Raw genomic sequence first — 56,982 nt, 5'->3', positions numbered from 1 at the left:
CCGCCCCCGACCACGGCAGCCAAAATGTAGCGATCCGTCCCTTCTGGCGTCAAGGAGTGAGCGATCGCCATGATCCCCGGGAAATTTCCTGGCACGCGGCCCGAGTCCCCGGCCGGATATGGCACCAGAAACCTGCGTGCGGACCGCCCCCGCGTGCTATGGCTCAGCAAATCCGTAGGCCGGTGCAGACCTCAAAGGATTGCGTTTTCCACCGGCGATTCCGAAGTGGCACGGCACGCACGAACTGGGTGACGCGACACGGTTATTAGCACCGTCGTTACCGTGGAATTTCGGAGGCCGTCAGGTGGAACCTGCGGCCATTCGCCGGGTCCGTGCTCTGTCAGGTCGCCTCGCCGTTGCGCAGCGCCGTCAGCCACGTACGCGCGCTCACGAAGTCCTCGTCGGCGGTGCCCAGGTGGACGGTCGGCGCGACGGCGTCCGCACGGGGGTAGGAGCCGACGAACAGCACGTAGGGGCACCGGCGACGAAGGCCCATGACGGCCTCCCCGACGCGCTCGTCGGTGATATGCCCCTCGGCGTCGAGCGAGAACGAGTACCGGCCGAGCGAGTCCCCGATGGGCCGGGACTCGATCCGCGACAGGTTCACGCCGCGGACCGCGAACTGCTCCAGCATGGCGAGCAGCGCGCCGGCCTCGTTGTCGGGCAGGTGCACCACGAGCGTCGTCTTGTCCGCCCCGGTGGGCGGCGGCACGGCTCCGGGATGACCGACCACGACGAACCGGGTCTGGGCCGACGGGTTGTCGGCGATGCCCTCGGCGAGCGGTGCCAGGCCGTACGACGTCACCGCTGCGGGCGGCACGAGGGCGGCGTCGAAGCTCAGCGACTGCTCCCCCGAGGCGATCAGGGCGGCCGGCGCCGTGTTCGACGTGGCCGGGACCTGGACCACGCCGGGCAGGTGTGCGGCGAGCCAGTGCCGGCACTGCACCCAGGCGTGCGGGTGCGCGGCGACCCGTCGCACCTTCTCCAGCGCGACGCCAGGCGCAGCCGCCAACGTGAACTGCACCGGCACGAGCATCTCGCGCAGGATCACGAGCGGCTTGCCGGCGGCCAGGCTGTCGAGCGTGGCCGTGACCCCGCCCTCGACCGTGCTCTCGATCGCGACGACCGCGAAGTCCGCCTGGCCGGTGCGCACCGCCTCGATCGCCGTGGCGACGTCCGACACCGGCACGTCGACGCACTGGTCGGCAGCGACCACCTGGCGGAGCGCGGCCTCGGTGAACGTGCCGGCCGGCCCGAGGTAGGCGTAGCGGGGCAGTGCCATGGGGTCTCCCATCAGGTGGTTTGCTCGTCCGCAGGGTAGTCGTCGGGCTCGTCCGGCACGGGTGCGCTGCGCGCGAGAAGCATCCCGAGCAGGGGCAGGAGCGCCGCGAGGATCCCCGTGGCGACCTTGATGCCGTAGTCGTTGACCATCGAGCCGCCCACGGCGGCCAGCATGAGCGCGAGAAGCACCGGCCGTGCAAGGGTCCACTGCTGCTCGACCCGCTCCCACGCGGGCCACCGCAGCGGCGAGCCCTTCCACAGCAGCACCGCACCGAACACGAGGACCCCGAGGGTCACCCACGTGACCCAGCCGTCGTTCACCGTGCCGACCGCGTAGCCGAGCTTGCGGCTGATCGTCTCCCACGCGGTGCCGTCGGCGACCGACTGCACGAAGACGCCCAGGTGCGTCCGCTCCGGCGCCGGACGCAGCCAGTCCAGGACGGCGATGGCGCCGACGAACAGCACACCCGCGACTCCGGCGACCAGCAGCTTGAGCCAGGTGACGCGGATGCCGGCGGCGGCCAGCACCACGATCGCGCCGGCCGGCAGGAGCACGAGACCGCCACCCACGTCGGCGCCGAGGCTCGGCCAGAGGTCGACCACCAGCGCGGTTCCGCACACGGCCGCGGCCGCCGCGGTGGCCACCCATCGGCCGTAGCGGCGCAACCAGGTGGCGAGGGCGGCTGCTCCGACCAGCGCACCCACGACGTACACGGAGTAGGTGGGGTTGCCGAAGCCGTAGAACCGCCCCCCGAGCGTGGGCGCCGGCCCGAGCAGGCTGCCGCGGTGCAGCGGGGTTCCCAGCAGCGCGTCGAGCGACAGAAGGCCGAAGACGAACAGCGCGACCACGGCCGGGCCGCCGACGGCCGGGCGCCACGGTACGAGGGCTGCCGCGGCCGCGACCAGGAGGGTGCAGCCCGCCACCGCCAGCCACATGACCGTGACCGGCGACGAGAACCGCCACCACGCCGTCGTCGTCATCAGGAAGACGCCCGCCGGCAGGCTCGCCAGCACCAGCAGCACCGCGTCAGCCGCGCGGCGGGCGCCCAGCTCGACGCGCGGACGCCGCCTCGCCAGCCGCGGCGCCAGCACTGCGCCCAGGCCGATGAGCAGCAGCGCGAGCACCAGCGGAGTCGTCGTGACGGTGCCCGCGGTCCCGCGGAGGGCCTGGTCGCGTGCGGTGAGGTCCGCCAGCTGACGGACGGCCGTGGCGGCATCGGTCGGACGGTCCTGGCCGACCGTGATCGGAGAGCCGGTGAACTCGTCGGGCGGTGTGACGCCGACGGCCGTGAGGAGCGCGGCAGGCAGGTCGAGCAGGCGCACCACGCCGACCCACCGCGTGGACGGTGACGACCAGTAGCGGATGCCCGACACGTCGTCCGAGTCGAGCAGCCCGATCCCGAGCGCCGGGCGCGCGGGCGCGGGGTTCCCCGTGTCGACGAGCATGACGGTCGAGCCGGCCGGGACCACGCTGAGCACCTGCCGGACCTCGGTGTCGAGATCGCTCAGGGCCTGCGCTCGGGCGGCGGGGTCATCGCCGCCCTGGTGCGGGGTCGCAGTCAGGGCGACGAGCGTCAGCGGACAGGCGAACACGTCGACGGGGTCCGCGGTCACGTCCGCGAGGGCGCGATACCGACCGACCGTGGCGTCCGTGCGAGCCAGCGCGAGTGCCGCTCCGTCTCCCACGGCGGTCGCGCACACCCCACCGTCAGCGAGCGTGTCGCCCAGCTCGCCGATGGTCGGGTCGAACTCGGAGCGCGACTGCAGGCCCTCGAGGGCGTCCCAGTCCTGGATCCGGGCGCCGTCGCCCGTCTCCTCGACCGTCCACGGCGCACACTGCCACGTGCCGTCGACAGGCTCCCCGGTGACGGGCGCGCGACCGGCGCTCAGCGCGAGCCAGCCCGCCGACGCACAGCTCGCATCAGCGCCCGTCGCGCCGGGAGTGACGCCACCGGCTGCCGCGCCGTCGCGGAGCAGTCTCCACAGCGTCGGGGTGGCGGCCCGGTCCACGTCCGACCACCTCAGGCCGCCGGTGCCGAGCACGACGACGGGCTTGCCCGGCGTCAGGGCGACCTGCCCGTTCCCCGAGGTCACCGCTCCCGCGGCGACCGCCTGCGGCGGGACGGCTGCCGTCACGACGATCAGGGCCGTGAGCAGGCCCGCGCCGGCGCCGACGACGGCGACGCCCACGCGGCGCAGCGGCGCATCCTGGGCAGGCGGGACCGTCGTCACCGGCAGCCCGTCCCACACGTCTGCCAGCCCGGAGACGAGAAGGCAGACACCCGCCAGTCCGAGGACGACGATGGCGACGACGACCCCGCTGTCGTTGACCAGCGATCCCACCAGAGCAGCGACCGCGACGGCGAACAGCGCGGGCCGCAGGAGCGGCCAGGACACGTACGCGCGTCGCAGCACGCGAGGCCGCCACCGATCGGGTCCGACGAGAGCCGCGCACACCGCGAGGCACACGACGGCCGCGGCGGCACCGAGGGGCTGGTCGACCGTCGCCCAGACGCCGGACAGCTTGCTTGAGACGACGCTGCCGGCGTCGCCGTCGATGACCCGCTGAACGAACAGCCCGAGGTGCGAGCTGCGGCCCGGCCGCGCCCAGTCCACGACCGAGACGACGACCACGGCCGCGACGGCCGCGACGGCGATCCACACGGCGCGACGGAACGTCACGACGGCACCGGCGACCCCCACGGCGAGCACCGCGAACGCGGGTATCAGCGCCAGCACACCGCCGAAGTCGGCGCCGAACGTCGGCCACCCGTCCACCACGACCGACACGGCACCGATCGCCACCACCACGCCGATCGCCGCAGTCCGTCGTCCGGCGGCGGACAGCCACGAAGCCAGCGCCGCCGCGAGCAGGAGCGCCGACGCGGCGTAGACGCCGAAGGTCGTGTTGCCGAAACCGTAGTAGCGAGCTCCCTCGACGGCTGCGCTGCCGAGGATCGAGCCGCGCTGCAGCACCGTGCCGCTGACACCGTCGAGCGTCAGAACCAGCCACGTCACCCCGGCCACAGCCGCGGCCACCCTCCACCGGCCGGCTGGCATGGCCCGCGAGACGTACCAGCACGTCAACGCAGCCAGCGTCGCGGCCATCGCGTACCAGCCGGTGGCCGCGAAGAGCGGCGCCGGAGATCCCCACCAGCGGGACAGCGCCGCCAGGTGCGTGCCGACCGGCGTGCACGCGCCGAGCAGGAGGACGGCGAGCACGGCGCGGCGCGTCGCCGGCGCCACCGTGCGCCGTCGTCGACGAGCGATGGCGACGGTGGCCAGGGCGATCAGTGCCGCGCCCGCGGCGGTGAGCACGACCACAGGCATCAGCTGAGGGCTGATCGCGGTCATCTCGGCCAGGTACCGACGGTTCTCCACCGTTCGGCCGGTGCCCAGGCGACGCTCCGAGTCCACGACGAGCGGCGAGCCGTCCAGGTCGCTCGTCTCCGCGCCGCCGGCCTGCGCCAGCGTGGCGCCCAGGTCCGCGAGCGTCACGATCCCCGGCCGCCGCGTCGAGCCGGACGAGAGCCACCCGACGGTGCCACCCCCGCGACGCCACTCGACCGCGACCTGCAGCCCCGTCTCCCCCGTCGGGCTGTCCGAGACACCGGCGACCAGGAGATCGGTGCCCTGCGCGACGGTCCGGGTCAGCACGCGGAGCTCGGCGTCGAGGGCGGCGATGGCCTTGGCGCGCTCGGTCCTGTCGGCGGGCAGCTCCCCCAGGTCGATCACCGTCACCGGACAGGCGACGAGGGCGGACCGGCCGAGGTCCGCGGCGCTCGACACGTATCGCGACATACCGCCGGAGAGGTCGGCGAGCGCGATCGCAGCGCCCGGACCGGCCGCCGTCGTGCAGGCGCCGGCGTCGTCGATCCGCTGGCCGACCGTGCCCGGTGACCCCACGCCCTCGCCGCCGGCACCAGACAGGCCATCCCATCCGCTCACCACGTGCGGTGACGGCTCCTTCGACGACGTCTCCGGCGTGACGGCGGGCAGCGGCGCACAGTCGGCCGGTACCGACTCCGGGTCCTGTTCACCGACGTCGACGCTCTCACCCGCGGGCACGGCCACTCGCCCGCCGGCCGAGATGGTCAACCACCCGTCGGCCGGGCAGGTGATCGGGTTCGCGGTGTGCACCGAGATCGACCCCACGGACCCCTGCTCGATCATGCGCCACAACGTGGGGGTGGCCGTCCGGTCGACGTCCGACCAGTGCAGCCCGCCGACCCCGACGAGCACGAGATCCGCGGGGGTCGCCGGCTCCGTCTCCGCGGACGCGTGGCCGGCACCGACGACGACGATCATGAGACCCACAGCCGCCGTGATCAGGGCGCGAGCAAGCCGTCGAGTCATCGGGAGCACGGGCTCAGGTTACGGGGGCGGCGCAGTCAGCGATGCGACGGCGGCCCGGGCTTGGGCGTGATGGTGCGCTTGACGGCGCCGGCGGCCCGGCGGACGCGGCGGGCGTTCACGGCGAGCTGCACGTCCCGGTACTGCGCCGCCCGGTGCATCTGCCCCTTGAGGTCGGTCCCCGACGGTCGGTGCCGCAGCTCGCACGGCACCTCGATCACGCGGAACCCGGCACGCAGCAGGTCGATCGACATCCCCGTCTCGACACCCCACCCACGAGCCAGCGGCGTCGCGGCCTCGAACGCCGCACGCGTGAGGCAGCGCATGCCCGACAGCGGCTGCGTCGGGGTCCACCCGGTCATCGACGCGATCGCCCGCCGCGACGCCCCGACGACGATGCCCCGCCCACCGGCGCCCGGCTGCGGCGGCAGCAACGCGATGGCGAGGTCGGCGTGACCCTCGAACACCGGCGGCACCAGCGGGGCCGTGTTCACGGCCGTCTCACCGAGGTCGCCGTCGATGAAGAGCAGGATCCGCGGCTGACGGTCCGGCGCGTCCCGCATGGCGACGACGGCTGCACCCGTCTCCATGGCCGCCGCCTTGCCGCGGTTGTGGGAGTGCCGGACGACGACCGCGCCGGCGTCCCGGGCAACGTGCTGGGTGTCGTCCTCCGAGCCGTCGTCGACCACCAGCACCAGGTCGACGTGCGGGATGGCGCGGGCCGACCGGACCGTCGCGGCAATGCGCCGGGACTCGTCCTTGGCCGGGATGATCACGGCCACCCGCTGCCGCGCCTTGTGCGCCGCGGCCTTGCGCGCGTCGGTCGCCGCCTTGCGGGCGTCGTTGACGCGCGGCCGGTGCGCGGCCTCCTCGGACTTCTCGTGCGCCGTCCCGGTCGTCGCGCCGCTCGTCGGCCCGACGACCTCCGTCGACGCAGCGGCATCCGCGCCCGGAGTCGCGACTGTGCCGTCCACGGCCACGGCTGCCGCGTCGGCCCGAGCGGCGGCTACCGCCTCGGAGGAGGCGACTGTGCCGTCCACGGCCACGGCTGCCTCGTCGGCCCGAGCAGCGGCTACCGCCTTGGAGGAGGCGACTGTGCCGTCCACGGCCACGGCTGCCTCATCGGCCCGAGCGGCGGCTACCGCCTTGGAGGAGGCGGCACTTCCGCCCTTGCGCGTCACACGAGTCACCCTATCCACGGACGCGGGCGGAAACCGGACCGAGGGCCGCGACGGGACGACCGTTCACCCGGTGGTGTCAGCGCAACGTGACCTGGCGCGCCACGAGGCCTGCGCGGGCGCGACGAGCGTTGGCGTCCAGGGGCGTGGTGTCCGCGATCGCGGCGAGGAACGTGTCCTTGAACGCGGCGAGCGGTGCCTCGACGTCCTCGGCCTCGGAGCCCTTGGCCAGCTCCCACACGGGGACGACGAGCCCGCTGGCCCGGAAGTAGCCGACGAACTTGGCTCCCTCGAAGCCCGACTCGCGAGCGCCGTGCAGGCGCGCGAGGCCGTCGAGGACCACCTGCTCCTCGAGCGGCTGCGCCCAGCGCAGGAACTCGCGCGCGCCCATCCGGCACCAGTACGCCGCGTCGGCGGTCGCGAGCTTGCGGGTGTCGATGATGCCGGCGTCGGCCTCCTCGATCGCCGCGGTGAGGTCCGCGGTGCGCTCGGTCTGCGGGTCCAGCCAGTAGCCGAAGGACTCCTCGATCGTCACGACGAACGGGACGGACAGGTCCAGCACGTCCTGCAGGCGCGGGCCAGGCTCGGGCAGGCCGATCGTCTCGACGGCCGTGCCGGGCTCGGAGTCGATGGCCTCGAGGAGTGCGTGCGCGAGGTCGCGGCTGGTGTCGCCGGAGCTGCTCGTGGTCTGCAGCGCCAGGAGGATCGTGCCGTCCGCGCGGTGCAGGGCCGGCCAGCTCGTCGGCAGCACCGTGGTGACCAGCACGTCGACCGCGCCGTACTCCTTGGTGGTGCGGGCGGTGGCGGTCGCCGCCGGGACGAGCTCCTTGAGCGCGACCCAGTCGGGCTCACCCGGGAGACCCTCGAACGGACGCAGCACGAAATCGGTCGAGTTCTTGGCCATGCGGACCAGGCTACCGGCGCCACACCCGAGACCACGTACGCGCAGGTCGGGAGGTGCGCCCGCCACGTCCTTGGGGGAGGATCGAGGCATGGACCCGCGCGCCGGAACTCTCGCCCAGCCGTCCGATCTCGTCGACCTGGACGCCCTCACCGGCGCCTACTACGACCGCGAGCCCGACCTGGACGATCCCGCGCAGCGCGTGGTGTTCGGCACCAGCGGGCACCGCGGCTCGGCACTGGACACGGCGTTCAACGAGGCGCACATCGTCGCGACCACCGCGGCGATCGTCGAGTACCGCCGCAGCCAGGGAACCGACGGGCCGCTGTTCATCGGTCGGGACACGCACGCGCTGTCGGAGCCGGCATGGAGGTCCGCCCTCGAGGTGCTCGCAGCGGCCGGGGTCGAGGTGCACATCGACGCGCGCGACTCGTACACGCCCACGCCCGCCGTCTCGCACGCGATCCTGCGGCACAACGGCGCGGGCACCTCCGAGGGCGTGCGGACCCAGGGTCCGGGCCTCGCCGACGGGATCGTCGTGACCCCGTCGCACAACCCGCCCCGCGACGGCGGTTTCAAGTACAACCCGCCGGACGGCGGCCCCGCGGGTTCCGACGCCACGGGCTGGATCGCGGACCGCGCGAACGAGATCCTCGCGTCCGGCTTCCGGAACGTGCGGCGTGTCTCGACGGAGCAGGCACTCGCGGCGGACACCACGCTTCGGCACGACTTCCTCTCGTCGTACGTCGCGGACCTGGCCAACGTCATCGACCTCGACGCGATCCGGACCGCGGGCGTGCGGATCGGCGCCGACCCGCTGGGCGGTGCGTCCGTGGAGTACTGGGGTGCGATCGGGGAGCACTACGGCCTCGACCTGACCGTCGTGAACCCGACGGTCGACCCGCGCTGGGCGTTCATGACGCTCGACTGGGACGGCAAGATCCGGATGGACTGCTCGTCGCCGTACGCGATGGCGTCGCTGGTGGCGAGGATGGCGGGCGACCCGCCCCCGTTCGACATCGCGACCGGGAACGACGCCGACTCGGACCGGCACGGCATCGTCACACCCGACGGCCTCATGAACCCCAACCACTACCTCGCCGTGGCCATCGGCTACCTCTACGGCGGCGCGCGTCCGGGCTGGCGGCCCGGCACCGCGATCGGCAAGACCCTCGTCTCGTCGAGCCTGATCGACCGCGTCGCCGACAAGCTGGGCGCACGCCTGCTCGAGGTCCCGGTCGGGTTCAAGTGGTTCGTGCCGGGCCTCGTCGACGGGTCCGTGGGGTTCGGCGGCGAGGAGTCCGCGGGCGCGTCGTTCCTCCGCACGGACGGCACCGTGTGGACCACGGACAAGGACGGCATGCTGCCCGCCCTCCTCGCGTCGGAGATCCTGGCCACGACCGGCAAGTCGCCCTCCGAGCACCACCGCGAGCTCGTCGCCGAGTTCGGCGAGTCCTGGTATGCCCGCGTGGATGCCGTCGCGACCCGCGAGGAGAAGGCGACCCTGGCGAAGCTGACGCCGTCGCAGGTGACCGCGACCTCGCTGGCCGGCGAGGAGATCACGGCGCGGCTGACCGAGGCACCCGGCAACGGTGCGTCCATCGGCGGCCTGAAGGTCACGACGAAGAACGCGTGGTTCGCCGCCCGGCCGTCCGGCACCGAGGACGTCTACAAGATCTACGCCGAGTCGTTCGTGTCCGCCGAGCACCTGGCCCAGGTGCAGGCCGAGGCGAAGGACGTGGTCTCGGCGGCTCTGGGGGCCTAGCCCTTCGGGTGCCGCACGAGGTCCTGGTAGTCGGGGTGCCGAGCGATCCAGGACTTGACGTACGGGCAGTAGGCGACGACGTCTCGGCCGCTGGCCCGCACGTCGTCAAGGGCTGACCTCACCAGGATGCTGGCGATGCCCTGCCCCTCGAAGCGCGGATCCACCTCGGTGTGCGTGAACACGACCGTCGGGCCGATCGTGTCGTACATCGCGAACGCGACGACGACGCCCTCCGGGCTGAGTGCTTCGAATCGGTGCTCGTCGGGCGCGTCCCTGACCTGCACATCCGTCATGACCACGATGGTGGGCCATCGAACGGGCCGCGCGATAGCCCCGGTGCGACACTGACCACATGCTCTCGCCCTACCGCGACGTGCTGACGCGTCCTGGGGCGCTGGCCTTCTCCGCATCCGGCGTGCTCGCGCGGCTGCCCATGTCGATGGTCGGCATCGGGATCGTGCTGATGGTCTCGTCGCTGTACGGGTCCTACGGGCTGGCCGGCGCGGTCTCGGCCGTGTACGTCGTCTCTCAGGCGATCTGCTCGCCGCAGCTGTCCCGGCTGGTCGACCGGCGCGGGCAGTCGCGGGTCATGAGCCCCGCGGTCGCGATCGCGGCGTTCGGGCTCGTCTGGCTGATCACCACCGCCCTGCTGCAGCTGCCCGCCGGTTTCCTGTTCGTCGGCGCCGTGATCACCGGCTCGGCGATCGGGTCGTTCGGGTCGTTGGTGCGGGCGCGCTGGGCGTCGCTGCTCGGCACCGACGCCCACAGGATGCACACCGCCTACTCGCTGGAGTCAGCGCTCGACGAGCTCGTGTTCGTCGTCGGACCCGTCGCGGCGACCCTGCTGGCGACGGGTGTCGCGCCGACCGCCGGGCTCGTCGTCCCGCTCGTCGCCATGGTCGGCGGCGGGTACTGGTTCCTGTCCCTGCGCGGCACCGAGCCACCGTCGGCACCCGTCGGTTCGCCGCGTCCCCGTGGGTCGGTGCTGGCCAAGCCGGGCATGGCCGTGCTGGCCGTCGTGTTCGTGGCGATGGGCTCGATCTTCGGCGCCACGGACGTCTCCACGGTCGCCTTCGCCGACGAGTTCGGGTCCAAAGGTCTGGCCGGCGTGATCCTCGCGGTCTTCGCGCTCGGGTCCCTGATCTCCGGGCTGCTCTACGGCACGCGGCAGTGGAAGCGGCCGCTCTACCTGCGCTTCGCGAACGGCATGGTGCTCCTCGCCGTCGGCGTCTGCTTCTTCTTCTTCGTGCACTCGCTCGTCGCGCTGGCCGCCGTCATGTTCGTCACCGGGTTCGCCATCGCGCCCACCCTGATCAACGGCAACGGCCTGGTGCAGGAGCTGGTGCCGCGCGCACGTCTGACCGAGGGGCTGACCTGGGTGGGGACCTCGCTCGGCGTGGGGGTGTCCGTCGGGTCCTCGGTCGCCGGGGCCCGTATCGACGACGCCGGGTCGCACGCCGGGTTCCTGGTGGTCGTCGTCGCCGCCGGGCTTGCCGTCGTCGCGACGCTCGCCTCCCTGCGCACCCTGCGTGGCGACCCCGCGGAGCACGTGCACGACTCCGTGGAGCCGGGCTCACCGTCGTCGACCGGCGGCGCAGCGGTCGCAGCCTGCGAGATCGCGGAGTCGGTAGAACCGTCCAACCCGGGCACCCCGGCCGCCTAGCCCGGGGCGCTCCGACTCCGATCCGATCCGCTCGAGTTCGTGCGTTCGAGTCGAGTTCGTGCGTTTCAACGTGCGAACTCGGCTGGAACGCACGAACTCGGGCCGATGTGGGTGGGCGGGTTAGGGGACCGGGTGGCGGGCGTCGTAGGCCCAGAAGGTTCGTTGGGAGCGGACCAGCAGGATCAGGAGCACCACGCACAGGGTGCCGCCGATGACGGCGGCCCATCCCTCGCCGATGTGGGCTGCCGCACCGCCCAGCATCGCCTCGCCCAGCCGCGGGCCGCCCGCGACGACGACGATGAAGACGCCTTGGAGCCGGCCGCGCATGTCGTCGGGCGTGGCGGTCTGCAGGATGGTCTGCCGGAACACCGCGCTGACGGCGTCGCTCCCGCCCGCGACCACGAGCATCAGCGCGGCGAGGATGAGCGCGATCCAGAGGACGTGCGAGGGATGCGTCCCGCCGCTGACGACGAGGACGAGCCCGAAGCCGGCGATCGCCAGCCCCCAGATCACGATCGCGACGCTGATGATGCGGCCCTGCCAGCGGATCCGGGTCAGCCGGCCGGACAGCAGGGCCGCCAGCATCACGCCGACCGCCGCCGCCGCGGTCATCACGCCCGTCGTCGTCGCCCCACCGCCGAGGTAGACCAGGCCCACCGCCGGGAACAGGACGCGTGGCGACGAGGTCAGCATGGCCACGAGGTCCACGGCGAACGTCATGCGCACGTTCTTCTGCGTCCCCAGGTAGCGGAACCCGTCGACCACCGAACTCAGGCCGGCCCGACCCTTGGGCTCCCCGACGGGCGGCTGCGCGGGCAGCCGGAAGACCGCGACCAGAGCCGCGGTGAACAGGAGCGCGTCGACGGCGTACGCCGTCGCGTAGCTGAACGTTGCGACGAGCACCGCGCCCAGCAGGGGTCCGAGCGTGAACGAGATGCTAGTGCCGAGGGTCTGCAGCGCGTTCGCGGCGGGCATCAGCCGCGCGTCCAGCAGCCGGGGGATGATCGCCGACCGTGCCGGCGCGTTCACGGCGAACGCGCCGGACTGGATCGCGACCAGGAGGAACAGCACCCAGACCTCTTCGACCCCTGCCCAGGCCTGTACCGCGAGCAGCAGCGTGACGGTCCAGGTGACGAACGCGGAGACGAGGGCGACGCGGCGACGGTCGTAGTGGTCGAGGATCGCACCGCCGTACAACCCGAAGATGACCAACGGTACAAGTGCGAAGAGGCCGAGCAACCCGACCGATCCCGTCGACCCGGTGAGGTGGTAGACCTGCAGCCCGACGGCCACGACCGTCAGCTGGGCGCCGAGGTTCGCGATGCTCAGGCCCAGCCAGAGCCGCCGGAACGGCGGGCTGACGCGCAGCGGCGTCAGGTCCATGGCGAGGGAAGGCACCGCGGGATTCTAGTTGCCCGAGGCTGCGTGCCGGGAGCCGAGGTCGTGCGTTGCAGCTCGATTCGTACGTTCCAACACACGACCTCGACTGAAGTGCACTAACTCGGCGTGGGACGCTGGCGGGCGTGGAGCGAGAGCATCTGGTCGTCATGGGCGTGTCCGGGACAGGCAAGTCGACGGTCGGACGGCTGGTGGCCGAACAGCTCGGTCGCCCGCTGGTCGAGGGCGACGACCTGCACCCGCCGGCCAACATCGCCAAGATGCGCGCCGGCCTCCCGCTCACCGACGAGGACCGCGGACCGTGGCTGCGGGCCGTGCGCGACGCGATGAACGCCGGTGGCTCGACGGTCGTCGCGTGCTCGGCGCTGCGGCACTCCTACCGCGACATCCTGCGCACCGCCGAGGGCCGCGTCCGCTTCGCGCTCCTCGTCGTGACGCCGGACGAGCTGGCCGCACGGCTTGTCGCCCGCACGGACCACTTCATGCCGGCGAGCCTGCTGGCGAGCCAGCTCGCCGCGCTCGAACACCTCCAGCCGGACGAGGACGGCGTCACGATCGCCGCCGAACCCACCCGAGAAGGCACAGCGTCCGCACTCGTGGGGGTCCTGAGCCCAACGAGTGCGGACGCAGCGGAGAGGTGAGCCGGCAACGTCCGCGCTCCTGGGGGCTGGAGCACCCACGAGCGCGGACGTCGTGACATACGGGGGGCGGATTCAGCCTGCGAGGCTCGAGCCCGTCTCGAGGAGGGTCTTGAGGTCGCTGAGCATCTGGGGCCAGCCGCCGCCGAACTCCGGCAGGTCGCCCGAGAGCAGGGCCGCGCTGCGCGGTGCACCGGTGACGTCGTGCGTGAGGGTCAGCTGCGTGACGTTCTCGCCGCGGGGCTCGAGCTCGTAGGTCAGCCGCTGGAAGCCCTCGGCGCGAGCCTCCTCGTCCCAGAGGGTGCGCCAGGTCTGGACGAGTCGCTGGTTCTCGACGACCTCGATCACCTCCCCGTCGATGATCGGCTGGTCGAGCGGAAGGCCCATGAGCTCCGAGGGGAGGGTGGTGAAGGAACCGCCGGGCACCAGGTCGTAGTGGGACGGCGACCCGTACCCGTAGCGCGCGTTCCACTCGGGCGAGGTGATGGCCCGCCAGACGGTGGCGGCGTCGGCCTTGATCCAGATGCGGTTGACCAGGACGGTGGTGGTAGCCGTTTCAGAAGTCATGGTGGTCTCCAGGGCGCTCTTGAGGTCGGTGAGGGCGTGCAGGCGCTCCGCCCCCAGCAGGTCGTACTTGTCGATCCACCGCTCGTGGATCAGCTGGATCGGGACGGCGTTGAGGAAGTGCAGCTTCTCCCGCCCCGATCTCCGGGTGACGACGAGGCCCGCCTCCTCGAGCACCGACAGGTGCTTCATGACCCCGAAACGGGTCATGTCGAGGCCCTCCAGCAGCTCTGTCAGCGTGCGGCCGTCACGCGTGAAGAGCTGGTCCAGGAGGTGCCGCCGGGTGGCGTCGGCCAGTGCCTTGAACACCTGGTCGTCGCGGCCCTCGTCCATACCGACGACAATAGGTGACTCATTAGTCACATGTCAACGGAGGCCGGCACCGGGGTTCGCGTCGTCCGCGTCCAGCACGGGCGCGACGATCGTGTCCTCGGGACTCGTCGTCGATCCGGGCATGGCGCTCTTGGCGGTGTCGACGGCCTTCTCCCAGAGCGCGGTGCCCTGCTGCTTCGCGAAGGCGGCGGCCTGCGCCTCGTACTCCTGCACGTACCCCTGGACGCGCGGGTCGGCCCAGACGTCCGACGCCCAGACACGGAACTTCGCCAGCTGTCGACGCCCGGACGCGGTGCCGAACAGATAGCCGACTGCGACGCCGAGGGCGAACGCGATCCTCTTCATGGCGGACCTCCAGGTGTTCGGTCGAAGACTCCGAGCGTAGGCACGAGCACGCCAACCCGCGACGGGGACAGGACGGCCCGGACGTCGGCCGAACGGGTGAGGGGCGTCAGGACATCGGCGACAGCGGCCCTAGGCTCGTCGCCGAACAGGGGGCAGCGTGCGTCGCAGAACCAGAAACATCGCCATCTCGATCTGTCTGGCCACGGCGCTCGTCGGCAGCGCCGGTGCGGCGTTCGTCGCGCTGTGGCCGGAGAAGCACGGACTCGACCCTGAGCTCTGGCCCACCGAGACGCTGGCCGTCGACCCTGCGGTCGCGCTGGCAGCGCCGCGCCACGTCGAGCAGGTCGACGGCTGCCCGGGCCTCACGGTCAAGACCCCCGCTACCGCCACCAGCCCCGCGCGCCCGGCCGGGAACACCGCGATCGAGCTCGCCCCACACCACTACACCCTGTGGGCCTGCCTCGGGGCCGTCGACAAGACCGGCGGTGCGCGGCACGCCGTCGCCCGCACGCTCGGGACGAAGCACGACCTGCTCAGCTTCGGCGCGACCCGAGTCGACTCACCGAGCGGCGAGCTGGTCCGCGTCTACCGCACCGTAGGGAAGTCGGGACCACCGCACCTGACCGACTGGGTGGTGGACCACGGCGGCTACACCTACGCGTTCGGGTACCTGCACCCGGTCGGCAACGCCGCATACTCCAGCAGCGTCGAGGCGATGATCGGGTCGGTCACCTGGGACCAGCCCTGACGGTCCCACTCCTGCGAGTCACTGATCGGAGGGCTGTCGGCCCGGTCGCGGACCTCGACGCCCTCGTGCGCGGGGCCGACGAGCTCGGTCCACCGACGAGCACGTAGGTCTCCGGGCGGACAGGAACCGCGTCTCAGGGCTGATGTGCTGGACCCCGCACGTCCTCGAACCTGAGGGCATGACCCTCTACGTGGTGCCCCGGAGGCTGACCCACCGCGGACGCTACGCCGTCGTCGTGGGGACCGCGGCGCTCGCCGTCGTCGCCCTCTTCGTCGTGACACAGCTGTCCAGCCCGCCGAGCGCGGATGCGGGCCAGAAGCCCACGACCACCGAGGACGGGGTCGACGCCGAGCTCGCCGCCCGGTTCGCTGCCGCCCAGGACGCCGCGTCGAAGGACGGGGTCGTCCTGACGATCACCTCCGGCAGGCGGTCGGTGGCGGAACAGCAACGGCTCGTCGACGAGGCGGTCACGAAGCACGGCTCCGCGCAGGAAGCCCACCGGTGGGTGCTCCCGCCGGAGTCGTCGCCCCACGTGCAGGGCCTGGCGCTGGACGTGGGCCCGACGGCCGGCGCGCTGTGGCTCGGCCAGCACGGGGTCGAGTTCGGCCTGTGCCGGACCTACGCCAACGAGGTCTGGCACTTCGAGAAGCTCCCCGACGGCCTCACGCAGTGCCCGCAGATGCACCCCGACTCGTCGTGGGGGTGGTGACTCGGGCGACGACCGTGCGTCGACGCCCGAACCCGGTCCGGGTCCGGGCGCACCGTTCGCTACCGCGTGAACCGGGAGACGGCCTCACGGAGCTCGGCGGAGGAGGCGACGAGGGTCGCGACGCTGGAACGGGCGTCATTCACGACGTACGCGTTCGAGGCGGCCGCCGTGGCCACACCGGTGATGTTCCCCGCGATCTGCGTCGCCCCGGTCGCGGCCTCGACCGCACTGCGCGCCATCTCGTTCGTCGTGGTGGTCTGCTGCCCCACCGCCGAGGCGATCGTGAGGTGGAAGTCGTTGATCTGGGCGATGATGTCGCCGATCTCCTTCACTGCGCCCACGGCGTCGGAGCTGTCGCTCCGGATCAGCGCGATCCGACGCGCGATGTCCTCGGTGGCGTCGGCCGTCTCCCGGGCGAGCTCCTTGACCTCGCCTGCGACGACGGCGAAACCCTTGCCGGCCTCGCCCGCTCGTGCTGCCTCGATCGTCGCGTTGAGCGCCAGGAGGTTGGTCTGCTCCGCGATCGCCGTGATGGTCTTGATGACGTTGCCGATCCCCTTGCTGGACTCCCCGAGCGCAGCGATCGTCTTCGTCGCGGCCGTGGTGGTGCTCGTCGCCCGCTCCGCCACGGATGCCGCGTCGTTCGCGCTCTCGGCGATCTCGCGGATGCTGACGCCCATCTGCGCCGCTCCCGCCGCGACCGCCTGGATGTTGCGGGAGACCTCCTCGGCCGCCGCAGCGACGACGCCGGTCTGCGTGGAGGTCTCCTCGGATGCCGCGGAGACGTCGGCGACCGCGACCGACAGCTCGTCGGCCCCGGCCCCGACCCGGTCGGCCTCGGCCGAGACGGCACCGAGCGTGTCGGACATGGCCCCCTGGGCAACGTGGAGCGAGACGGCCATCCGGCCGATCTCGTCTGCGGACCGGACAGGCGCCCGGACGGTGAGGTCGCCGTGCGCCATCGCGTCGAGGGACGTCTGCACCTCCCGCACGGAACGGCTGATCCGCGACGCGACCCGCAGGCTCAGGAGGCCCGCGGCGACGACGCCTGCACCGAGGAGCGTGATGAATCCCCTGATCGCGGAGCTGGAGCGTTCCTTGGTCTGCTCGTCCAGCAGGTCCATCTTGGTGTCGACGTGGGTCTTGAAGTTCGTGAAGGCGCTCGTGTAGGTAGAGACGAGCACGTCGTCCATCGGCGCCGCGTCGGTGAAGGCACCGGGCTGGTCGCTGGTCGCGGCAGGAACCAGGGTCGAGTCGCGGAACTCTGTCCAGGCGGTGAATGCGTCGTCGAAGGTCGTCCACGTCGGCCAGTCGGCGGCCTCGGACTTGAGGATGATCTGCCGGTTTACCTCGATGTCGGCGTTGATCCGCTGCAGGTCGTCGAGCCACGCCGTCTCCAGGTCGCCGGCGGGGACGGCAGCGATGTCGCCGATGAGGACGCGGTCCTCCAGCGAGTACTCGTGCAGGTCGTCCATCGCCTGGTCGTACGTCGTCTGGATCTGGGTGAGCTGGTTGGCGGTGGCGGCGGTCGCGCGCAGGGCCACGACGACGTAGGCACCGCTGCCGACGGAGGCGACCGCCAGGACGGCGACCGTCGCAAGGATCTTGGTCCGGACGGACAGGTCTGCGAGCAGTCGTCGGCGACGCGGGGCGGACTGCGATTCGACGGTGCTCATCGGAATCCTCTGAGGGCGCGGGCGAGACGGGTGGCCTCGCTCCGTCCATCGACCGGGCCCGCGCCGGACTGAGAGGTGGGTCAGAAATTCCCGGGTGAACCTTCCAGGCGGCTCACTCGGGTGCGTTGAGGCCAGCGTCCCGGGCGGCGACGACGGCCTGGGCGCGGTCGCGGAGCCCGAGCTTGGCGAACACGTGCCGCACGTGCGTCTTGACCGTGGCCATGCTGATGACGAGGGCGTGCGCGATCTCGGTGTTCGAGCGACCCGCACCGATGAGGGCCAGCACCTCACGCTCGCGCTCACTGAGCTCGTCGAGACCCGGCGGCCGCACCGTAGGGACCGGTGGCCGGGCCGCGAAGTGGTCCATCATCCGCGCCAGGACCGCGGGGGCGACCACCGGCTCGCCCGCCTCCGCCCGGCGCACCGCGTCGACGAGCCCGTCGGACGTCACGTCCTTGAGCAGGAAGCCGACCGCCCCGGCGCGCAGCGCGTCGACCACGTTCTGGTCCACGTCGAACGTCGTCAGCGCGATGACGCGCGCCTCCCCCGACGCGACGATCCGTCGGGTCGCCTCGACGCCGTCGACGCCGGGCATCCGCAGGTCCATGAGCACCACGTCCGGGCGCAGTCGCGCCGCCGCCTGCACCGCGGCCTCGCCGTCCCGCGCCTCGCCGACGACGTCTACCCCGGCCAGCTCGAGGATCATCCGCAGCCCCTGCCGGACCAGGTCCTGGTCGTCGACGACGAGAACACGCGTCATCGCGCACCGTCCGGCACGACCACCCGCACGACGAACCTGCCGTCGCGCACCCTCGCCTCGAAGCTGCCGCCCAACAGCTCCGCGCGGTGCCGCATGCCCGTCAGGCCGCGACCGGGAAGCGGGTCGGTCGGTGCGGCCGCCGCGTTCGCCGACTCGACCGTGACCTCGTCGCCGGTCCACGTGACGGTCAGTGCGGCCTCGTTGCCGGCCGCGTGCCGGCCCGCGTTGGTCAGGCACTCGCGCACGACACGCTCGACGGCCGCGGTCGCCGGTGACTGGTCGTTCCACGGCTCCCCGACGACGGTGAGCGTGTGGGCGATGCCGGCCGCGGCCGCTCGTCGGGAGAGCTCACGGATGTCCTCGTGCCCGGCGTCGCCGTCCGGCGACAGGACCCCGAGCACTCCGCGGATCTCCGTGAGGGTGCGGTGGGCCGTCTGGCGGATCGTCTCGACGGGCGCCGCGGCGCGGGACGGGTCGAGCCGCAGCGCCGCCTGCGCGGCCTCCGCCTGGATGGCGATGAGCGTGACCTCGTGCCCGACCACGTCGTGGAGCTCCTGGGCGATCCGCGCCCGCTCCGCGCCGACCGCGGACTCCTCGGCGCGGCGGCGCTCGTCGCGCAGCTCGTCGGTGAGCCGCGCGAGGCGCGCGTTCTGGTCCCGGAGCCGCGCGACCACCTGCCCGACGAGGACCGGCGCGACGACGGCCAGGACACCGCCGACCGACGAGACGGGCGGTTCGGGACCGAGCAGCGTCCCGACGACCGACGCAGCCGAGGCCCACGCCGCGGTGAGGACGACCGCCCAGCGCGGCGAGGCGTAGCAGCCGAGCGCGTAGAACTGCAGGATCACGGCGACGAACCCGAACAGCGGGTAGCCGTCGAGCGGGATGAGCCAGAACGCGCTGGACGCGAGCGCCGACTCGACCGGGCGCGTGCGCCGCCACGCCAGCGGCAGCAGCGAGCCGAGCACGTAGACGATGCCGAGCGCGCCGTCGGTGATCGGCGAGACGAGCGTCTGCGCGAGGCCCGCGAGCACGAGCACGACGGCGAGCGCTGCGTCCAGGCGGTTCGTGCCCGCCCTGGTCAGCGTCCGGTCCAACGCACTGTCCACGAACGCGAGCGTACGAGCAGGTCCCGGCGTCGCGCCTCACCCCGAGGGCTGAGCGTCGGTCATCCCGGGCCGAGCCGACGGGCGGTCGCGGGCTGAGCGCAGAAGCGGTCCGCGGGTCGATGCGGCGTGCCGACGCCGGTTCCTAGCGTCGTCCGTGCCGGCTGACCGCCGGCATCGACCCAGACCCAAGGATCCCCGCCATGACCGCTCTCACCGCCCCGACAGACACCCGCTCCACCCTCGACGTCGAACGCCTCAGCACCCGGTTCGGCCTGGCGTTCCCGCTCAGCCAGGTCGTCGTGATGATCGTGATGGCGCTCCTCGTGCTCCCGAACGCCGGCTCACCCGACGACCCACCGCTGGAACGGGGCGCTCGGATGCTCGAGGGTGCGAGCGCCTACAAGATCGGCAACTTCGTCTTCATGATCGCCGGGACGCTGCTGCTCGGCTTCCTCGGGGCGGTGCACCTGCGCCTGCGCAGAGCCGACGGCACGGGCGTCCTGGCCACCGTCGCGGTGGCGGCCGGCACTCTGCTCGCGCTGATCTGGCCGCTCGCGGCTGTCCTGCACGACGTCACCGTCGAGGCGGCCTCCGCGGGCGGCGACCTGGCCACGTTCGCCGGCTGGGACGCCGTCGCCCCGTTCTCGCTCTCGTTCTCGGTGCTCCCGCGCGTGTTCTTCATCGGTGCCGTCGTGCTCGGGCTGCGCGCCGAGAACGTGGCGCCGGGGCTGCGCCGGATGGGACTCGTGCTCATCGCGATCAGCCTCGTCGGCAGTGCGACCCTGGTCGCGGGCGGACTGTTCCCGGTCCTCGCGCTGAGCACGCTCGGCTTCGACCTCTGGCTCGGCGCCCTCGCCTGGCACTGGCTGCGCCGCGCGTGATCGTTCCGACGAGCCGGCGTCCCGCGGGGCGCCGGCCCGTCGCCGTCCCGCTCCTGACACGATGGTGCCCATGGAACGCGTGGTCGGGATCGGCGGAGTGTTCATCCGAGCGGCAGACCCCGCGGCACTGGGCGCCTGGTACCGCGAGTTCCTCGGCCTGGACGCCGACGAGAACGGTCTGTGGTTCCCGGCGGCGGGGCCGACGGTGTTCGCGACGTTCGACCCGGACACCGACTACTTCGGGTCCCGCACCCAGCAGACGATGCTCAACTTCCGGGTCCGCGACCTGGACGCGATGCTCGCGCAGCTCCGGGCCAAGGGCGCCTCAGTCCTCGGTGAGCCCGAGGCCATGGAGGGGGTCGGCCGGTTCGGGTGGGTCACCGACCCCGAGGGCAACCGGATCGAGCTCTGGGAGCCCATCGCTTGAGGCCGGCCGGCCAGCGTCAGGCGACTCACGTGCGGAGCGGCGCCAGCAGGTCGAGGGCAACGGCGCGGGCGGCCGCGGTCCGGGCCTCCTGGTCGCCGCCGATCGGCAACGGAGACTCCCCTCCGACGGCGCCGAGCATGAGCGCCGCGAACAGCAACGTCGCCCGCAGGGACGCCTCCGGAGTGGGGTCCTCCCCCGCGATCGCCGAGACGAGGGTGCGCAGGACGCCGAGCTGCATCCCGCCGAACTCGCTGCGCTCGACGACCGCGGGGTTCGTCTGCCCGAAGCGCAGGATTATCCCGCCGTCGGACTGCACCAGGGTGAGCAGCTCGTCCACCAGCCGCTCGTCGCGGGCGCAGCCCGGCGGCTCGTCGCGCGCCCACGCCGCCAGCTCCTCGAAGCGCTCGGCGTACCCGGACATCGCACGGCCGACGATGTCCTCCTTGGTGCGGAAGTGGTAGTACAACGCCGCCTTGGTCACGCCGACCTCGTCGGCGATCTCACGCAGCGACGTCTTGTCGTAGCCGTGCTCGACGAACCGACGCATCGCGACCGACACGATCCGCTCTCTCGTCGCGCTCCCGTCGCGGGGCATGGGCTCCTCCTCCTGTGACGCTCCTCAGGAAGCCTACTTGACGACCGGCAAGTATCGAGGTCTAGCCTCGGTATCGTTACTAGCCGGTCGACAAGTAAGGACACGACCATGGTCACCGCAACATTGCCGCTACCGCGCCCGCCCGAGAGCGGCGTGAGCGCCCGGCGGCTCGCGCTCATCATGGTCAGCCTCGTGCTGGCCCTCGTCCCGATCCAGCTGGACGCGCTCGTCGCCGCCACTGCCCTGCCGACCATCGCGGGCGACCTCGACGGGTTCGCCGACCTGGCCTGGATCACCACGTCGTACCTGCTCGCGATGGCCATCGGCACGGTCGTCGCGGGCCGGCTCGGCGACATGTTCGGGCGGCGGCGACTGCTCCTCGTCGCGCTCGTCGCCTTCGGTATCGGCTCGGTGCTCACGGGCCTGGCCCCGAGCATCGGGGCCCTCGTCGGCGCCCGGACTCTCCAGGGCCTCGGGGCCGGCATGACGTTCACCAGCCTGCTCGCGGTGGTCGCCGACGTGGCGCCACCGACCGTCGGGCCCGCTACCAGGGGATCCTCGGCGCGATCGCGCCGGTCTCGATGATCGTCGGGCCATGGGTCGGCGGCATCATCACCGAGCATCTCGGCTGGCGCTGGATCTTCCTGCTGAACGTGCCGCTCGTGCTGGGCTCCATCGCCGGGGTGCTCGCGTTCGTCCACCTGGCGGTTCGCCCGCGCGGCGGCCGGGTGGACGTCGCCGGGCTGGTCGCGGTGGTGTTCGCGAGCTCCGGCCTGGTGCTCGCCGCGACGTGGGGCGGCCACCGGTACGGGTGGGGATCGTGGCAGGTCGCCTCCGCCCTGCTCGTCGCCGCGGTCGCCATCGGCGTGCTCGTCCTCGTCGAACGGCGGGCAGCGCACCCCGTCCTCCCGCTCGACCTGTTCCGCACCCGTTCTGTCGCGCTCTCGTTCGTCGTGCTCGCCCTGGCCATGGGCGCCGTCATGACCAGCGCCATCAACTACCTGCCCGTGTTCCTCCAGCTGGTGCAGGGCCGTTCGGCGAGCAGCAGCGGCCTCCTGCTGCTCCCGCTGCTGCTGCCCGCGATCGTCGTCGCCGTGCTCGCCGGCCGCTGGACCACGACCCCGGCACGCTTCCGCCCGGCCATGGTGCTGGGCACGTCGCTGCTGATCGTCGCGAGCGGGCTCCTTGCCACGATGACCGTCGATACGTCCGGCTGGCTCACGGCGTCGTACATGGTGCTGGCGGGACTCGGCGTCGGGCTGCTGTTCCAGACGCCCATGGTGCTGGTGCAGAACTCCGTGCCGGGGGGCGAGCTCGGTGCCGCCACCGGAGCGGCCGGCTTCACGCGGATGATCGGCGCCGCCGTGGGTGCGGGTGCACTGGGCGCCCTGTTCTCGAGCACGGTCGCTGCCGCCATGCCGGGCGCGGTGGACGCGGCGTCGCTGACGCCCGAGAGCGTCGCGGCCCTGCCCGCCACCGTGCAGGCCACCGCACGGGCGGCGGTGGCTTCGGGATCCTCTGCGCTGTTCTGGGTGGCGACGGCGCTCGCAGCGATCGCGCTCGTCGCGGCGCTGGCACTGCCGCGCCAGGCGCGCTCCTGATCCGGGCGGCGCAAGCAGTCCGACGGACATGTCCGACATGCGCGTCACCCAATCGGCCCACGAGCAAAGCCGTCTGTTCTGGGGTAGATGCACGAATCGCAGCAAATGTCCTGGGTGCTACCGCCCTGCGCGCTTTGCACGGAAGGGTGGCCGTCCGGAGGTTGGTCGTGACTCCTTCATCATCGGCAGGAGGATCCCTCACGTAAGACTTTCCGCCGGTCTATCTGCCGGCGCGCTACGAGAGGCAACACAATGCGCAAGACGACCAAGGGCGCCCTCGCGCTCGGTTTCGGCGTCGCCCTGCTCCTCGGAGAGCAGGCACGTTCGCGACATGGAACGGCTCGGCCAACCTCGGCTCGGGCGCCGCCATCGCGGCCGGCAACCTCGCCGTCGCGCCGGCCGGCCCGGTCACCTGGGCATGGGCGAACGGTTCCACGATCGCCGACATCAACGCCGTCCGCCTGGTGCCCGGGGACGCGGTGACCTTCACGCGGTCGTTCGACGTGAGCGCCACGGGCGACCACCTCGCCGCCGACATCACGATCAGCGGCGGCGCCCTCGACGCGGGGGTCCTGACGGCGTCCCGGAGCGTCGTCGCACCTGCGGGAGTCACCGGCAGCGGTAGCGCGTTCGCGTTCGCCGCCAGCAACTCCGGCACCCCGCGCACCTACCACTTCACGGTGACGTACACGATCACCTTCCCGGACGTGACCACGGGGCAGAACACGTCGGTGAACCTCGCCGACACCACCGTGTCCGTGCAGCAGGTGGCGCTCTGACCGGTGCCCACCGGGCCGGGCGCTTCCGCGCACGTCTGATCGTCGTCGTCGCCGTCGTGCTCCTGTTCACCGGGAGCACGACGGCGTACGCCGCATGGGCGCGCAACGTCAACCTCGGGTCCGGTGCCACCATCACGACCGGATCGATGGGGCTGACCGCCGGCTGGGTCGGCACGCCGTCGTTCACCGGGTGGCCCACCGAGACGAAGACGGCCGTCATGCGCCTGACGCAGTCTGGCCAGGGTCGATGGCAGTACGACGTCGGCCCGGCAACCGGTCCCGCCGTCACCGCCGGTGCGGTCGTGACGTACTGGGTCGTCTCGGGCGCGACCTGCAGCGCCACCCCCCTGCCCGCCGGATGGAGCCCCACGGTCCTCCCGGCCGGCGGTTCCGCAGACGTGTGCGTCTCGGTGCAGCTCCCGGCCGGTCAGGTGTCCTCGCTGGCGTTCAACGTGCCGGTCACCGCACGCAACCAGTCGACGAATTGAGGATGTACGTGACCAGCACGATCAACGGCACCACCCGACCGGGGCGTCTCCGGCGCGCCCTGGGCCGTGGGGCGCTGGTCAGCGCCGTGGCAATCGCCCTCGTGGCCGGGGGCAGTGGCGCGGCGTGGGCATGGTGGACGGCCACCGCGACCGTCACCGGCACCGTCACGACCGCCTCCGGAACGGTCCCGCCACCGGTGAACCTGCGGTGCACGGACAACGTGCCCGGGCTGCTGCTGGCGTGGGATCCGGCCCCCGCGGCGCAGAATCCTGTGCCGTCCGGTGCGACACTCTCGTTCCTCGTCACCCTCAAGGTGGCGAACGGTGCGACGGCGACCTTCACTGTCACGGCGCCCGCGACCTCTCGGCAGGTCACGGCCTCGGACCTGCCGAACAACGGAGGCGCCACGCTCAGCGTGACCGTGCAGACCGTGTACACGTTCTCGGGGCCAGGTGTGTCGTCCACGGTGGCCGGTCCGGTCGTCGGGCACGTCCAGGGCAACGGCGGCAGCAGGATCGTGCGATGCGGACCGTAGTGGGCCGCCACGCGACGACCGCCCGGCAGACGCCCGGGGGTTGGCGCCTGCTGGCTGCGTTCGCGTCGTCGGTGCTGCTCACCGCCGTCGTCCTGGTCGCGCTGGCGATGGTCGTGGCCCCGGCGGTGCTGCGTGCGATGCCGTTCACGGTCCTCACGGGGAGCATGCGCCCGACGATGCCGCCCGGGACGCTGGTCGTCTCTCGACCGACCCCCGCAACAGACGTGCGGATCGGTGACGTCGTCACCTACCAGGTCAGGTCTGGGGAGCCGGCGGTCGTCACGCACCGCGTCGTCGGCACCGGCTGGGCGGCGAACGGCGACCTGGTGCTCGTCACGAAGGGTGACGCGAACGCCGTCACCGACGCGCCCGTGCGAGCCGCTCAGATCCGGGGTGTCGTCGCGTACCACGTCCCGTACCTCGGGTACGTGAACACGTGGGTCGGACACAACCGACCGCACTGGGCGGCGAAGGTCGCTGCTGCGGGCCTCTTCGCCTACGCGCTCTGGATGCTGGTCGGCGCGGCACGCGACAGGAAGAGCAGAGCGACGGCGACGGACGACGAGACGACGATGGGGCCGGTGTCGGCGTGAACGCGCGCAAGGGAACGTCGAAGCACGCGGACAACTCCGGACGGCGAAGGGGCCGCGTGCGGCGCCGGGTGTCGGCGGGCGTAGCGTCGCTCGTGCTCGCGACGGCGGCGATGCTCGGTACCGCGGGCCCCGCGGCTGCGGCCGATGGGATCCTCCTGTCGCTCGATGGCACGAGCTGGTCGCCGGCGCTGACGGGAGCGTTGTTCACGAGCCCGTCTCGAGTCGTCCCGGGCGACGTCTCCGTCGCGACGCTGTGGGCGCGCAACGCGTCGAGCGTGACGGCGCGCCTGACGCTGCACGCTGCCGACGGAATCGGCTCGGGTTCTGCCGACCTCGCCGGCCACCTGACCCTGCGGGTCGACGGCGCTGCTGTCGCCGGGGGTTCGACCTGGAGCGGGCCCGTGCTCGCCCCGGGGCAGCAGGCAAGCGTCACGCTCGAGGTCGCGTTCGACACCGCCGCGACGGTCGGCACGCTCAGCGCGGCCAGCGTGGTCGACATGGTCATGCTGACCCAGGCGGTCTCCGGCGGGCCGTCGGTGCTCCTGCCCACCGACGACGACGACGTGCCCACCCACGGCTCGCTGGCCGCAACCGGGGCCCAGGTACGCGAGCTCGCGGGCATCGCGATCGTGTCGGTGACCTTCGGCGCCGTGCTCGTCTGGCGCCGTCGACGCGGGGTCGCCGACGACCTGTGACGTGACCTCGGTCGGCCCCCGACAGTGGCACGGTCCCGCGCCTGTTCCTCAGGCGACGCCGCGGATCCGCACCACGAGGATCGAGCCGAGCACGCTCACGACCGCCGCCAGGGTGTACAGGCCGACGTATCCCAGACCGGCCCAGAGGACCGCTGCGGCGATGGCCGGGGCGAGCACCTGGGGCAACGTGTTGGCGATGTTGATGACGCCGAGGTCCTTCCCGCGGTCGCCCGCCTCGGGCAGCACCTGGGTGATGAGGGCGAAGTCGACGGCCGTGTAGGCGCCGAACCCGATGCCCAGCACGACCGCGGCGACGTCGGCGGCCGGCATCGTCGGGACGAGGGCGAACAGCTGCAGCGCAGCGGCCGTGATCAGACCCGACCAGATGACGAACACCTTGCGCCGGCGGAGCCGGTCGGACCAGCGGCCGCCGACGTAGGCGGTGACCACGGTGCACACGCCGTACACCGCGGTGAGCGCGAAGACCGCGTCCTCGGCCTCGTGGTCCGACAGGCCGACCGCGTCGGTGAGGTAGTACAGCAGGTAGAGCAGCAGCAGGGCGTTCCCGAGGTTCATCAGGAACCGGGTGATCCAGGCCCAGCCGTAGTCGGGATGCCGCCGCGGCGAGACCCAGAACCCCCGCAGGAACGCACGCCAGTGCAGCGGCGGCCGCAGCTCGCGCGGCAGGGGGATGTCGCGCGCGTCGAGAGCGTAGGGCAAGCACGGTCTCGTGCTGATGAACACGGCACCGGCCTCGCTCGAGGACGCGACGGCCGAGCCCGACCGGCGGCGCACGGCCCCCCAGAACCACCTGACCCGGGTGCGTCAGTGCCCGCCCGCCAGCGCAGCCACCACCGGTTCGAACCGCCGTCGCGACGACTCGATGTGCTCCTGCACCAGCCGCGCGGCCTCGTCGCCCTGCCCGGCGATGACCGCAGCGGCGATCGCCGAGTGCTCCTCGACCACCCACGAGCGTTGACCTCGGGCCCGGTAGTACTCCCCGAACCGCTGGTGGACGAACTCGGCCTGCTCGTCGTCGTGCAGAGAGACCGCCCGCGACGCGAGGTACAGCCGCAGGAAGTGCAGGTGGAAGTGGATGCGCTCGAAGGCCTGCACGACCAGACCGTTGCCGGCCAGGCTCGCCAGGAGGGTGTGGAAGCGGGCGTCGTGCTCGGTGAGCGCACGGTAGGCGGTGACGTCGTCGAGGTCTTCCTCGAGCGTCCGGCGCGCGGACTCGAGCTCGGCGGTGATCTGGGCGATCCCGTCGGCGTCGATCGACGCGGCCGCGGCGCGCGCGGTCCACGGCTCGATCAGTGTGCGGAACTGCGACAGCTCGACGAACTCGCGGACGCTGAGCAGGGGCGTCGCGGTGTAGCCGCGCAGCGGCGTCTTGACGACGAGCCCCTCGGACTCGAGCCGGGCGAGGGCCTCCCGCAGGGGCGTGGGCGAGACGCCGAGCCGGGCGGAGAGGCCGTCGATGTTGATCCGCTGCTCGGGCTCGATGTCGTGGCTGAGGATCATCTCGCGCACGACGAGGTAGATCTCGTCGGACAGCACCGAGCGAGAGATCCGCGCGACGACCGGTTCCGTGCTCATGGACTCCCCTGCGCTCCCGGGGGCGGCCGTCCGTCCCGTGCGGCCCAATATGGCACGCGCGCGCGGTCCTGAGGTCACGGGGTCGAGCCTCACGACGCGTCCTCCTGCGTCGCCAGCGACCACACCTGCTCGAGCGGTGCCAGCGCGGCGGTGCCGTCGGCGTCCCGGAACGCCTCGACGAACTCCCCGATGGTCGCCTGCCACCGCTCGTTCGCTGGGTCGTCGGCGAGCTCGGCCATCGCCGCGTCGAAGTCGTCGCAGGTCACGAGGTGGAACAGCCGCTCGCCGGACCGCCAGATCGTCCAGTCGTGGATGCCCACCCGGGCGAAGGACGTCGCGAGGTCGTCGGGGATCCGCCGGTGCTCGGCTCGGTATCCGTCGACGGCACCGGACCGCAGCTCGGAGTGGAGAGCGACGATCATGCGACGTTCTCGGACGTGCGGTGGACGAGGCGGATGACCGCCTTGCTCATCTCGTCGTAGTCGTGCGTGTTGGCGACGTGCCCGGTCACCTCGAAGTCCTGCATCACGGCGATCGTGTCGACGAGCGTGACCATCTCCGCCAGGTCGCTCGAGATGACGAGCACCGCCTTGCCCTGGTCGGCGAGGTCCCAGATCAGCCGGTAGAACGCGCCCTTGGTCCGGACGTCGATGCCGACCGTGGGTTCGTCGATCACCAGGATGTCGGTGCGGGCGGCGAGCCACTTGCCGAGCGAGACCTTCTGCTGGTTGCCGCCCGAGAGCTGGCCGACGATCTGGTCGCGGGACGAGACCCTGATGTCGAGGCTGTCGATGTACTCGTCGGCGGCCACGCGTGCGGCCTTGCGGCGCAGCACGCCCCAGCGGTTGGACAGCTGGCCGAGCACCGTGACGGTGAGGTTGCGCGCGACGGTCTGGTCGAGGAACAACCCCTCGGCCTTGCGGTCCTCGGTGACGTAGCCGATCCGGTGCCGCGACAGTGCGTCGCCGACGTCCTTGATCCGCACGACCTCCCCCGACACGCGGACCTCACCGCCGGTGATCTTGTCGAGCCCGAGCAGGGCGTGCGCGAGCTCCGTGCGGCCGGCGCCGACGAGGCCGTACAGGCCGACGATCTCGCCGCGGTGGACCGAGAGGTCCACCGAGCGGTGACCGCGCTCGGTCTCCACACCGCGGAGCTCGATCGCGGGCGTGCTGGTCCGGTCCGGGGCCCGGTCGGGCACGTCGAGCTTGGCCAGGGTCCTGCCGACGAGCAGGTCGACGACCGTGTCGCGGTCGACGTCCGCGAGCTGGACGGCCTCCGCCACGGAGCGCCCGTCCCGGAAGACCGTCGCGGTCCGGCAGTGCGCGAACACCTCTTCGAGCTTGTGGCTGACGAACAGCACGGCCCGGCCCTGGTCGGTCAGGCGGTGGACGACGTCGAAGAGCAGGCCGGACTCGTTGTCGCTGATGGAGGCGGTGGGCTCGTCGAGGAGCAGCACCGCACTGTCGGCGTAGAGGCCGCGGGCGATCTCGACGAGCTGGGTCTGCGCGGGCGAGAGCCGGTTCATCGGGGTGTCGGGGTCGATCCGGAAGTCGAGCATGTCGAGCACCCGCCGGGCGCCGTCGCGCACGGCGCGCCAGTCGACGCGCCCGTGGCGGGTCGGGGTGTTGCCGAGCGCGATGTTCTCCGCGACGGTGAACGCGGTGACGACGTTGCGCTCCTGGTGGACGGCACCGATCCCGGCGGCGGTCGCCTCGTGCGCCGAGTGGAAGACGCGCTCGGTCCCGCCGACGAGGATCTGCCCCGTGTCGGCGGTCTGGATACCGGTGAGGATCTTGATGAGCGTCGACTTGCCGGCGCCGTTCTCCCCGAGGAGCGCGTGCACCTCGCCGGGTGCGAGGCGCAGGTTGACGGCGTCGAGCGCCCGGACACCGGGGAACGCCTTGCTCACGGCGCGGACCTCGAGGGCCCACGGCGACGAGGTCGTGGTGGTCACGCGACACCTCCGGTCGGGGTCGCCTCGGAGGTCGACGCGCGTGACGGCCCGGTCGGCCTGACCCGCACGAGGCCCTTCGGGCGACGGTTGGCCTGGCCGAGGGCGACGGTGCCGAGCACGACCGCCCCGATCACCAGGTTGACCCAGCTCGGGTCGAGCTGGAACGCGGCGCGCGCGGTGTCGACGAGCCGCACGATCGTCGCCGCGAGCACGGTTCCGAGGACCGCGACACCGCCGCCCGTGAGCGCGACCCCGCCGATGATGGGAGCCGCGAAGCTGGGCAGCAGCCAGTCACCGCCGATGCTCTTGTTCACGCCGGGCAGCGAGCACAGCACGAGCAGGGCCGCGACGCCGCAGAGCAGACCCGACAGGCCGTGCGCCGCGATGAGCGAGCGTGAGTTCGAGATGCCGGACAGGGTGGCGGCCAGCGGGTTGCCACCCGAGGCCAGCATCTTGCGGGCGACGAGCGCGTGCCGGTAGGCGAGGGAGAGCAGACCCGCGATCGCGAGGGAGAGCCAGAAGATGAGCGGCACGCCGAGCGGGCGCGCGCTGCCCAGGGACTGCAGCTGGGGCCAGGCGTCGCTCGTCACCGTCCTGGTCCCGACGAGCGCGTACTGCACGCCCGACAGGATGGTCATCGTCGCGAGCGTCACGATGAAGCCGTTGATCTGGGTCAGGACGACGATCACGCCGTTGATCAGGCCGCACGCGAGCCCGGCGAGCACGGCGACCACCGCCCCGAGCCACACCGGCAGGCCGGCGTCCGCCATCAGGATGCCCGCGAGGCACGCGGCGAAGCCGCCGATCGCGCCCACCGCCAGGTTCATCTGGCCCACCGCGAGGGTCGCCATCTGTGCGAGGCCGATGACGACGGGGATCGCGAGGAACTGGAAGAACGTCTCGATCGAGATGCGCGAGAGGAAGCCGCCGGACGACTGGACCGTCAGCACGACCACCCCGACGATCACGACGAAGACGAGCGTCGTCGTCTGCCGGCGCAGCAGGTCCTTCGCCGACCAGCGGCGCGCCCGGGCGCTCCGGTCCGCCGCCGTGGTGTCCCCGCTCATGCGGCCACCTTCCCTTCGCTGGACGGTTCGCTCGCAGGCACGCCCTGGAGGCTTGCCCGCAGCCGCGAGCGCTGGCTCATCACGTCGCGGATCCGGTCGGTGCACAGCGCGAGGAGCAGCACGCTGCCGAGGAGGATGTTCAGGCCCTCGATACCCACCCCGAACAGCAGCAGCCCCTGCCGGATGAGCACGGTGAGCGCGATGCCCAGGGACGTGCCCAGCACCGACACGTAGCCGCCGACCAAGAGCGTGCCGCCGAGGATCGGGCCCAGGAACGACGGGATCAGGAACTCCTGCCCGATCGAGGGTGTGAACGATCCGGTGCTCGCGCCGAGCATCACACCGGCGAGCCCGGCGAGCGCACCGGACAGCGCGTGCACGGAGGTCACGCGGCGGCCCACGGGGATCGCGGACAGCAGGGCCGCCTGGGCGCTGCTGCCGGTGAGCAGGGTCTCGCGACCGACCCGGGTCCGCGCGTAGCCGAAGGCCACCACGACCATCGTCGCGATGGACAGGAACAGGAGCAGGGGCACCCCGGCCGGCCCGCAGGTGTTGCCGAGGCACAGGTTCGCGGTCGTCCAGCGGCCGAGCTCGGCGAGCCCGGGGGTGTCCACCGTGATCGCGGCACCGGTGCTGACCCAGCCGTACACCGCCGGGACGAGCCCGAGCAGGGCGAAGCTCATCGCGAGGGTGACGACGAACGAGTTCACGTCGGCGCGGGTCACCAGGAGCCCGCACACGGCCCCGCAGGCCGCCCCCGCGATCACGCCGACGACCATCCCGACGACGAGCGGCGCGCCGTGGTCGAGCGCGATGGCCGCGCCGAGCCCTCCGGTGGCCGCCATCCCGCCGACCGCGAGGTTCATCTGCCCGATGGAGAGGACGGCCATCTGGGAGAGCCCGACGACGCTGTAGATCGCGATGTTCGTGAGCATCGGCCCCATGACGAACTGCGGGTTCCAGAACGTCGGGCGGGCCGAGCCGATCGCCACGACCAGGAGGGCGATGAGGACGACGAGGCCGACCCGGTTGTCACTGAGCGCCGAGCCGAACCGCTCCTTGGTGGACGGGTTGATCCTCTCGTCGATCCGTCGCGTGACGGTCGGTCGAGGGACGGTGCTGGTCATGCGACCCTCCGGTCGTCCACGGCGTCGGCGTCCCAGTCGATGCCCAGGCCCGGCGAGTCGGATGCGACGGCCATCCCGTCCGCGACCTCGAGCTCGGTCCTGGTCACCGCGCGCAGCTGCGGGATGTGTTCGACGTACAGACCGTTCGGCACGGCGGCGGCGAGACTCACGTGGAGCTCCATGAGGAAGTGGGGGCACACGGAGACGTTGTACGCCTCCGCGAGGTGCGCGACCTTGAGCCACGGCGTGATGCCGCCGATCCGCGCCGCGTCGACCTGCACGATCCCGGCGGCGCCGCGGTGCAGGTAGTCCCGGAACTGGCCGACGGAGTAGAGCGACTCACCGACGGCCACGGGGATGCTCGTGGACCGCGCGAGGTGCACGTGCCCGCTCACGTCGTCCGCCGGCAGCGGCTCCTCGAGCCAGTACAGACCGAGCGGCTCGAACGCGGCAGCGCGCCGCACGGCTTCGGCTGCGGTCATGGACTGGTTCGCGTCGACCATGATGTGCAGGTCCGGGCCGACCTTCTCGCGGACGGCCGTCAGCCGCTCCACGTCCTCGGCCAGGGACGGCTTGCCGATCTTGAGCTTGACCCCGCGCAGCCCGCGTTCCTGTGACGCGACCGCGCCGGCGACGAGGTCGGAGGTCGGCAGGTGCAGCCAGCCGCCCTCGGTGTCGTAGAGCGGTACGGCGCGACGGAACCCGCCGGCCATCTGCCACAGCGCCTCGCCGGTGCGCCGTCCGCGCAGGTCCCACAGCGCCGTGTCGACGGCTGCGAGGGCGAGGGACGTGATCGCGCCGACCGCGGTCGCGTGGGTCGACCAGAAGAGGTCGGACCAGACGGCCTCGATGGTGCGGCTGTCCTGCCCGGTGAGCCTGGGCAGGAGGGCCTCGCGCAGCAGCGAGAGCACGGCGCGGCCACCGGTGCCGATCGTGTACGAGTAGCCGGTCCCGGTCAGGCCGTCGGCCGTGTCGAGCTCGACGAACACCGTCTCCTGCTTGAGGAACGCCTGGACGGCGTCGGTGCGGACGGTCTCGACCTCGATGTCGACGAGGTACGCGCGAGCTGCGGTGATCGCGGTCATGTGCCGTTCTCCTCCGTGCCGGCGGGCCGTGCGGCCCGCCGGCACCCTGGGGTTACTTGCAGGACAGGAGCTCGTTCTTGAACTGGTCGAGAATCTTGTCCGACTCCTTCTGACGCTCCGCGTCGTAGGTGTCGACGTTGGGCTTCGTGACCACGAACGAGCCGGAGTCGACGACCACCCCGGGGTCCTTCATCGTGCAGGCCTTGGTCTGCAGCTGGGCGAGCACGTACGAACCGACGTACGCCTGCCCGGTCGGGTTCTGGACGACCGTCGCCGAGACCGAGCCGTCCTTGATCCCGTCGAGGATCACCTTGTCGTCGTCGATCGCGACGACCTTGATCGGCAGTCCCGACGCCTTGACCGCCGACGCCGACGCGACGGCGGGGTTGTACGCCGTCGACACGAAGCCGTTGATGTCGGACCCCTTGGACGCGAGCAGGTCGGCGACCGCCTTCTGTGCGGTCGAGAGGTCCTTGTCGATGTCGGTGACCGTCGTGAGCAGCGTGACCGAGCCGTTCGTCTCGTCGACGGCCTTCTTCACGCCGGCGATGCGCCGCTGGGTGTTGGCGTCGACGTTGTTGCCGGTGAGGTGGACGAGGTTGCCCTTGCCACCCATCGCCTCGATCGCGGCCTTGGCCGCCTTGTACGCGGCCACCTCGGTGTCGGTCGAGAGGCAGAAGTCGGCCTCGTTGGTGTCGCCCGCGGGGCAGGAGGCGAGCGAACCCACCGCGAAGCCCTGGTCCTTGAGCGTCTTGAAGGTCGTGTTGATGTCCGTGGGCGAGACGCCGAAGATGCCGAAGGCGTTGTAGCCCTGGGCAGCGAGCGAGTTCAGGACCTCGTTCTGCTTGGTCTGGTCCCACTCCGCGGTCTCGTTGAAGGTCGTGCCGCCGAGCTTGAAGTCGGTGACCGCCTTCTCGCCGGCCGGCTTCCACGGCTGGAAGTAGGGGTGCGACCCGCCCGGGACGAGCGCGACCTTGACGGTCCCGGCGCCACCGGTGCCGCCGCTGGCCGTGTCGTCGGCGGTGGTCTCTCCCTTCGTGGTGCACGCACTGAGTGCGAGCGCGACCGCCGCGGCTGCTACCAGCCCACGAGTCGCCGTGCGACGAACCTGCATCTCAACCTCCACGCTGAGTGAGAAAGAACCAAATAGGATCTATGATATCGGATCCTTGAGTGTCCGAGAGGTCGTGTCAAGACCGGCCGGATCACGATCCGATGACGAGTCGGGACAGGTGCCCACGAGCCGCTCCGCACACTATAGGTCTGATCTATTGGATCCGAGAAGAGGTACTAGTGGTGAATCGTGTGCTGAAATAGGACCCGCGGCGCAGGCGGACGGTGTGGATCGTTCCAGAACATCGCACCTATTGCCTATTTGATTGTCTGGGCGCTCGTGTCATCATGAGCCCGGAGATCGCTGGGAGGAGACGCTCGATGAAGAGCCAACAGCTGGGCCGCGTGCCCGCGGTGACCGCTCTCGGGCTGGGTGCTGCCCAGTTCGGCAACCTCTACCGGACCACCACCGACGAGGAGTGCGCGGCCGCCGTCGAGGCGGCCTGGGCCGCCGGTGTGCGGTACTTCGACACCGCTCCGCACTACGGGCTCGGTCTGTCCGAGCAGCGCCTGGGGGCGGCGCTCGCGTCGCGCCCCCGTGGCGAGTACGTGGTGTCCACGAAGGTGGGACGCCTGCTCGTCCCGAGCCCGGACACGGCCGACCGCTGGGACGACGAGGGCTTCGTCGTCCCAGCGCGGACCCGGCGCGCGTGGGACTTCTCGCGTGACGGCGTGCTGCGCTCGCTGGAGGCGAGCCTGGACCGGCTCGGGCTGGACCGCGTCGACGTCGTCTACCTCCACGATCCCGACGACCACGTCGAGGAAGCCTCGACCACGGCGGCCGCCGCGCTCGTCGAGCTGCGCGACCAGGGGGTCGTCGGTGCGGTCGGCGTCGGGATGAACCAGTCCGCGGCGCCCGCCGAGATCATCCGCCGCGCGGACCTCGACGTCGTCATGCTCGCGGGTCGGTACACGCTCTTCGAGCAGGGGGCGCTCCGGGACCTGCTGCCGCTCGCGCTCGAGCGCGGCGTCCGCGTCGTCGCCGCCGGCGTCTACAACTCCGGCCTCCTCGCCCGGCCCGAGGTGCCCGACGACGCCCACTACGACTACGGACCGGCACCCCGCGCCGTGATCGAGCGAGCCCGCGCGATCGCGGCGGTCTGCGAGCGGCACGGGGTCACGCTGTCCGACGCCGCCGTCCAGTTCCCGCTGCGGCACCCCGCCGTGGCCAGCGTCGTCGTGGGGATGCGCACCGCCGCCCAGGTGAGCGCAACCGTCGACCGGCTGGCGGCCCCTGTCCCCGACTCCCTCTGGACCGACCTCGCAGCCGCAGGGCTGCTCGACACCACGACGGCAGGAGCCTCCGCATGACCATCACCGGTGTCCGCGTGCACGACGTGCGGTTCCCCACGTCCTTGTCGCTCGACGGGTCCGACGCGATGAACAAGGACGCCGACTACTCGGCCGCCTACGTCGTGCTCGAGACCGACGACACCGACGCGGCCGGACGGCCGCTGGCGGGTCACGGCTTCACGTTCACGATCGGCCGCGGCAACGACCTCTGCGCGGAGGCGGCCCGCCAGCGGGCGATGCCGCTCGTCGGCCGGGAGGTGGAGGCACTCGTCGGCGACCTCGGCGGCCTCTACCGCGAGCTGGCGTCCGACTCGCAGCTGCGCTGGCTCGGCCCTGAGAAGGGTGTCGTGCACCTCGCGCTCGCGGCCGTCATGAACGCTGTCTGGGACCTCGCCGCCCGCCGCGCCGGCAAGCCGCTGTGGCGCCTGCTGGCGGAGATGAGCCCCGAGGAGCTCGTCGACGCGGCCGACCTGCGCTACCTGTCCGACGCGCTCACCCGCGACGAGGCGCTCGAGCTGCTGCGCGCCCAGGAGCCCACCCGCACCGCACGGATCGCCGAGCTGGAGAGCCTCGGGGGCTACCCCTGCTACACGACGAGCGCCGGTTGGCTGGGGTACACCGACGACCGACTGCGTCGGCTGCTCCAGGAGGCGGTCGACGCCGGGTACCGGCACGTGAAGCTCAAGGTCGGCGCCGACCTCGAGGACGACCTGCGGCGGCTCGCGATCACCCGTGAGGTGGTCGGCTGGGACGTGCGGGTCATGATCGACGCCAACCAGGTCTGGGACGTGCCGCAGGCGATCGACTGGGTGCGCCGGCTCGCACCGTTCCGCCCGCACTGGATCGAGGAGCCGACAAGCCCGGACGACGTGCTCGGGCACGCGGCCGTCCGTCGTGCGATCGCACCGATCGCGGTCGCGACGGGCGAGCACGGCATGAACCGCGTGCTGTTCAAGCAGATGTTCCAGGCGGGTGCGATCGACTACTGCCAGCTCGACTCGGCACGGCTCGCGTCGGTCAACGAGATTCTCGCCGTCTACCTCATGGCCGCGAAGTTCGGCGTCCCGGTGTGCCCGCACGCCGGTGGGGTCGGCCTGTGCGAGCTGGTGCAGCACCTGTCGATCTTCGACTTCGTCGCGGTGTCGGGGACCCTCGACGATCGGGTGACGGAGTACGTCGACCACCTGCACGAGCACTTCACCGACCCGTGCGTGGTCCGTGACGGCCGCTACGTGATCCCCACGGCGGCCGGCTACTCGGCGCAGATGTTCGAGGGGTCCGTCGCCACGTACTCATGGCCCGACGGTGCCTACTGGGCCGGCCGGCCGGCCGCGGCGGTGGCTGTCGGATGATCATCGACGCGCACCAGCACGTCTGGGACCTCTCGCGTGCCGCGTACCCGTGGCTCGGCCCCGACCTGCACCCGATCGACCGGACGTTCACGCAGGACGAGGTCCTGCCGGAGCTCGCCGCCGCCGGCATCGACCGCGTGGTGCTCGTCCAGAGCGCCGACGACGCGCGGGACACGGCACTCATGCTCGACGTCGCGGACGCGTACCCGGACCTCGTCGCCGGAGTCGTCGCGTGGGTGCCGCTGGACCGTCCCGAGGAGGCCGCCGACACCCTGGCCGAGCTACGCCGCGACCCTCGCGTGGTCGGGGTGCGCAACCTCATCCACGCCCAGCCCGACCCCGACTGGATCGTCGGACCCGCCCAGGACGAGGGCCTCGGCGTCCTCGCCGCCGCGGGCGTGCCGTTCGACTACGTCACCGGCGGACCCGAGGCACTCGCGCACCTGCCGGGAATCGGCGAACGGCACCCGGACCTGCGGATCGTCATCGACCACCTCGGCAAGCCACCCGTCGGCGGCTCCGCGGCCGACCGGCGACGCTGGCGCGACCTGCTCGCGCAGGCGGCGGCGAACCCCCGGGTGCACGCGAAGGTGTCCGGCCTGTACGGCGACCCGACGGACGCCTGGACCGCCGACGACCTGCGCCCCGTCGTCGCCGACGCGCTCGACCTCTTCGGCGCCGACCGGCTGATGTACGGCGGAGACTGGCCCGTCAACCTTCTCGCCGGCGGCTATGCGCGAGTCTGGGAGGGCGTGTCGGTCGTGCTCGGCGAGCTCTCGTCCGACGAGCGTGCCGCCGTGCTCGGCGGCACGGCATCCGCGTTCTACGCACTGGCAGCCGGCCGGCTGCCCGGACAGGGGAGGACCCTCGCATGAAGCTAGCCCGTCTCGGAGCGCCCGGGTTCGAGATCCCGGTCGTCGTCGACGGTGACCGCACCCTCGACCTGCGCCCGCTCACCGCGGACGTCGACGCCGCGTTCCTCGCGTCGGGCGGCCTCGACCTCGTGCGTGGGGCCCTCACCGACGGCTCGCTCGAGTCGCTCAACGGTGCCGCCGACCTGCGGGTGGGGTCACCTCTGGCACGCCCGGGCAAGATCGTCTGCATCGGCCTGAACTACCGCGACCACGCGGCCGAGACGGGCGCCGCGATCCCGACCGAGCCGGTCGTGTTCATGAAGGACCCGTCGACCGTCGTCGGACCGTTCGACGAGGTCCTCGTCCCGCGTGGCTCGACGAAGACGGACTGGGAGGTCGAGCTCGGCGTCGTCATCGGCTCGACCGCGCGCTACCTCGACTCGCCCGCCGACGCGCTCGCGTGCGTCGCCGGTTACGTGCTGTCGCACGACGTGTCCGAGCGCGAGTTCCAGCTGGAGCGTGGCGGGCAGTGGGACAAGGGCAAGAGCTGCGAGACCTTCAACCCGATGGGCCCGTGGCTCGTCACGTCCGACGAGGTGGGCGACCCGGGCGCGTTGGGCCTGCGGCTGTGGGTCAACGGTGTCGCCCGGCAGGACGGCAGCACGGCTGACATGGTGTTCGACGTCGCGTACGTCGTCTGGTACCTCAGCCAGTTCATGGTGCTGCACCCCGGGGACGTCGTGAACACGGGGACTCCCGCCGGCGTGGCCCTCGGCCTTCCCGACAAGCCTTACCTGCGGGCGGGCGATGTGGTCACCTTGGAGATCGACGGCCTCGGCCGCTCGGAGCAGAGGATGGTGCAGGCATGAGCGACCTCGACGGTCTGGTGGCCCTCGTCACGGGCGGCGCGTCCGGCATCGGGCTCGCTGCGGCGCTCGCGCTGACCGACCGCGGCGCGCGGGTCGCGGTGCTCGACGTCGTCGTCGACGGGCTGCCCGACACCCTCGTCGGGTTCCGGGCCGACGTGACGGACCGCGCGAGCGTCGTCGCCGCGGTCGACGCCGCGGCGGACCGGCTCGGCGGCCTCGACATCCTGGTGAACAACGCCGGGATCGGCGCGGTCGGGACGGTCGAGGAGAACGACGACGAGCAGTGGGCGCGCGTGCTCGACGTCAACGTCGTCGGGATGGCGCGGGTGACCGCGGCCGCGCTGCCGCACCTGCGCCGGTCGTCCGCCGCCTCCGTGATCAACCTGTGCTCGGTCGCTGCCCTGAACGGCCTGCCCCAGCGCGCGCTGTACGCGTCGTCGAAGGGTGCCGTCCTGTCGCTCACCTACGCGATGGCGACCGACCACGTGCGCGAGGGGATCCGGGTGAACGCCGTGAGCCCCGGCACCGTGTCGACCCAGTGGGTCGACCGGATGGTCGCCAACTTCCCGGACCCCGTCGCCGAGCGCGCCGCCCTGGACGCGCGGCAGGCGACGGGCCGGATGGTCACCCCCGAGGAGGTCGCGGGTGCGATCTGCTACCTCGCCTCCCCGACGTCGGGCTCGACGACCGGAACCGCCCTCGTCGTCGACGGCGGCATCACGCACCTGCGCGTGCGCCCACTGTGAGGGACGCCCCATGACCAAGCGCCAGTTCCCGTCCTGGTCCGAGCTGCGGCCGCTGCTGCGGGTCAAGCCCGTCGAGTGGGACCCGACCGAGCGCCGGCTGCGCGACGCCCTCACGATCGCGGACCTGCGCTCCGTGGCGAAGCGACGCACCCCGCGGTCCGTGTTCGACTACACCGACGGTGCCGCCGAGGCCGAGATCACCCTGCGTCGGGCCCGGTCCCTGTTCCACGACCTGGAGCTGCGCCCGTCGATCCTGCAGGACGTCTCGTCGGTCGACCTCACGACCGACTACCTCGGCAAGCCGTCGGCGGCGCCGTTCGCGTTCGCGCCGACGGGCTTCACCCGGATGATGCACCACGAGGGCGAACGGGCCGTCGCGCGCGTGGCGCAGCGTCGCGGCATCCCGTACGCGTTGTCCACCATGGGCACCACCTCGATCGAGGACGTCGCCGCCGCAGCCCCCGACGCGCGCAAGTGGTTCCAGCTCTACGTCTGGCGGGACCGCTCTGCCGGCGAGGACCTCATGGCCCGCGCCAAGGCGGCCGGGTACGAGGCGCTCATGCTCACCGTCGACGTCCCGGTCGCCGGGGCACGCCTGCGGGACACGCGCAACGGGTTCGCGATCCCACCGGCGCTGACGGTCAAGACGGTGCTCGACGCGGCGACACACCCCGCGTGGTGGATGAACCTGCTGACGACCGAACCGCTGGCCTTCGCGTCGCTGAGCACGTGGAGCGGGACCGTGGGCGACCTGCTGGACAAGCTCTTCGACCCGTCGATGACCATCGACGACCTCGAGTGGCTGCGCGCGTCCTGGGACGGGCCCCTGATCATCAAGGGCATCCAGACCGTCGACGACGCGCGCCGGGTTGCCGCCGCCGGTGCCGACGCGATCGTGCTGTCCAACCACGGCGGCCGCCAGCTCGACCGCGCCCCCGTCCCGCTGCGCCTCGTCCCCGACGTCCGCCAGGCGATCGGCGACTCTGCGGAGCTCTGGGTCGACACCGGCATCATGTCGGGTGCCGACATCGTCGCCGCACTCGCGCTGGGCGCCGACGCGACCCTCGTCGGGCGCGCCTACCTCTACGGCCTGATGGCGGGCGGCGAGCGCGGCGTCGACCGGGCTGTCGAGATCCTCACCCGTGAGGTCCGGCGCACCATGGCACTGCTCGGCGTCTCGCGCGTCGGCGAGCTGGGCCCGCAGCACGTGCGGCTGCCCTGACACGTGCCGTCGGTGCACCTGGGCACCGCACGAGGTTCGAGCGTGGTTCGCCGCAGGCCTCACGCAGCCATCCGACCACGGTGTCAGAAAGGCACCCGTGGGTCGCGACGAGGCGGGCGGTGAACTCGTCGATCCGCAGGTCCAGCCAAAGACCCAGAGGATCCGCCGGGAAAACCTCGGCAGATCATCTGATTCCTGGCGGCCTGAGTCCTGGTCGTTTAGACCGTCGCGCCGAGGGCGAGGCCGAGGACGTACGTCGCCGCGGCGGCCCCGTAGCCGATGGCGAGCTGTCGGAGGGCGCCCTTGCCCGGGGACGCACCCGAGAGGACGCCGACCGCGGCACCGGTTCCGACGAGCGCCAGACCGACCAGTCCGGCCGACCACGCCACGGCGTCCCAGCCGTCGGCGCCGAGCAGGTACGGCAGCACCGGGATCGCCGCACCGGACGCGAAGAAGCAGAAGCTCGCGAGCGCGGCACCGATCGCGGAGCCGACAGCCTCGTGCTCGTCGACGACCTCGCCGGGAGCCACGAGCGACGGGCGGGCGGACCCGAGCACCTCGGCGGCGCGGGTCTGCGCGTCGTCGGCCGCCATCCCTCGGGCGCGGTAGACGAGGGCCAGCTCGTTGGCGTCGACGTCCAGGTGGGGCAACGCCTCGCCGGCGGCCTTGCCGGGCCGTGAGGCCTCCAGCAGCTCCCGCTGTGAACGCACGGACACGAACTCGCCCGCACCCATGGACAAGGCTCCGGCGAGCAGGCCGGCCAGGCCGGTCAGGAGGACGGTCTGGTTGGACGCGCCGCTGGCGCCGATGCCCAGGATCAGGGCCAGGTTGCTGACGAGTCCGTCGTTGGCGCCGAACACGGCAGCCCGGAACGTGCCCGACATCTTGACGCGGCCGCGAGTGGCCAGGCCGCGGACGACCTCCTCGTGGATCGCCTCGTCGGCCGCCATCGCGGGGGTCGCGTCGTCGTCGGCGTTGTAGGCGGACCGCGCCTCCGCGCGCTGCGCGAGGGCCAGCACGAACACCGACCCGAACTGGCGCGCCAGGAAGCCGAGCACCCGGGTCCGGAAGTCGCCGCGGCGCGGGTGGCCGACCTCGTTGCCGAGCAGGTCGAGCCAGTGCTGCTCGTGGCGCCCCTCGGCGTCCGCGAGCGCCAGCAGGATCTCGCGCTCCTCGCCGGTGCGACGCGACGCGATGTCGCGGTAGACGGCAGCCTCGGCTCGTTCGTCGGCGAGGTACTGCCGCCAGCGGCGGACCTGGCTGCGAGATGGTTCGGTCACCGGGCAATCGTCGCAGCCACAATTGCCCCGAACCGGCTTCAGGGCCGAGTTCGAGTTGCCGAATCAACGGATGTGAATGACCGTGGTTCGAGCCGACGGCCACCCGCCGGGCGGGGCGCGGAGGGGAGACTGCCGATGTACGCCGAGACGGCTGTCGACCCTGCGCTCTCGGCGATCGCTCCTGCGCGGCACTGGGCGCGTGACCGGCTGATGGAAGCCGGCGTGACCGACGGGCCGCTCGACACGGTGGTCCTCCTCGTCAGCGAGCTGGTGACCAATGCCGTCGCGCACGCGCACCCGCCCGTGATCCTCCGGGTGCACGTCGACGAGGAGCGCACCCGTGTGGAGGTCACCGACCGTGCACCCCGAGAGCTGCCCGTCGTCCGCAACCCTCCGCCCACCGCGGGCGGTGGACGCGGCGTGATGTTCGTCGACCGGTTGGCCACCCGCTGGGGAACCGTGAAGCGCAGCGAGTCGAAGGCCGTGTGGTTCGAGCTCCGCCACGACGAGCCCATCGAGTACTGAGCGCTCTCAGGCCCAGGCCTCGGCCCCGACCTCGACCTCGACGCCCGTGCGAGCGGCCTCTTCGATCGCGAGCCCGAGCAGGTGGTCGTGGCAGCCCTCGGCGAGCGGGTAGGGCGGGTCCTGCTCGCCGCGCAGCCACGCGCCGGTGGCGTCGAGCAGGCCGGCCGCCGCGACGTCCTCGTCCGACAGCCGGGCACCGTGGTACGGGTTCCGGAACAGCACCCGTCCGTCGAGGCTGAGGTGCTCGAGGTCGAAGCCGTCCAGGTTCTGCTCGATCCCGGAGACGCGGCGTTCGATGGTCGAGCTCAGGACCGTGCGGTCGCCGGCCCAGCGGGTGAACGTGTGGTCGACCAGCTCGCCCAGCGAGCCTCGGACCGTCAGCCGGTTGGTGCGCAGGGGGTTGTGCCACTGGTTGTCCGTGAAGTCGTACAGGGCGCTGCGCCCGTCACCGAAGTCGAGGGTGGCCAGCGTGGTCGCGGCCGGCGCGGCCTCCACGGCGTCCGTCCACCCGGCCCGGCTCACCGGGTCGAGCAGCGGCGCGACGAACGACGACGCCCGGACGGTCACCGGTCCGCGGCCCACGCCGAGGAACCGGCGGATGAGCGCGACCGCGTGGTACAGGTGCGTCGACGAGATCTGCACGCTCGTCGGGACCCCGAGGAGACCGAGCGCCGCGAGCCGGGCAGAGTGCACCGGCAGGAACGGGCTGTGCTCGGCCACCTGCACCAGACCCGTGCTGCCGACGTCCGCCCACAGCTCCCGCAAGCCGGCGGCGTCCGGCGCGGGCGGGGTCTCGGCGAGCACGGGGACGCCGAGGGCCACGACGTCACGGATGACCTCCGGCGTCACCGGCCACGGCACCGACACCACGACGAACTCCGGGCGGTCCGGCGACCTCCCCGCACCCGCCACAGCACCCGTGACCAGCTCCTCGACCGTGCGGACGGTCGGGACGCCCCACGCCGCTTCGACCTCGGCCCCGCGCGAGGCGGACCGCGTCACCACGCCCACGCACTCGAACCGGTCGGGCATCAGCCGGGCCATCCGCACGAAGAACTCGGCCCGCCACCCGCTGCCGACGACCCCGAACCGGGTGGTCATGACGCCACCGGGCACTGCGGGACGGAACTGACGATCGTGTGCACGTTCACACCTTTCAGTCGGCGGTGACCTCGGTGACCTGGCCGTCCTCGACGTGCCAGCGGCGGGTGAGTCGGACGGTCTCCAACATGCGCCTGTCGTGCGTCACCAGCAGGATCGTGCCCTCGAACGAGTCGAGGGCGGCCTCCAGCTGCTCGATGGCCGGCAGGTCGAGATGGTTGGTCGGCTCGTCGAGGACCAGGAGGTTCACGCCGCGCGCCTGCAGCAGGGCGAGGGCCGCCCGGGTGCGCTCGCCCGGCGACTGCGAGGCCGCGGGCCGGTCGACGTGGTGGGATCCCAGCCCGAACTTGGCCAGGAGGGTCCGGACGTCGGCGGTGTTCCACGACGGGACCTCCCGCGCGAACGCGGTGAGCAGCGACTCCGACCCCTCGAACGCGGCCCGCGCCTGGTCGATCTCGCCGACGAGGACACCGGAGCCGAGGTCCGCAGTCCCCTGAGACGGAACCAGCCGGCCCAGGAGGACCGCGAGCAGTGTCGACTTCCCCGACCCGTTCGGCCCGGTCACGGCGACGCGGTCGAGCCAGTCCAGCTGCAACGTCACCGGCCCGAGCGTGAAGTCGCCGCGGGTGACCGTCGCCTGTCGCAGCGATGCGACCACAGCCCCGGACCGCCCCGCCGACGCGATCGTCATCTGGAGCTGCCACTCCTTGCGCGGCTCCTCGACCACCTCGAGGCGGGCGATCATCTTGTCCGTCTGCCGGGCCTTGGCGGCCTGCTTCTCGGACGACTCGCCGCGGAAGTGCTTGACGTGCTTGTCGTTGTCGGACGCCTTGCGCCGGGCGTTGCGGACACCCTTCTCCATCCACGCCCGCTGCATCCGCGCCCGCTGGTTCAACGCGTCCCTGCGAGCCGTATAACCCTCGTACGCCTCCCGCGCCTGCCGCCGGGCGACCGAGCGTTCCTCCAGGTAGGAGTCGTACGACCCGCCGTAGAGGCTGACCTTCTGCAGGCTGCGGTCGATCTCGACGACGGCCGTCACCGTCCGGCTGAGGAACTCGCGGTCGTGGCTCACGACGACGATCGGCGCCTCCGACCGGTCGACGAACTCCTCCAGGAGGTCGAGACCGTCGGCGTCGAGGTCGTTGGTCGGCTCGTCGAGAAGGTAGACGTCGTAGCGGGACAGCAGCAGCGCGGCGAGGCCCACCCGGGCCGCCTGGCCGCCCGAGAGCGACGCCATCGTCTGGTCGAGGTCGACGGTCAGGCCGAGGTCGTCGGCCACCGTGCCCAACCGGGCGTCGAGGTCGGCGCCGCCGAGCGCGAGCCAGGTCTCCAACGCGTCGGAGTAGAGGTCGTCGGCACCGTCCACCCCTGCGCCCAGAGCGTCCGCAGCCGCGTCCATCGCCGCCGACGCGGGGGCCACGCCGGTGCGGCGCTCCAGGTGTGCCCGGACGGACTCCCCCGGCAGCCGGTCGATCTCCTGCGCCAGGTAGCCGAGCTGCGCGTGCGGCGGGGACACCGAGACACTCCCCTGATCGGGCGCCCGACGACCGCCCAGGATCCGCAGCAGGGTCGACTTCCCGGCGCCGTTCGGCCCGACGAGACCGAGGACGTCTCCCGGCGCGACGACGAGATCGACCCCGTGGAACAGCTCACGATCCCCGAACCCGGCGCCCACGCCCTTCGCCTGCACCGTCGCACTCATGGGCGCCATCCTCCCCCGCCCGGGTACCCGATTCCGCACCGCCGCCGCGCACCGCGCCCAGGAATCAGAGGTTCCGCCGCAGAAACCTCGGCGGATCGTCTGATTCCTGCGCCGCTGCCGGGCGGGGCCGCTGGGGGGATCCGCGGAGGATTGCGCGGGGTTGCCGGGGGCAGAGCGTGACGGAGCAGACAGGTGTCGGACTGAAGGTCGCGTGCCCGCGTGCCGAAGGATGTGTAGACGCCGAGCAAAGGCGTCCCCGAAGCCGATGGACGAGGGCCTCTGTGACGACGCCGAGTGACGCGCTGTACGCCGCACTCTGCGCGCGTGCGCCCCAGACGACACGCGAGCTCACGCGTGGCCTGGCGCGCCTCGGCCAGCGCCTGCTGCTCTCGTCGGACGTGGAACGCCTCCTGGCCGCGGACCCTCGGATCCGGAACGACGGCGGCCGGCCGCTGCAGTGGCGAGCCCTACCCATCGGGCAGGCCCCACCGCTCATCGGTCCACCGACGCCCCGGACGGCGCCGCCCGCGTTGCTGCCGCGGCGCAACGACCGCCGCCGCGAGGTGGTCGACCAGCTCGCGGTCGCCGTTCGGGTCTCCCCGGTCGCCGCGTTCTGGGGGCGGGGGGCGACCGCGTCGGCGCCGGCCACCCCCGAACCCGTCCTCCTGACCGACGTCACGGTCGTCCGGCGGCCGCCGCTCCCCCCCGGGAGCACCCCCCGGTACGTCGGACCCCACCCGCGCCCGTGGCAGGGTGAGGCTCTCGACGCGTGGCTGGCGCACAAGCGCCGCGGCATCGTGCAGTCGGTCGCGGCGACCGGTCGCGTCGGCGTCGGTGTGCTCGCCGCGTGGGACGGCGTCACGCGCGGGGAGAAGGTCCTCGTGCTCGTCCGGAACACCGACCTCCAGGACCACTGGCTGCGGACGCTCGAGCTCCAGCTGCCCGGGCTGTCGCTGGGGCGGCGGGGTGGCGAGGCCAGCCACACGTTCGACGACTGCGACGTCCTCGTGTCGATCGCGTCGGCGGCGCGCGACGACCTGCTGCCCGAGGGTGCGCACGGGCTGCTCATCGCCGACGAGGTCCACCGGTTCGGCTCGAGCGCGCTCGCGCCGACGCTCGCCGACCGGTACGACGCCCGCCTCGGCCTCTCCGTGTCCCTCGAGGGTGCAGACGAGGCCCTGCTGCCCTACTTCGACGCGGTCCTCGACGGCTGCGACCTGCGCCGCGGACGCGCCGACGCCGAGATCGCCCGGTTCCGGGTGGGCCTGGTGCCGGTCGAGCTCACACCCGACGAGCACGCCGAGTACCGCGAGCTGAGCGTGCGGATCGACCAGCTCGCGGCTCGCCTCGTCGCGACCCACGGGTGCCACCCCGAGACCTTCCTCGACGACGCCGCGCGCCTGCAGGCGGCCTGGGCGGACCGACCGGAAGCCGCGACCGACGCGAGCGCCTACCTGCGTGCCGTGAGCGCCCGCCGGCTGGTCGCCGCTGCGTCCGTCGCCAAGCTCGACGCGCTCCCCCGGCTCTCGCCGACGCTGGCACGCCACGCGCACAGCCTCGTCTTCACGCACTCGGCCTCGGACGCCGAGACGGCCGCGACCGTGCTGCAGGACAACGGCGTGGACGCCGAGCGGTTCCCGCACGGCCGTCCCTCGGAGACTCGCCTCGCGACGATCCGAGAGCTGCGCACGGGAGAGGTGCGGGCACTGACCGCTCACCGACCCATCTCGACGGGCAACGACCTCCCACCCGTGACGACGGTGGTTCTCCTGGCCGGCACCCGGACGGGACGGCAGCTCGTCGAGCGGGCCGATCCGGTGCTGCACCCGAACCCGTCCGACACGATCTCCACGGTCCTGCTGGTCTTCGCCCGCGGCACGGTCGAGGACCCGGGCCAGGGTCATCTGACGGACCTGCTCGACGCCGCGACGGAGGTCCGCACGTTCGGGATCGATGCCGAGGGCGCCACGATCGCCGCCTGGTCCGTCGGGCTCTGACACCGCCCCGCCGCGCGGCGTCGCGGCTCCTCGGGTAGAACCGAGCGCGTGAGGATTCCCGACACCGGCGACCTGTGGTGGAAGAACGCGGTCATCTACTGCCTCGACGTCGAGACGTACATGGACTGGAACGACGACGGCGTCGGTGATCTGCAGGGCCTCGTGCAGCGGATCGACCACCTGGCCGACCTCGGCGTGACCTGCCTCTGGCTGATGCCGTTCTACCCGACGCAGGACTACGACGACGGCTACGACATCTCCGACTTCCTGGGGGTGGACCCGCGCCTGGGCGACGTCGGCGACCTGGTCGAGGTGATCCGCACCGCGCGCGACCGCGGGATCCGGGTGATCGCGGACCTCGTCGTGAACCACACGTCCTGGAAGCACCGGTGGTTCCAGGAGGCGCGCAAGAGCACCGACAACCCGTATCGCGACTTCTACGTCTGGCGCTCCGACAAGCCGCCGTCGACCAAGGACAAGGTGGTCTTCCCCGACAAGGAGACGGGCATCTGGACGAAGGACGACGCCACCGGCGAGTGGTACCGGCACACCTTCTACCACCAGCAGCCCGACCTCAACACCGCGAACCCGCAGGTCAGGGACGCGATCGCCAAGGTGGTCGGCTACTGGGCGGAGCTCGGCCTGAGCGGGTTCCGGGTGGACGCCGTGCCGTTCTTCCTGGCCGACGCGGCCAACACCCCTGGCGACGACATCGAGCACAAGCACGACTTCCTCAAGGAGCTGCGCTCGTTCCTGACCCGCCGGGTGGGCGACGCGATCCTGATGGGCGAGGTGAACCTCCCCTACGCCGAGCAGCGGCCGTACTTCGGCGGCGGGACCGCCGACAGCGACGAGCTCACCCTGCAGTTCGACTTCATCGGCATGCAGAACCTCTACCTGGCGCTGGCGCGTCGGGACGCTGCGCCGATCGCCAGCGCGCTCGCGGCCCGCCCGGAGATCCCCCACGACGCCCAGTGGGCCACGTTCGTGCGCAACCACGACGAGCTCACGCTCGACAAGCTGACGGACGACGAGCGCCAGGAGGTGTTCGACGCGTTCGGGCCGGACCCGGACATGCAGCTGTACGGGCGAGGCCTGCGGCGCCGGCTCCCGACGATGCTGGACGGCGACCCGCGCCGCATCAGGATGGTCTACTCCCTGCTGTTCTCGCTGCCGGGGACGCCGGTGCTGTTCTACGGCGAGGAGATCGGGATGGGCGAGAACCTCGCTGCAGAGGGCCGGATGGCGGTGCGCACGCCGATGCAGTGGACGTCGGGAGCCAACGGCGGCTTCTCGCACGCGACCCCAGGTCGCCTGCCCGGGCCGGTGACCACCGGCGGCTTCGCCCCCGAGCACGTCAACGTCGCCGACCAGCGCCGCGACCAGGATTCGCTGCTCAACTTCGTCCAGCTCCTGATCCGCCGCTACCGGGAGAGCCCCGAGCTCGGCTGGGCCGCGAGCCCGGAGATCCTGGACCAGCCGCACGACGCGGTCCTCGCGCACCGCAGCACGTGGGGCGACGGCTCGACGATCACGGTGCACAACCTGGGCCCCGAGCCGGTCGTGGTCCCGCTGCGGTTCGACGACTGCGACGACACCGTCCTGCTCGTCGACCTGCTGCGCGACGGCACGTGCACGATCGATGCGCGCGGACGCACGGACGTCGACCTGGAGGGCTACGGCTACCGGTGGCTGAGGGTCGTCCGGCCCGACGACCGCCGCCTGATCTGAGTCGTCACCCGGACGCCTCAGCGCGCTCCCAGCGACGTCGCGTACCGTACCGGCGTCCACGCCGTTCCGGGCCGGACCTGACCCCGACGGAGACACTCGTGCGACGTCCGACCCCCGCCCGCCGCGGCCTCGCCGCCACGGCGCTCGCCCTGGCCCTCGGCCTCACCCTGGCCGCCTGCTCCGGCAGCTCCGACGACGACCCGAGCGCGTCGCCGACGCCGAGCGCGACGTCGGCCGAAGACACCGCCGACCAGGCTGCGGTCGACGGGATCACGGTGGAGGGCGACGCCGGCGCCGCGCCCACGGTGACGCTGCCGAGCACGCCGTTCAACGTCTCGAGCGTCATCGTCAAGGTCGTCGAGCCCGGCACGGGCGACACCATCGAGGACGGCCAGCAGCTGGCCATCAAGTCGGTCATCATCTCCGGTGCCGACGGCTCGGTCGCCACGTCGACGTACACCGGCGAGCCCGACAAGGTGCTGCTCACCTCGGACCTCGGGGACCTGCACAAGAAGCTCGTGGGCCAGAAGGTCGGCGCCCGGTTCGTCGTCACGCAGCCGCCGCAGTCGGCCACCGACCCCACCTACGTCCGCGTCGCCGAGATCGTTAGCGCGGAGACGCTGCCCACCCGCGCGACGGGTACCGCGGTCAAGCCGCCCGCCGGCCTCCCGACCGTGGCTCTCGACGCCGAGGGTGTGCCGACGATCACCGCCGCCACCGGTGCGGCGCCCACCACCCTCGTCGCCCAGCCGCTCATCACGGGCACCGGGGACCCGGTCACCGCCGAGCAGACCTTGACGGTGAACTACGACCTGGCGCTCTGGGACGGCACCAAGGTGACGTCCACCTGGGAGGACGGCAAGCCCGCGCAGTTCCCGCTGAGCAGCGTGATCCCGGGCTGGCAGGAAGGCCTCGTCGGCAAGCCCGTCGGCAGCCAGGTGCTCCTCGTCGTCCCGCCGGCCAAGGGTTACGGCGCCAAGGCGTCGGACACGATCCCGGCGAACTCGACGCTCGTCTACGTGGTGGACATCCTCGCGGCCGAGTGACGCCGCCGTGAGGAGCCCGGGACGCCCGAACGGCGTCCCGGGCTCGTCTGCGTCTGCCGTGTCGTCTGACGTGTCGTCTGCGGTGTTGTCTGCCGTGTCGTCTGCTTTCGTCGAACACTCGTGGCTTTCGCCGACCCTGGCTAGGGTGGCTCCCACAGCCCCTACCGGGAGACGCCGATGGCACCGACGCCGAGGATCCGCACGGTGGCGCTGCTCGGCGCCGCAGGATCTGGGAAAACCACCCTCACCGAGGCCCTCCTCCATCGTGCGGGCGTGCTGACGCGCATAGGCCGGGTCGAGGACGGGTCCACCGTGACCGACCACGAGCCTGAGGAGATCGCCCGCGGGCAGTCGCTGGCGCTGGGCGTCGCACCGTTCCCTTGGACCACCGCGCACGGTGCGTACGACGTCACGCTGCTCGACGCCCCCGGCTCGGCCGACTTCGCCGGCGCGCTGGACGCCGCCGTCGCGGCAGCAGACCTCGCGCTCGTCGTCGTCAGCGCGGTCGACGGGGTCCAGGCGGGCACGCACGCGGCGTGGCGAGCCGCCGTCGATGCGGGCCTGCCCCGGATCGTCGTCGTGACCAAGGAGGACAAGGCGCGCGCCGACTTCCGGCACGTTCTCGCAGACCTGCGGACGGCGTTCGGCGACGGCCTGGTGCCGCTGGAGCTGCCGCTGGGCGAGGAGACGGCGTTCACCGGCGTCGCCGACGTGCTCACCGACGAGGGCCTGGCCTACGACGGCGACGGGCGGCACCACGTCGAGCCGCTCGGGGCAGCCATCGCCGACGAGGAGCACCGGCTGCACGACGAGGTCACCGAGGAGATCGTCACGCATGACGACGAGCAGCTCGAGCGGTACCTGTCGGGCGACGTGCCGAGCGTCGACGAACAGCTCACCACGCTCGCGCACGAGGTCGCCCTGCTCACCGCGTTCCCCGTGCTCGTCGTCTCGGGCGTCACGGGCGTCGGCGTGGACCGGCTCGCGGACCTGCTGTGCGACCTCGGCCCGGACACCAGCGACCGGTCGGTCGTCATCGGCTCCCGCACGGTGTCGGTCAAGCCCGACCCGACCGGCCCGGCGCTCGTGCACTGCTTCCGGACGCTCGCGGACCCGTTCGTCGGCCAGGTCACCCTGTTCCGGGTGCTCAGCGGCACGGTCCGCCCGGGCGACCGGCTGGTCAACACGACGACCCACACCGAGGAGCGCGTGCCGGGACTGTTCCGCCTGCGCGGCAAGGAGCACCTGCCGCTCGACTCGGTGCCCGCCGGGCAGATCGGCGCCGTCGCGAAGCTGACCGGCACACCGTCCGGCTCGCTGCTGGCCGACCGCAGCGGGCCCGGCGCCTCCGCGACGATCCCGCAGCACCACCGCGAACCGGTGTTCGGGCTGTCGCTGGAACCCGTCAGCCAGTCCGACGACGACCGCCTGTCCGCCGCCCTGACCCGCCTGACGGCCGAGGACCCGACCCTGTCGGTGTCCCGAGAGGGCGATCGGACCGTCCTGCGCGGGCTCGGCGACACCCACCTCGCGGTCGCGCTGGAACGGCTGGCGCGCGTGTTCGGGGTGCACGTCAGCACCTCACCGGTGCCCGTCGGCTACCGCGAGACCATCCGTCGGCAGGTCGAGGCCGAGGGCAAGGTGAAGAAGCAGTCCGGCGGTCACGGGCAGTACGCCGTGGTGCAGCTGCGGGTCTCGCCGCTGCCGCACGGCTCGGGGTTCGAGTTCGTCGACGCCATCGTCGGCGGCGCCATCCCGCGGACCTACGTCCAGGCGGTGCACAAGGGAGTGGCCGAGGCCATGGCGTCGGGCGGCCCGCACGGGTACCCCGTGGTCGACCTGCGCGTCGAGGTCTACGACGGCAAGTCGCACTCGGTCGACTCCTCCGAGATGGCGTTCCGGACCGCCGCCGCCTCGGGCATCCGCGAGGCGTTGTCGACGGGCGGCACGACCGTCCTCGAGCCGATCAGCCGCGTCTTCGTGACCGTCCCCAGCGCGGTCCAGGGTGACGTGATGAGCGACCTGTCGTCGCGCCGCGGGCACATCAGCGCGACCACGTCGCTCGACGACGGGACCGTGCGCATCGAGGCCTCGGTGCCGGAGGCCGAGCTGGCACGCTACGTGCTCGACCTGCGCTCGCTCACGGGCGGACGCGGGGAGCTGTCGATGGAACCGGACCGCTTCGAGGTGTGTCCGGACCACCTGGTTCCCGCATAGATACGGTCCACTGACCGGTCGCACTCAGCGCGCTCCCAGGCAACTCGCGTACCGTTCCCGCCGTTCCGCCGTCCCGGGCGTGGACCCGAATCGACGGAGGACCTCCCGTGCGCCGAAACCGCACCGCCCGCCGCGGCCTGGCTGCCGTGGCCGTCGCCCTGACCTTGGGCCTGTCCCTGGCCGCCTGCGGCGGCGACTCCGGCGACAAGCCGTCGCCGTCCGCGAGCGCCTCGACCGGCGACGAGTCCGCGGCCGCTGCCGCGGACAAGGCGGCCCTCGCCAAGGTCGACGTCTCGTGGTCGGACGACAAGGCACCGGTCGTCACGCTGCCCAGCAAGCCGTTCTCCGTGACAACTCCCGTGATCGAGGTCCGGGAGCCCGGCAAGGGTGCGGAGCTCAAGGCCGGCCAGTCCATCACGATCGACTTCGTCGCCGTGTCCGGCGCCGACGGCAAGGTCGCCCACGACACCACCTCCACCGGCCCCGAGCCGGGGACGCTGGGCAAGGGCTCCGTGCTCGACGGCCTCATCGGCGAGAAGGTCGGCGTCCGCTTCGTGCTCGCCGGCCCGCCGCAGCAGGGCGGTACGGAGTCCACCGTGATCGCCGGCCAGATCGTCGACGCCAAGGACGCTCCGACGCCCGCGCCGGGAGTCACCAAGGCGGCCGGTGAGGCCGTCCCGCCCGTCGCCGGCCTCCCGACGGTCACCCTCGACGCCAACGGCAAGCCGTCGGTCACCCCCGTCAGCACCCCTGCGCCCACCACGCTGGTCGCCCAGCCGCTGATCAAGGGCACGGGCCCGGTCGTCACCGCGGACCAGACGCTGGTCGTCCAGTACAGCCTCTTCCTCTGGGACGGCACCCCGGTCGAGTCCTCCTGGGAGAGCGGTCAGCCGGCGACGTTCGCGCTGAACGCCGTCATCCCGGGCTGGACCGAGGGCCTCGCCGGCCAGACGGTCGGCAGCCAGGTGCTGCTCGTCGTGCCGCCGGACAAGGGCTACGGCGCCAGCGGCCAGGGCGACAGCATCCCGCCCAACTCCACGCTGATCTTCGTCGTGGACATCCTCGCGGCGTCCTGACCGTCCCTTCTGCACGACCTTCACGACGAACCCCTCGGGCCTGTGCTCGAGGGGTTCGTCGCTTCTGGGAGGCTTGGCCGCGTGACGGAGGAACGGGAGATCGCCCAGCTGACCCGACTGGTCCGCGAGTTCAGCACCGAACGGGACTGGCAGCAGTTCCACGACCCGAAGTCGGTGATCCTGGCCCTCGTCGGCGAGGTCGGTGAGCTCGCCGAGCTGTTCCAGTGGGTGCCCGCCTCCGAAGCCGTCTCTCGCTTCGCGTCCCCGGAACGGCACGCGCGCGCCGCCGAGGAGATGGCCGACATCCTCGTCTACCTCGTCTGCCTGGCCGACGTGCTGGGCGTGGACCTGGGGTCTGCGGCGCGGGCCAAGCTCGCCGACTCGCACCGTCGGTTCGCCGCCGACGAGGTCCGCGGCGTCGCCCCCGAGAAGCCCTGACTATCCTCGTCGGCATGGCCCGCTACTTCGATGTGCACCCCGAGAGTCCCCAGCCGCGGTCCATCGCCCAGGTGGTCGAGCTCCTGCGCAACGACGCCCTGATCGCGTACCCGACGGACTCCTGCTACGCGCTCGGCTCGCGGATGGACAACCACGACGGCGTGGACCGCATCCGCCAGATCCGGCGCCTGGACGACAAGCACCACTTCACGCTCGTCTGCGCCGACTTCGCGCAGCTCGGCCAGCTGGTGCAGCTGGACAACAGCGCGTTCCGGGCGATCAAGGCCGCGACACCGGGGCCCTACACCTTCATCCTCCCGGCCACCGCCGAGGTGCCCAAGCGGCTGGCGCACCCGAAGAAGCGCTCCGTCGGCGTACGCATCCCCAGCCACCCGGTCGCGATCGCGATCCTGCGGGAGCTCGGCGAGCCGCTCCTGTCCAGCACCCTGCTGATGCCCGGCGCCGAGTGGCCGATGGTCGAGGGCTGGCAGATCAAGGAGGAGCTGGACCTCGTGCTCGACGCGGTCGTCGACGCCGGGGACTGCGGGACGGAACCGTCCACCGTCGTCGACTGGACCTCCGGCGCACCGGAGGTCGTCCGTGTCGGCGCCGGCGACCCGTCGCGGTTCGCGTAGGCGGGCCTGGATGCGACGAGAGCGGCAGATGGCGGTGAGCGCGGCGGTGCGGTGTGCCGCTCTCACCGCACAGCGCCGCTCTCGGGGGAGGTAGCCGTGGCGTACGTGGGCGTCGTCGGGCCGTCCGACGCGTCTGCCGACGAGATCGAGGCTGCGTACTCTCTGGGTCGCGCGCTCGGCGCCCGTGGGCACGTGGTCGTGTGCGGAGGGCTCGGCGGCGTCATGGCGGCCGTGTCGCGAGGGGCCGCTGAGGCCGGGGGTGTCGTCTTCGGGATCCTGCCGGGCTCCGACCCTGCCGACGCGAACCCGCACGTCACCGTCGCGTTCCCGACCGGCCTCGGCGAGCTGCGCAACGGTCTGCTCGTCCGCAGCAGCGAGGTGGTCGTGAGCATCGGCGGCTCGTGGGGGACGCTCAGCGAGGTTGCCCTGGCCGTGCGGACCGGCGTCCCGGTGCTGGCGCTGCGCGGCTGGGACCTCCCCCCCGGTCCGGAGCCGGTGTCCTCGGTGGCCGAGGTGCTCGAACGCCTCGACGCCTTGCTCGCCAGCGGACCGAAGACCAGCACTGCCGACGGACCGGCGACCGGGTTCGCGACGGGCGGCGCCGACGGACCGCCGAGCGGACCGCAGACCGGCAGCGCCGACGGACCGCAGATCGGCGACGCAGAGGGGCCGCCCTCCGGGCCCGCAGCGGGCGGACCCGGGCGTGCCTGAGTCGCGACGAGCGAATCCCGCGGTGCGACTACCCGATCCTGCCGAGCCCCGGGCCGATCGGGCCGAGCCCCGGGCCGATCCGGCCGGGTCCCTCGCCGGTCCGGATGACGTCGTGCGGGCCGCTGCGGGTGCGGCTGACGTGGCCGCGCTCGACGCGGTCGTGCCCACCTGCCGGGCGTGCCCGCGGCTGGTCGAGTGGCGGGAGCTCGTCGGCATCGAGAAGCGTGCTGCGTTCCGCGACGAGACCTACTGGGCGCGGCCCGTGCCCGGGTTCGGGGACCCCCGGGCCCGGGTCCTCGTCGTCGGACTCGCTCCCGCCGCGCACGGCGCCAACCGGACGGGCCGGATGTTCACGGGCGACCGCTCGGGCGACTTCCTGTTCGCGGCGATGCACCGCACGGGATTCGCGTCCCAGGCCACCTCGACGTCGCGAGACGACGGCCTGACCCTCACCGACGTCCGTGTCACCGCACCCGTCCGCTGCGCACCACCCGCCAACGACCCGACCCCGCAGGAACGGCGCACCTGCGGACCGTTCCTGGCGCGCGAGCTGGCGTTGCTGAGACCTCAGGTCGTCGTAGTGCTCGGTGCGTTCGGCTGGCAGGCGCTGCTGAGCACGCTCGGCGAGCAGGGCTGGGCGGTGCCCCGACCGCGACCGCCGTTCGCACACGGGACGGAGGTCGTCCTCTCGCACCCGTCGATCGGGTCACTGACCGTGCTCGGCTGCTTCCACGTGAGCCAGCAGAACACGTTCACCGGCCGCCTCACGCCCGAGATGCTCGACGCGGTGCTGCGGCGGGCTCGGGCGCTTGTCGGTCCCTCCGGCTAACGTCGCCGGCATGGAGATCTCGTTCGTCGCCGGGTTCGGTCCGATCACTCCTGACGCGGGCGCTGCACGTGCGTTCTGGGAGGACGGGCTCGGCATCGCACTCGAGGAACCGGCCCCCGGCTACCTGACCAACGACTCGCTCGAGGGCGTGAAGGCGTTCGCGCTGTGGCCGCTCGCCCAGGCGGCGGAGTCGACGTTCGGCACCCCGGACTGGCCCGCAGACCTTCCGACGCCGCAGGCCTGGCTCGAGTTCGACCTGGCGTCCGTGGACGCGGTGGTCGCGGGTGTCGCGGAGCTCGTCGCCAAGGGACATCGGCTGCTGCGGGACACCACCGAGGAGCCGTGGGGCCAGACGACCGCCCGGCTGCTCAGCCCAGAAGGGCTTCTCGTCGGCGTCACCTACACCCCGTGGCTGCACGGTGAACCGACGAGCCCGTGACTGTCCCGGGTTGGCCTCGATCGCCCTGCGACCGAGGCCGGGATCCGCCTCGTCAGCCCGCCGTCGTCGCCGCGCTGTCCGGCGTCAGGCAGAGGTTGTTGCCCGACCCGTCGGCCAACGCGAACGGGGCGTCGGCGGCGTTCGGGCACGGTGTGCCGTACGCGACCAACCCGCTCGCCCGGTAGGCGTGCGGGTCGTCGCAGGACACCTGCCAGAAGGTCCCGTTGCCGCTGTCCCAGCAGGAGCCCACGCCCGCCGGACCCAACGTCGGCGAGGCCGACGCGGAGACCGCGTTGACGCTCGTGACGACCGCCAGCAGGACCGCGATCGAGCCGCCGAGGACCGCGAGGTTCAAGGTCGACGACCTCCACTGCTCGCCACCGAGCTCGACCATCGCCCAGTAGCGCCGACGCGACACGTAGAACGCCAGGAGGCCACCGATCACGCACGCGGCCGAGACGTAGTGGCCGCCGACGTAGGCGTCGTGCGCCTCGCTCGGGACGGAGAGCGTCGCGGTCACGGCACCCACCAGCAGGAGGGCGAGACCGAACCAGAACGCCCGCGCGGCCCGCCCGCGCATCGTGGCGATCGCCTTCCGGTCGTCGTCGCGGTAGGGCGCCGCGCGGCGGGCGCCGCCGTTCGCCTGGTCTGACGCCGGCTGCTGCTGGGGAACGCTGCCGAATCGTGACGGCTGGACGCCTTGCGCACCGTAGGGCGCGCCCGGCAGCGGCGCGTGCGCGGACGACGGAGCGTACGCGGGCGGGGTATGGCTCGGCGTGTCCGCCGGGGCGGCGTAGCTCGGCGCGGCCGAGGCAGGGGTCGCGTACCCCTGCCCAGCCGGGGTCGCGTAACCCTGGCCAGCCGTAGCCGCGTAACCCTGCGTCGCCGGAGCGGCGTAACCCTGCGTCGCTGGAGCCGCGTAACCCTGCGTCGCCGGAGCCGCGTAACCCTGCGTCGC

The 56,982-nt window shown here is 72.3% G+C and carries 52 protein-coding genes and 2 pseudogenes; 30 read left to right on the top strand and 24 right to left on the bottom strand.

The genetic code is table 11. The features are described 5' to 3' along the window. Positions 1–340: 340 nt before the first annotated feature. From pheA to I847_RS0120820, 4 genes are all read right to left on the bottom strand, one after another. Positions 341–1,282, bottom strand: a complete 942-nt coding sequence (gene pheA, locus I847_RS0120835; protein WP_231384312.1) for a prephenate dehydratase — start codon at positions 1,280–1,282, stop codon at positions 341–343. An 11-nt stretch (positions 1,283–1,293) separates the two neighbouring features. Continuing rightward, entirely contained in the window at positions 1,294–5,637 is a 4,344-nt protein-coding gene (locus I847_RS25175; protein WP_051275158.1) for a hypothetical protein, read from the bottom strand. Between the two features lie 35 nt (positions 5,638–5,672). Further along, entirely contained in the window at positions 5,673–6,416 is a 744-nt protein-coding gene (locus I847_RS25170) for a glycosyltransferase family 2 protein (protein ID WP_051275157.1), read from the bottom strand. A gap of 475 nt (positions 6,417–6,891) precedes the next feature. Continuing rightward, positions 6,892–7,716, bottom strand: a complete 825-nt coding sequence (locus I847_RS0120820) for a DUF5926 family protein (protein ID WP_028051253.1) — start codon at positions 7,714–7,716, stop codon at positions 6,892–6,894. An 88-nt stretch (positions 7,717–7,804) separates the two neighbouring features. Between I847_RS0120820 and pgm the strand changes: the two genes are divergently transcribed. After that, positions 7,805–9,478 (top strand): phosphoglucomutase (alpha-D-glucose-1,6-bisphosphate-dependent), encoded by a 1,674-nt coding sequence (gene pgm, locus I847_RS0120815; protein ID WP_028051252.1) that lies wholly within the window; start codon positions 7,805–7,807, stop codon positions 9,476–9,478. Here the strand turns inward: pgm and I847_RS0120810 are convergent. Then, positions 9,475–9,771 carry a GNAT family N-acetyltransferase gene (locus tag I847_RS0120810; RefSeq protein ID WP_028051251.1) on the bottom strand — a complete coding sequence of 99 codons (297 nt, stop codon included), beginning with the start codon at positions 9,769–9,771 and terminating at the stop codon, positions 9,475–9,477. The two genes, pgm and I847_RS0120810, sit on opposite strands and share 4 nt — an antisense overlap. A 59-nt stretch (positions 9,772–9,830) precedes the next feature. Here I847_RS0120810 and I847_RS0120805 point away from each other — a divergent pair, with 59 nt between their 5' ends. Next, on the top strand, positions 9,831–11,141 hold the full coding sequence (locus I847_RS0120805) for an MFS transporter (protein ID WP_028051250.1): 1,311 nt from the start codon (positions 9,831–9,833) through the stop codon (positions 11,139–11,141). Positions 11,142–11,261: 120 nt separating this feature from the next. On the opposite strand, the gene I847_RS0120800 is transcribed toward I847_RS0120805, so the two are convergent. Further along, positions 11,262–12,539 carry an MFS transporter gene (locus I847_RS0120800; RefSeq protein ID WP_028051249.1) on the bottom strand — a complete coding sequence of 426 codons (1,278 nt, stop codon included), beginning with the start codon at positions 12,537–12,539 and terminating at the stop codon, positions 11,262–11,264. Positions 12,540–12,664: 125 nt separating this feature from the next. On the opposite strand from I847_RS0120800, the gene I847_RS0120795 reads away from it, so the two are divergent. Further along, positions 12,665–13,180 carry a gluconokinase gene (locus tag I847_RS0120795; protein WP_028051248.1) on the top strand — a complete coding sequence of 172 codons (516 nt, stop codon included), beginning with the start codon at positions 12,665–12,667 and terminating at the stop codon, positions 13,178–13,180. Between the two features lie 72 nt (positions 13,181–13,252). Here the strand turns inward: I847_RS0120795 and I847_RS0120790 are convergent, their stop codons facing one another. Next, the gene (locus tag I847_RS0120790) at positions 13,253–14,074 is read right to left on the bottom strand and encodes an SRPBCC domain-containing protein (RefSeq protein WP_034611409.1); all 822 of its coding nucleotides are present in this window, start codon (positions 14,072–14,074) and stop codon (positions 13,253–13,255) included. Between the two features lie 33 nt (positions 14,075–14,107). Continuing rightward, entirely contained in the window at positions 14,108–14,419 is a 312-nt protein-coding gene (locus I847_RS25165; RefSeq protein WP_034611407.1) for a hypothetical protein, read from the bottom strand. 157 nt (positions 14,420–14,576) lie between these two features. Between I847_RS25165 and I847_RS0120780 the strand changes: the two genes are divergently transcribed. Then, positions 14,577–15,167, top strand: a complete 591-nt coding sequence (locus tag I847_RS0120780; RefSeq protein WP_028051246.1) for a hypothetical protein — start codon at positions 14,577–14,579, stop codon at positions 15,165–15,167. 178 nt (positions 15,168–15,345) lie between these two features. Continuing rightward, positions 15,346–15,876: a M15 family metallopeptidase gene (locus tag I847_RS0120775; RefSeq protein WP_028051245.1), complete on the top strand. Its 531-nt coding sequence runs from the start codon at positions 15,346–15,348 to the stop codon at positions 15,874–15,876. Between the two features lie 59 nt (positions 15,877–15,935). Here the strand turns inward: I847_RS0120775 and I847_RS0120770 are convergent, their stop codons facing one another. The 3 genes from I847_RS0120770 to I847_RS26010 form a co-directional block, all read right to left on the bottom strand. Next, positions 15,936–17,552, bottom strand: coding sequence for a methyl-accepting chemotaxis protein (locus I847_RS0120770; RefSeq protein ID WP_028051244.1), 1,617 nt, complete (start codon positions 17,550–17,552; stop codon positions 15,936–15,938). A gap of 112 nt (positions 17,553–17,664) precedes the next feature. Next, a complete protein-coding gene (locus I847_RS0120765) occupies positions 17,665–18,312 on the bottom strand; it encodes a response regulator transcription factor (RefSeq protein WP_028051243.1) in 648 nt (215 codons plus the stop codon). Continuing rightward, positions 18,309–19,421, bottom strand: a complete 1,113-nt coding sequence (locus I847_RS26010) for a sensor histidine kinase (RefSeq protein ID WP_081681204.1) — start codon at positions 19,419–19,421, stop codon at positions 18,309–18,311. Before I847_RS26010 ends, I847_RS0120765 begins: the two co-directional genes overlap by 4 nt. Positions 19,422–19,621: 200 nt before the next feature. Between I847_RS26010 and I847_RS0120755 the strand changes: the two genes are divergently transcribed. After that, the gene (locus I847_RS0120755; RefSeq protein WP_028051242.1) at positions 19,622–20,302 is read left to right on the top strand and encodes a hypothetical protein; all 681 of its coding nucleotides are present in this window, start codon (positions 19,622–19,624) and stop codon (positions 20,300–20,302) included. A 70-nt stretch (positions 20,303–20,372) separates the two neighbouring features. Beyond that, positions 20,373–20,729, top strand: coding sequence for a VOC family protein (locus I847_RS0120750; RefSeq protein WP_028051241.1), 357 nt, complete (start codon positions 20,373–20,375; stop codon positions 20,727–20,729). 25 nt (positions 20,730–20,754) lie between these two features. Here I847_RS0120750 and I847_RS0120745 read toward each other — a convergent pair whose 3' ends face one another. Then, positions 20,755–21,324 (bottom strand): TetR/AcrR family transcriptional regulator, encoded by a 570-nt coding sequence (locus I847_RS0120745; protein ID WP_028051240.1) that lies wholly within the window; start codon positions 21,322–21,324, stop codon positions 20,755–20,757. A 108-nt stretch (positions 21,325–21,432) separates the two neighbouring features. Between I847_RS0120745 and I847_RS25155 the strand changes: the two are divergent. The 6 genes and pseudogenes from I847_RS25155 to I847_RS0120710 all read left to right on the top strand — a co-directional run bounded on the left by I847_RS25155 (position 21,433) and on the right by I847_RS0120710 (position 26,016). Beyond that, a pseudogene (locus tag I847_RS25155) lies at positions 21,433–22,925 on the top strand (MFS transporter). A 224-nt stretch (positions 22,926–23,149) separates the two neighbouring features. Then, entirely contained in the window at positions 23,150–23,704 is a 555-nt protein-coding gene (locus I847_RS26410; RefSeq protein WP_081681201.1) for an alternate-type signal peptide domain-containing protein, read from the top strand. A gap of 56 nt (positions 23,705–23,760) precedes the next feature. After that, positions 23,761–24,192 carry a hypothetical protein gene (locus I847_RS0120725; RefSeq protein ID WP_028051236.1) on the top strand — a complete coding sequence of 144 codons (432 nt, stop codon included), beginning with the start codon at positions 23,761–23,763 and terminating at the stop codon, positions 24,190–24,192. Positions 24,193–24,200: 8 nt separating this feature from the next. Beyond that, positions 24,201–24,728, top strand: coding sequence for a hypothetical protein (locus I847_RS26955; protein WP_155856251.1), 528 nt, complete (start codon positions 24,201–24,203; stop codon positions 24,726–24,728). After that, entirely contained in the window at positions 24,716–25,321 is a 606-nt protein-coding gene (locus I847_RS26950) for a signal peptidase I (RefSeq protein WP_028051234.1), read from the top strand. Before I847_RS26955 ends, I847_RS26950 begins: the two co-directional genes overlap by 13 nt. Next, positions 25,318–26,016: a hypothetical protein gene (locus tag I847_RS0120710; RefSeq protein ID WP_028051233.1), complete on the top strand. Its 699-nt coding sequence runs from the start codon at positions 25,318–25,320 to the stop codon at positions 26,014–26,016. Before I847_RS26950 ends, I847_RS0120710 begins: the two co-directional genes overlap by 4 nt. Before the next feature lie 48 nt (positions 26,017–26,064). Here I847_RS0120710 and I847_RS25150 read toward each other — a convergent pair whose 3' ends face one another. From I847_RS25150 to I847_RS0120670, 8 genes are all read right to left on the bottom strand, one after another. Continuing rightward, positions 26,065–26,736, bottom strand: coding sequence for an MFS transporter (locus tag I847_RS25150; RefSeq protein ID WP_196804639.1), 672 nt, complete (start codon positions 26,734–26,736; stop codon positions 26,065–26,067). A gap of 105 nt (positions 26,737–26,841) precedes the next feature. Then, on the bottom strand, positions 26,842–27,612 hold the full coding sequence (locus tag I847_RS25145) for a GntR family transcriptional regulator (protein ID WP_051275134.1): 771 nt from the start codon (positions 27,610–27,612) through the stop codon (positions 26,842–26,844). Between the two features lie 89 nt (positions 27,613–27,701). Continuing rightward, positions 27,702–28,034: an L-rhamnose mutarotase gene (locus tag I847_RS0120695; protein WP_028051232.1), complete on the bottom strand. Its 333-nt coding sequence runs from the start codon at positions 28,032–28,034 to the stop codon at positions 27,702–27,704. After that, a complete protein-coding gene (locus I847_RS0120690; protein WP_051275133.1) occupies positions 28,031–29,569 on the bottom strand; it encodes a sugar ABC transporter ATP-binding protein in 1,539 nt (512 codons plus the stop codon). Before I847_RS0120690 ends, I847_RS0120695 begins: the two co-directional genes overlap by 4 nt. Continuing rightward, on the bottom strand, positions 29,566–30,636 hold the full coding sequence (locus I847_RS25140) for an ABC transporter permease (protein WP_081681199.1): 1,071 nt from the start codon (positions 30,634–30,636) through the stop codon (positions 29,566–29,568). Before I847_RS25140 ends, I847_RS0120690 begins: the two co-directional genes overlap by 4 nt. Beyond that, positions 30,633–31,763, bottom strand: coding sequence for an ABC transporter permease (locus I847_RS25135; protein WP_051275132.1), 1,131 nt, complete (start codon positions 31,761–31,763; stop codon positions 30,633–30,635). Before I847_RS25135 ends, I847_RS25140 begins: the two co-directional genes overlap by 4 nt. Next, entirely contained in the window at positions 31,760–32,848 is a 1,089-nt protein-coding gene (locus tag I847_RS0120675) for a mandelate racemase/muconate lactonizing enzyme family protein (protein ID WP_028051230.1), read from the bottom strand. The genes I847_RS25135 and I847_RS0120675 overlap by 4 nt, the downstream gene beginning before the upstream one ends. 52 nt (positions 32,849–32,900) lie before the next feature. Next, entirely contained in the window at positions 32,901–33,962 is a 1,062-nt protein-coding gene (locus I847_RS0120670; protein WP_028051229.1) for a substrate-binding domain-containing protein, read from the bottom strand. 320 nt (positions 33,963–34,282) lie between these two features. Here I847_RS0120670 and I847_RS0120665 point away from each other — a divergent pair, with 320 nt between their 5' ends. The 6 genes from I847_RS0120665 to I847_RS0120640 are packed head-to-tail and all read left to right on the top strand — an operon-like array spanning position 34,283 to position 40,297. Then, on the top strand, positions 34,283–35,272 hold the full coding sequence (locus I847_RS0120665; protein ID WP_028051228.1) for an aldo/keto reductase: 990 nt from the start codon (positions 34,283–34,285) through the stop codon (positions 35,270–35,272). Then, positions 35,269–36,606 carry an L-fuconate dehydratase gene (locus I847_RS0120660; protein WP_028051227.1) on the top strand — a complete coding sequence of 446 codons (1,338 nt, stop codon included), beginning with the start codon at positions 35,269–35,271 and terminating at the stop codon, positions 36,604–36,606. Before I847_RS0120665 ends, I847_RS0120660 begins: the two co-directional genes overlap by 4 nt. Beyond that, entirely contained in the window at positions 36,603–37,481 is an 879-nt protein-coding gene (locus I847_RS0120655; RefSeq protein ID WP_028051226.1) for an amidohydrolase, read from the top strand. Before I847_RS0120660 ends, I847_RS0120655 begins: the two co-directional genes overlap by 4 nt. Then, the gene (locus I847_RS0120650; RefSeq protein WP_028051225.1) at positions 37,478–38,329 is read left to right on the top strand and encodes a fumarylacetoacetate hydrolase family protein; all 852 of its coding nucleotides are present in this window, start codon (positions 37,478–37,480) and stop codon (positions 38,327–38,329) included. The genes I847_RS0120655 and I847_RS0120650 overlap by 4 nt, the downstream gene beginning before the upstream one ends. Then, positions 38,326–39,075: an SDR family NAD(P)-dependent oxidoreductase gene (locus I847_RS0120645; protein WP_028051224.1), complete on the top strand. Its 750-nt coding sequence runs from the start codon at positions 38,326–38,328 to the stop codon at positions 39,073–39,075. Before I847_RS0120650 ends, I847_RS0120645 begins: the two co-directional genes overlap by 4 nt. A 10-nt stretch (positions 39,076–39,085) precedes the next feature. Beyond that, on the top strand, positions 39,086–40,297 hold the full coding sequence (locus tag I847_RS0120640) for an alpha-hydroxy acid oxidase (protein WP_028051223.1): 1,212 nt from the start codon (positions 39,086–39,088) through the stop codon (positions 40,295–40,297). A gap of 218 nt (positions 40,298–40,515) precedes the next feature. On the opposite strand, the gene I847_RS0120635 is transcribed toward I847_RS0120640, so the two are convergent. After that, positions 40,516–41,577: a VIT1/CCC1 family protein gene (locus I847_RS0120635; protein ID WP_028051222.1), complete on the bottom strand. Its 1,062-nt coding sequence runs from the start codon at positions 41,575–41,577 to the stop codon at positions 40,516–40,518. Positions 41,578–41,712: 135 nt separating this feature from the next. On the opposite strand from I847_RS0120635, the gene I847_RS0120630 reads away from it, so the two are divergent. Next, positions 41,713–42,102, top strand: coding sequence for an ATP-binding protein (locus tag I847_RS0120630; RefSeq protein WP_028051221.1), 390 nt, complete (start codon positions 41,713–41,715; stop codon positions 42,100–42,102). 6 nt (positions 42,103–42,108) lie between these two features. Here I847_RS0120630 and I847_RS0120625 read toward each other — a convergent pair whose 3' ends face one another. Together I847_RS0120625 and I847_RS0120620 are read right to left on the bottom strand one after the other, a co-directional pair. Continuing rightward, the gene (locus I847_RS0120625) at positions 42,109–43,203 is read right to left on the bottom strand and encodes a Gfo/Idh/MocA family oxidoreductase (RefSeq protein ID WP_028051220.1); all 1,095 of its coding nucleotides are present in this window, start codon (positions 43,201–43,203) and stop codon (positions 42,109–42,111) included. Between the two features lie 55 nt (positions 43,204–43,258). Then, positions 43,259–44,905 carry an ABC-F family ATP-binding cassette domain-containing protein gene (locus tag I847_RS0120620; RefSeq protein ID WP_028051219.1) on the bottom strand — a complete coding sequence of 549 codons (1,647 nt, stop codon included), beginning with the start codon at positions 44,903–44,905 and terminating at the stop codon, positions 43,259–43,261. Between the two features lie 281 nt (positions 44,906–45,186). Here I847_RS0120620 and I847_RS0120615 point away from each other — a divergent pair, with 281 nt between their 5' ends. The 10 genes from I847_RS0120615 to I847_RS0120570 all read left to right on the top strand — a co-directional run bounded on the left by I847_RS0120615 (position 45,187) and on the right by I847_RS0120570 (position 56,024). After that, positions 45,187–46,902: a DEAD/DEAH box helicase gene (locus I847_RS0120615; protein WP_028051218.1), complete on the top strand. Its 1,716-nt coding sequence runs from the start codon at positions 45,187–45,189 to the stop codon at positions 46,900–46,902. Between the two features lie 48 nt (positions 46,903–46,950). Further along, entirely contained in the window at positions 46,951–48,633 is a 1,683-nt protein-coding gene (locus I847_RS0120610; RefSeq protein WP_028051217.1) for an alpha-amylase family protein, read from the top strand. A 98-nt stretch (positions 48,634–48,731) separates the two neighbouring features. Next, positions 48,732–49,679, top strand: a complete 948-nt coding sequence (locus I847_RS0120605) for an FKBP-type peptidyl-prolyl cis-trans isomerase (RefSeq protein WP_028051216.1) — start codon at positions 48,732–48,734, stop codon at positions 49,677–49,679. A 177-nt stretch (positions 49,680–49,856) separates the two neighbouring features. After that, positions 49,857–51,896, top strand: a complete 2,040-nt coding sequence (locus tag I847_RS0120600; protein ID WP_028051215.1) for a translation factor GTPase family protein — start codon at positions 49,857–49,859, stop codon at positions 51,894–51,896. A gap of 107 nt (positions 51,897–52,003) precedes the next feature. After that, positions 52,004–52,972 carry an FKBP-type peptidyl-prolyl cis-trans isomerase gene (locus tag I847_RS0120595; protein WP_028051214.1) on the top strand — a complete coding sequence of 323 codons (969 nt, stop codon included), beginning with the start codon at positions 52,004–52,006 and terminating at the stop codon, positions 52,970–52,972. Positions 52,973–53,053: 81 nt separating this feature from the next. After that, entirely contained in the window at positions 53,054–53,410 is a 357-nt protein-coding gene (locus I847_RS0120590; RefSeq protein ID WP_028051213.1) for a nucleotide pyrophosphohydrolase, read from the top strand. Between the two features lie 14 nt (positions 53,411–53,424). Continuing rightward, positions 53,425–54,045, top strand: coding sequence for an L-threonylcarbamoyladenylate synthase (locus I847_RS0120585; protein WP_028051212.1), 621 nt, complete (start codon positions 53,425–53,427; stop codon positions 54,043–54,045). A 96-nt stretch (positions 54,046–54,141) separates the two neighbouring features. Further along, the gene (locus I847_RS25130) at positions 54,142–54,756 is read left to right on the top strand and encodes a TIGR00725 family protein (protein WP_081681198.1); all 615 of its coding nucleotides are present in this window, start codon (positions 54,142–54,144) and stop codon (positions 54,754–54,756) included. A 112-nt stretch (positions 54,757–54,868) separates the two neighbouring features. Beyond that, a complete protein-coding gene (locus I847_RS0120575) occupies positions 54,869–55,585 on the top strand; it encodes a uracil-DNA glycosylase (protein WP_028051211.1) in 717 nt (238 codons plus the stop codon). A 10-nt stretch (positions 55,586–55,595) separates the two neighbouring features. Next, positions 55,596–56,024, top strand: a complete 429-nt coding sequence (locus I847_RS0120570) for a VOC family protein (RefSeq protein ID WP_028051210.1) — start codon at positions 55,596–55,598, stop codon at positions 56,022–56,024. Positions 56,025–56,076: 52 nt separating this feature from the next. Here the strand turns inward: I847_RS0120570 and I847_RS27260 are convergent. After that, a pseudogene (locus I847_RS27260) lies at positions 56,077–56,982 on the bottom strand (hypothetical protein); the annotation flags it as partial.

The sequence above is a fragment of the Cellulomonas sp. URHD0024 genome, from assembly GCF_000426185.1.
In the GTDB taxonomy this organism is placed as follows: Bacteria; Actinomycetota; Actinomycetes; order Actinomycetales; family Cellulomonadaceae; genus Cellulomonas.
This window is presented reverse-complemented; position numbering and strand designations above follow the sequence as displayed.

What these genes read in the sequence shown, in the direction of transcription:
- pheA (WP_231384312.1), bottom strand. Translation starts at nt 1,282, where the DNA reads ATGGCACTGCCCCGCTACGCCTACCTCGGGCCGGCCGGCACGTTCACC.
- I847_RS25175 (WP_051275158.1), bottom strand. Translation starts at nt 5,637, where the DNA reads ATGACTCGACGGCTTGCTCGCGCCCTGATCACGGCGGCTGTGGGTCTC.
- I847_RS0120820 (WP_028051253.1), bottom strand. Translation starts at nt 7,716, where the DNA reads ATGGCCAAGAACTCGACCGATTTCGTGCTGCGTCCGTTCGAGGGTCTC.
- pgm (WP_028051252.1), top strand. Translation starts at nt 7,805, where the DNA reads ATGGACCCGCGCGCCGGAACTCTCGCCCAGCCGTCCGATCTCGTCGAC.
- I847_RS0120810 (WP_028051251.1), bottom strand. Translation starts at nt 9,771, where the DNA reads ATGACGGATGTGCAGGTCAGGGACGCGCCCGACGAGCACCGATTCGAA.
- I847_RS0120805 (WP_028051250.1), top strand. Translation starts at nt 9,831, where the DNA reads ATGCTCTCGCCCTACCGCGACGTGCTGACGCGTCCTGGGGCGCTGGCC.
- I847_RS0120790 (WP_034611409.1), bottom strand. Translation starts at nt 14,074, where the DNA reads ATGGACGAGGGCCGCGACGACCAGGTGTTCAAGGCACTGGCCGACGCC.
- I847_RS25165 (WP_034611407.1), bottom strand. Translation starts at nt 14,419, where the DNA reads ATGAAGAGGATCGCGTTCGCCCTCGGCGTCGCAGTCGGCTATCTGTTC.
- I847_RS0120775 (WP_028051245.1), top strand. Translation starts at nt 15,346, where the DNA reads ATGACCCTCTACGTGGTGCCCCGGAGGCTGACCCACCGCGGACGCTAC.
- I847_RS0120770 (WP_028051244.1), bottom strand. Translation starts at nt 17,552, where the DNA reads ATGAGCACCGTCGAATCGCAGTCCGCCCCGCGTCGCCGACGACTGCTC.
- I847_RS0120765 (WP_028051243.1), bottom strand. Translation starts at nt 18,312, where the DNA reads ATGACGCGTGTTCTCGTCGTCGACGACCAGGACCTGGTCCGGCAGGGG.
- I847_RS0120755 (WP_028051242.1), top strand. Translation starts at nt 19,622, where the DNA reads ATGACCGCTCTCACCGCCCCGACAGACACCCGCTCCACCCTCGACGTC.
- I847_RS0120750 (WP_028051241.1), top strand. Translation starts at nt 20,373, where the DNA reads ATGGAACGCGTGGTCGGGATCGGCGGAGTGTTCATCCGAGCGGCAGAC.
- I847_RS0120745 (WP_028051240.1), bottom strand. Translation starts at nt 21,324, where the DNA reads ATGCCCCGCGACGGGAGCGCGACGAGAGAGCGGATCGTGTCGGTCGCG.
- I847_RS26950 (WP_028051234.1), top strand. Translation starts at nt 24,716, where the DNA reads ATGCGGACCGTAGTGGGCCGCCACGCGACGACCGCCCGGCAGACGCCC.
- I847_RS25145 (WP_051275134.1), bottom strand. Translation starts at nt 27,612, where the DNA reads ATGAGCACGGAACCGGTCGTCGCGCGGATCTCTCGCTCGGTGCTGTCC.
- I847_RS0120695 (WP_028051232.1), bottom strand. Translation starts at nt 28,034, where the DNA reads ATGATCGTCGCTCTCCACTCCGAGCTGCGGTCCGGTGCCGTCGACGGA.
- I847_RS25140 (WP_081681199.1), bottom strand. Translation starts at nt 30,636, where the DNA reads ATGAGCGGGGACACCACGGCGGCGGACCGGAGCGCCCGGGCGCGCCGC.
- I847_RS25135 (WP_051275132.1), bottom strand. Translation starts at nt 31,763, where the DNA reads ATGACCAGCACCGTCCCTCGACCGACCGTCACGCGACGGATCGACGAG.
- I847_RS0120675 (WP_028051230.1), bottom strand. Translation starts at nt 32,848, where the DNA reads ATGACCGCGATCACCGCAGCTCGCGCGTACCTCGTCGACATCGAGGTC.
- I847_RS0120670 (WP_028051229.1), bottom strand. Translation starts at nt 33,962, where the DNA reads ATGCAGGTTCGTCGCACGGCGACTCGTGGGCTGGTAGCAGCCGCGGCG.
- I847_RS0120665 (WP_028051228.1), top strand. Translation starts at nt 34,283, where the DNA reads ATGAAGAGCCAACAGCTGGGCCGCGTGCCCGCGGTGACCGCTCTCGGG.
- I847_RS0120660 (WP_028051227.1), top strand. Translation starts at nt 35,269, where the DNA reads ATGACCATCACCGGTGTCCGCGTGCACGACGTGCGGTTCCCCACGTCC.
- I847_RS0120655 (WP_028051226.1), top strand. Translation starts at nt 36,603, where the DNA reads ATGATCATCGACGCGCACCAGCACGTCTGGGACCTCTCGCGTGCCGCG.
- I847_RS0120650 (WP_028051225.1), top strand. Translation starts at nt 37,478, where the DNA reads ATGAAGCTAGCCCGTCTCGGAGCGCCCGGGTTCGAGATCCCGGTCGTC.
- I847_RS0120645 (WP_028051224.1), top strand. Translation starts at nt 38,326, where the DNA reads ATGAGCGACCTCGACGGTCTGGTGGCCCTCGTCACGGGCGGCGCGTCC.
- I847_RS0120640 (WP_028051223.1), top strand. Translation starts at nt 39,086, where the DNA reads ATGACCAAGCGCCAGTTCCCGTCCTGGTCCGAGCTGCGGCCGCTGCTG.
- I847_RS0120630 (WP_028051221.1), top strand. Translation starts at nt 41,713, where the DNA reads ATGTACGCCGAGACGGCTGTCGACCCTGCGCTCTCGGCGATCGCTCCT.
- I847_RS0120625 (WP_028051220.1), bottom strand. Translation starts at nt 43,203, where the DNA reads ATGACCACCCGGTTCGGGGTCGTCGGCAGCGGGTGGCGGGCCGAGTTC.
- I847_RS0120620 (WP_028051219.1), bottom strand. Translation starts at nt 44,905, where the DNA reads ATGAGTGCGACGGTGCAGGCGAAGGGCGTGGGCGCCGGGTTCGGGGAT.
- I847_RS0120600 (WP_028051215.1), top strand. Translation starts at nt 49,857, where the DNA reads ATGGCACCGACGCCGAGGATCCGCACGGTGGCGCTGCTCGGCGCCGCA.
- I847_RS0120585 (WP_028051212.1), top strand. Translation starts at nt 53,425, where the DNA reads ATGGCCCGCTACTTCGATGTGCACCCCGAGAGTCCCCAGCCGCGGTCC.
- I847_RS0120570 (WP_028051210.1), top strand. Translation starts at nt 55,596, where the DNA reads ATGGAGATCTCGTTCGTCGCCGGGTTCGGTCCGATCACTCCTGACGCG.